This is a genomic window from Pseudomonas sp. LP_7_YM (genome assembly GCF_004364435.1).
Taxonomy (GTDB): domain Bacteria; phylum Pseudomonadota; class Gammaproteobacteria; order Pseudomonadales; family Pseudomonadaceae; genus Aquipseudomonas.
The window spans coordinates 230,686-287,626 of sequence record NZ_SOCT01000006.1 but is presented as its reverse complement, the minus strand read 5'-3'; the positions used below and the strand labels follow the sequence as shown (position 1 = coordinate 287,626).

Below are 56,941 nucleotides of genomic sequence, written 5' to 3'. Positions count from 1 at the left end.
CCAGCCCGACGCCGGGCGTAGGCAAATCGTTCGTCTCCAGCAACCTGGCGGTGATCATTGCCCAGACCGGCAAGCGCGTGCTGCTGATCGACGCAGACATGCGCAAGGGTTACCTGCACAAGCTGTTCAACCTGGCGCCCAAGCACGGGTTGTCTGACACCCTGGCTGCGCGGCAACAAAGCGGTGACGTGATCAACCACACCGAAGTGCGCAACCTGGACTTCATTTCCTGTGGCTTCGCGGCGCCCAACCCGTCTGAACTGTTGATGCACGACAACTTCAACAAGCTGATCGGCGAGCTGTCGCCGCTGTACGACCTGGTGATCATCGACACCCCGCCGATTCTGGCGGTCACCGACGCCACGCTGGTCGGCCGCCAGTCCGGTACCTGCCTGCTGGTCACCCGATTCGGCCTGAGCACCGCCAAGGAAATCGAAGCGTGCAAGCGTCGCCTGATGCATAACGGCATCGTGATCAAGGGCGCGATCTTCAACGGTGTACTGCGCAAGGCTTCGACCGCGGGTTATGACTGCGCAGCCTACGGATATGCCTACACCAGTGTCCGCAAATAAGCGCACACTCAAGCAGTCGCAGTAGAGGAGACGTTCGTGGCCAGGACTCTTGCAGTGATGCAACCCTATCTCTTCCCTTATCTGGGTTACTTCCAGCTCATTGCTGCTGCAGATGTCTTCGTTCTGGGAGACGACCTGCACTACATGCGCTCGGGCTGGGTCAATCGCAACCGCATTCTGCATAACCATGACGCCAGGCTGATTCGCTTCCCGTTGAGAAAAGACGCGTTTGAATTGCAGATCAACCAGCGACAACTGTGCAGTGAGTTCGACGATGAGGCCGAGCGGTTGATTGGTCTGATTACCGAAAGCTACGAGCAGGCGCCCTACTTCGCTCAGGTCATGCCGCTACTCGAACGTCTGATTCGTTTCCCGCAACGCAACATCGCACTGTATGCCGAACATGCACTGCGAGAGATGTGTGCGTATCTGCACATCATCACGCCCATCATGCGCAGCTCTGACCTGATGCTGGGCAGCCCGGTAAACAAGCAGGAACGCATCATCCGCATGGCGCGGACCTTCGAAGCAACCACCTTCATCACACCGCAAGCAGGTTCAGTGGTGTATGACCGTGTTCACTTCGCGATCCATCGCCTGGAGGTGCGGTTCTTGCGCATGTGTGCGGTGCAATACCGGCAGTTCGGGCAGCCTTTCGTTGCCAACCTGTCAATTATCGATGTGCTGATGTTCAACTGCATCGAGCAGGTTCAACACATGCTGAGCCACTATCAACTGGACAAGAGCCCACCCCGCATCGAGACCCGGCGCCCGCTCAGGTCGATGCCACACCCCAAACTTGTTTCTACCCCGTCGAAACGGATTGCAATGGAGTGAAGCACCATGTCTGAAACCGATAGCCCTGCGAGCGACTCAGCGCGCTGGTACCTGATCCAGACCAAGCCACGCCAGGAAGGCCGGGCAGCGGAGCATTTACAGCGGCAAAATTTCGAATGCTACCGACCGCTCAAGCCGGGGGAGAAAAAGCGTGGCTCCCGCGCCCTATCCGAAGAGGAACTGTTTCCTGGCTACCTGTTCATTCGTATGGATCAGACCAGCGATAACTGGTACCCGATCCGCTCGACCCGGGGCGTGGCGCGTATCGTGACCTTTGGCGGCCTGCCGATTCCGGTGAAGAACGAGTTGATCGAGCAGATTCGCCAACGGCTGCGGGTACCGCCCAAAGTCACCTTCAAGGAAGGTGAAGCCGTGCGCATCACGGCCGAAGGCTTCAATGACGTCGAAGCCATTTTCCTCGCCGCAGATGGCGATGAGCGCGCAGTCATCCTGCTCAACCTGCTGCAACGCGAGCAGAAAGTGACCCTGCCGGTGAGCAGTCTGGTGCGAATGACTGTGCAGGCTTGATGGGGACTTTAAGCCGGTTGCCCTGCGGCTGAGGGCTTGAAGACGACCCGAATCCTGAGGGAGCGCATTCATTCGCCATGCGCGGGCGCAGCCGAAAGAGACGTGTCGACTGTATCGTCCTCTAGCCCGTGAATTCCCCACAGAAGCTGCGCGCCGTCAGCGAGTCCCTTTTTCCACCGCAATGCCCCCTGCTCGACTGTCCCTGATTTGCTTTCCAGTGCTGCGCCCTCGCTTGGCACTTTTGCCTCCCCCTTTGCCCGGAACTCGCCATGACCTCGAAAACGACGCTGGTGACGCTCACCTATGGTGACCGTTTCAATTACCTGCACACCCTGGTCAGCCGTTCGCTGGAAAGCCCGTTTATCGACCGCGTGATCATTGTCAGCAACGCTTCGACCTCACCGCTGGATACCTTGCGTCGCACCTGGCCGGAGCAGGTCAGCGTGATTCATATGCACGAAAACACCGGTTCGGCCCGTGGCTACTCGGTGGGGATCCAGGCCGCACTGGACGCTGGCGCCGAGCATATCTGGCTGATGGACGACGACAACGCACCGACCATCAATGCCATCGCGAACCTGCATCAGGTCCTCGAAGAACGCACGCTCATCGACGGCAAGGACAAAGTGGCCGTACTGGGCTTCCGCCCTACACACCAAGCCGATATCGCCGCCGGGGTGCCGCAGCGCTTTGCCATTCAGCGGCGGTCGAGCTTCTTCGGTTTCCACATCGCGCAACTGCCCTACAAGATCTGGCGTCGTTTGCCCTGGGGCGCGCCGCAGGGTGCCCACGGCAAACTGCAGATGGTGCAACTGCCGTTCGCGACCTACGGAGGCTTGCTCGCCCATCGCGAGCTGTATCGCAGGATTGGCCTGCCGCTGGATGCCTTGATGCTCTACGCCGATGACAGCGAATACACCTGGCGCATTACCGCCGGTGGCGGCCGGATCTTTCTGGTGCCGGATGCGCTGCTTGATGACCTGGAAAGCTCCTGGAACATCAAGGCACGCACCAACAACATCTATGAAAGTTTCCTGCTGGGCGGCTCGGACTTGCGCGCGTATTACGGCGCCCGCAACCAGGCCTGGTTCGACAAGAACGTCTGGGCCAGTTCTTCGCTGCTGTACAGCCTCAACCGTTGGGTGTTCTTTCGGCTGTTACGGCTGATCGCCAGGCGCAGCGGCACCCAAGAGCGTCTGAGCCTGATCGAAAAAGCCATCCGTGACGGTGAGTCCGGGGTGCTGGGTCTGAATCAGTCGTATCCCCTATGAACATTCTATTTATCAGCAGCCTGTATTCACCCCACATCGGCGGCGGCGCGGAAATCGTTTTGCAACGCACCGTCGAAGGTCTGCAACGGCGTGGCTGCCGGGTCAGTGTGCTGGTGACCGGCCCGGATACAGGGCTGTCGACGGAAACCGTCAATGACATCAAGGTCTACCGCGCTGGCCTGCGTAACTTTTACTGGCCCTTCGGAACCCAGCGGCCTGGACGTCTGTTGCGTCTGGGCTGGCACCTGCGTGATCGCTACAACAGGGCGATGCGCAGCTATGTGAAGCAGGTGATCGGTGTCGAGCAACCGCAACTGGTGGTGTGCCATAACCTGTCGGGATGGTCGGTGTCGGTATGGGACGAGATCAGTGCGGCGCAACTGCCCATTGTTCAGGTGCTGCACGACATGTACCTGATGTGCCCGGGCAGCAACATGTTCAAGCGCGGGCAGTGTTGCCAGCAGCCATGCAGCAGCTGTCAGTCGTTTCGTAAGGGACACGATGCACGCTCGGCGCAGGTTTCGTCGGTGGTCGGGGTCAGCCGGTTTATGCTCGACACGCTGCAGAAGCGCGGTTACTTCACCGCGGCCAAAGGTTACGTGGTGCACAACGCCAGCCCCTGCGCGCCGGTCATGAACGCGCTGAACCTGCAGCGGCGAGTCGACCCGGCGCTGGAAAAGGCGCCGCTGCGCTTCGGTTACATGGGCACGTTGTCCGCGCAGAAGGGCGTGGGCTGGCTCATCGCGCAGTTCCAGCGTTTGCCATTCGACGCCACGTTGCAGATCGCAGGTCGTGGTCAGGACAGCGACGAGGCTGCTTTCAGGGCGCTGGTCACTTCGCCGAAGATCAGCTTTGTCGGCTATCAGAAGCCCGAAACGTTTTACAACCAGATCGATGTGGCCGTGGTGCCATCAATGTGGAATGAACCCTTCGGCATGGTCGCCGTCGAGGCTTGCGCGCATTCGGTACCGGTGATTGCCAGCCGCATGGGCGGTTTGCCGGAGATCATTCAAGCGCCGCTCAACGGCCTGTTGTGCGACCCGAGCGATCCCGACTCGCTGGGAGATGCCATGCTCAGGCTGCATCAGCAACCGGAGCTGCTTGCCCGGTTGCGCAGCCAGTCGCGGGTCAGTGTCGGTGCGCTGTTGAATCTGGAGGCCATGCTGGACAGCTACGAAAGCATCTTCACCCAGACCGTGCAGGACCGCCTCGTGCATCGCGACCCGACGGTGCAGTCCCCTCTCGTCTGAAGATCAGCAGTCACACGATTCCATTCGCCGACGGCCCGAGACCTACCTGGGCAAGTGCTCCGGACCGTACCTCTTGATTGAGACAAACCATGCTCATCCTGCGCCTGACGAGGTTAAGACGACGCCTTGCGTTTCTGCTGCTGGGTGTATTCATCACCTGCGCAGCCACTGCCGACGACACCTTCATCATTGGCGTCGATACCTACTTGATGAATAAAACCACCTCGCCGACCAACGCCCTGCGGTTGCTTCAGGCGGCGGGCGTGGATTCGGTACGCGATGACGCCTACTGGTCCAGCGCCGAGCCCTGGCGCGGCTTGATGAAGATAGAACCCTTCTGGGAGATGTACCTGAGCCAGACCCAGGAGCACCGCCTGCATCCGCTGTTGTTCCTGGACTACGGCAACCCTTTCTACGACAACTGCGCCAAACCGCGTAAACCCGTCGTGCGTGAGGGGTATGGCAATGACGTGAGTTTCGTGACCCGGCAGCTCAGCGAGCACGTGGACTTTTTCGAGATCTGGAACGAGTGGGACAAGGAGAACCCGGTAGATCCGGCATTTACCAAGGATTACAGCGAGATGGTTGAAGACATCGCCAGACGCATTCGTGCCAATCCGCGGCCGATGCTGATTCTGGCGGGCGCCGTGACCCGTCAGGGCATGGACCTTGGGTTTGCCGACCGCTTGGTGGAGTCCGGCATTCTCGATCACGTCGATGGGCTGTCGTTACACCCTGACGTGCATTGCCGTACGGACGCACGCAACACCCCGGAAAACTGGATTGCCTGGCTCAGGCGCATCAACGAAGGCCTTAAGGACAAGACCAGCAACAAGCGCGCCGTGCCGCTGTATCTCACCGAGATGGGTTGGCCAAGCAACGATGGCCGCTGTGGGGCTGACGAAAAAACCCAGGCAGCCTTTCTGGCACGCAGTTTTTTTCTGGCGCAGACGGTGCCGAACATCAAGGGAATGTGGTGCAACGGCTTGCTGAATGACGGGCCGGACAAGGCCGAAACGGAACAGAATTTCGGTTTGCTTAATCAGGACCTGAGCGTCAAGCAGGCGTATCTGACGCTGAAGGCCATCAGCCCGACGCTGCATCAGTTCCGTTATGACCCGCAGAAGAGTCGGGAAATCGATTCGCAGTATCTGCTGCGGTTTGCTCGGGGTTCGGAGCAGATCATGGTGGCCTGGACAGCGGGGTCTCCCAGGTCGATCAAGGTCGACGCCAGCAGTGTGTTGGGCGGCAATGTGCAGTACATCGATACCCGGGAGCCGCAGAAGGGGCTGGTTGATAGCGGTATTTCGTGGAATTGCGACGAGGGGCGGTGTTCGGCGCAGGTGCCGATCGATGAGTTTCCAAAAATCATCACATTGGGAACCCGGCCTGCGTTGTTTGCGTTGCCTTGATTGTGCGGCTTTGTTGTTTGCACACCGTGGTCGACAAGTAGTTCTGGTATTGAGGAAGAGGCGCAGCGGGGCGCTGAGACGGTGAGGTATCCCTTATGAATGGTGGCGCGGAGTCACCTTTCTGCCCCCCGGCGGGTCACTTTCGAAGCGCGACAGTAACCAAAGCGCTACTGAACCCAACTGTAGGAGCGGATTCATTCGCGAGGGGCCCGTGCAGCCGATACAGCTTTGTCGTCAGGGATATCTTTCGCCGTCGCCGTAACCTGCGGCATGTCCCACAAGTAAAGCGTCAGCCCCTTCAATGTATCGTCATCAAGCCGCCGCCTTTGATGCTGCTGTTCTTAAGCGATAGCCCAGACAACACCGAATCAACGAATCAACGTCCAGCCTCCGGAACACCGTTTCATGTCCGCATTGAGAGCGCCCTATTCATTCAGGTGCGCGCCCGGCCCCTGCACATACCTCCTAATATTCTTCAACAGGTCGACCACAATGATCGTGATCAATGCACGTTTTCTGACTCAGGAACTGCGTGGCGTTCAACGCTTCGCAGAACAGACCTGCCTGGCGCTCAAGCAACTGCGTGACGATCTGGTATTTGTCGCGCCCCACAACATCAAGATGCACGACACGGCCAGTGCGCTGGACGTCCGGTGCATCGGTCGCCACAGCGGCCATCTATGGGAACAACTGGACCTGCCTGCATACCTGCGGGCTCACAACAACCCGCTGCTGATTTCCCTGTGCAGCACGGCCCCGCTGTTTTACCGCAATCAGATCGCGACTCACCACGACGTCACCTACGTGCGCCACCCGGAGAGTTACACCTGGGCGTTTCGCCTGCTGTACCGGACCATGACCCCCATCATGCTTTCGCGTATCAAGGCGCTGCTGACCGTCAGCAACTTTTCCAAAGGCGAGATTTCGCAGTTCTACAACTACCCCGAGAAGAAGATTTTCGTCGTGCCCAATGCCGTGAGCGGGGCCTTTCAACCCGGCCCGCCGCTCAAGGATCAAACCGAGTACCTGCTGGCAGTGTCATCGCCCAGCGCGCACAAGAACTTCAGCCGAATGATTCAGGCGTTTGTGCTGCTGCCCAATCAGGATGACCTGCAATTGCACATTGTCGGCGGGGCCAGCGACATATTTGCCGACGACAAACTGCAACGCCTGGCCAGTGGCGACCGACGCATCCGGTTTCTGGGGCGCCTGAGCGATGAGCAACTGATCGAGCAGTACCAGGGGGCAACGGCATTTGTCTTTCCCTCGTTGTACGAAGGCTTCGGCATTCCTCCGCTGGAGGCGCAAGCCTGTGGCTGCCCGGTGCTGGCGGCGAACGCGGCGTCAATTCCGGAAGTGCTGCAGGCCAGCGCTCTGTATTTCGACCCCATGGACGTCACGCATATGGCAGCCGCCATGGAACGCATTCTCGTGGATCTGCCCCTGCGCCAGTCATTGCGCCGGCGAGGCTTGAACAACGTGGCGCGGTTTTCCTGGGATGAGTCGGCGCGCCGCATTTCACAACGTATCGACACCCTGCTCAACCCGTCCAGGGATCGCCGCGCCAGCACCGGCAACGACACGCTGCGCCGCGAATCTTCCAGCAAGCTTTGAGGCATGGTCATGAAACGTCTTGCCTATCTCGACGCATTGCGCGGCATTGCTGCATTGATGGTGGTGTTCACTCACCTGTATGCGCCGCTCATCGGTCATGTCTGGGTTTTCGATTACTTGATCGACCCGGGCAAGCTGGGGGTGCTGTGGTTTTTCATGATCAGCGGCGTAGTGATTCCCTACAGCCTCAAGCCCGGCCCTGAGGGCGCGCGCAGGTTTTTGATTTCGCGCCTCATGCGTCTGTACCCGGCCTATTGGGTGTCACTGCTGATTTTCGTGATCATGCTCAAACTCACCGGGGCGCCGCTGCCATCGCTGGCACAGATCGTCGCCAACCTCACCATGGTGCAGGCGGCACTGGGCTTTGACGATGTGATCGGTCTGTACTGGACGCTGTTCATCGAACTGGTGTTTTACGGTCTGTGCCTGGCGCTGTTCCTCGGCGGCAAGCTCTACGACCAGACCGTGCGCGCCCGCTGTTCGCTGGGGTGTCTGCTGCTGGCGCTGGCCATGGGCGTGGTTCGTGCGGTGAGCGAGCGCAAGTTGCCGGTGGCCTTGCCGCTGGCGTTGTCACTGATGTTCTTCGGCTCGATCTGGCGTCAATGGCTGCTGGCCGAACACAGCAAGGAACTGACCCGAAATCTGAGCACCCTGCTGATTGCATTCGTCTTGATCCTGCCACCAACGCTGATCATGGCGTACAGCAAGGACATGGGCACCGGGGAAACCTGGGGCCGCTATTGCTTCACCTACACGCTGGCCATCGGCAGCTTTCTGCTGCTGACCCGCAGTCTGCGCCTGAACCATCCGGTGCTGGTGTGGCTGGGGGCGGTGAGTTACTCGCTGTACCTGCTGCACCCTTCCATGTTGATGCTCGCAGAACATGTGCTGGGGGCATGTGTTCCGGAAGGCAATGGAGCCGCGCCGCTGAGTGTCGCGCTGTTGGCTACCCTGCTGACCCTGGGCGCCGCTGATCTGTGCTTCCGCTGCATAGAGTCGCCCTTCATCCAACTTGGCAAACGTCTCAATAATCGCAAGGCCAAGGCGCAAACCATCAGCGTCTGACGTCCTGTCTGCGTCACAACAACCACTCAAGCGCCCCCCTCGCGAACGTCTTTTTACGTGCCGGCCCTTGAGTCGTCTGCAGAGAACTCCAATGAAAATTGCAATTGTCCACGACTGGCTGGTGACGTACGCCGGTGCCGAAAGGGTTTTGGCATCGCTGGTCAAGATCTGGCCCGAGGCAGACCTGTTTTCCGTCATCGACTTTCTCAGTGATGAGGACCGCGCGCAGCTGGGCGGCAAAGTGGCAACCACCACCTTCATTCAGCGTTTGCCCAAGGCCCGCACCAAATACCAGCGCTACCTGCCGCTGATGCCCATGGCCATCGAGCAACTGGACCTGTCCGGCTACGAGCTGATCATCAGCAGCAGCCACGCAGTGGCCAAGGGCGTGCTGTGCGGCCCCGATCAGTTGCATGTCAGCTACGTGCACTCGCCGATCCGTTATGCCTGGGACCTGCAGCACCAGTATCTGAAAGAAGCCAACATGAGCAGCGGCCTCAAAGGCAAAGTGGCGCGGATGATTCTGCACTACATGCGCATGTGGGATCAGCGCACGGCCGCCGGGGTCGATGATTTCATCGCCAACTCGCACTTTATCGGCGCGCGGATCACCAAGTCGTACCGTCGCGAATCAACGGTGATCTACCCGCCGGTGGACACTCGGGGCTTCACCCTTCAGGAACACAAGCAGGACTACTACTTCACCGCATCGCGCATGGTGCCGTACAAGCGCATGCCGATGATCATCCAAGCGTTCGCCGCCATGCCGGACAAGCGCCTGGTGGTGGTCGGCGACGGCCCGGAAATGGACAAAGCCAAGGCCGTTGCCGCCAACGCGCCCAATGTCACTGTGCTGGGTTTCCAGCCGTTTTCGGTGCTGCAGGAGCACATGCGCAACGCCAGGGCGTTCGTGTTCGCCGCTGAGGAAGATTTCGGCATCAGCCCCGTCGAGGCGCAGGCCTGTGGCACGCCGGTGATCGCCTTCGGCAAGGGTGGCGTGCTGGAAACGGTGTGCGGCCTGGACCATCCGCACCCGACCGGGGTGTTTTACCCCGAGCAAAACGCGGCGTCGCTGATCGAGGCCGTCGAAGCGTTCGAGGCATCGGGCGGGCGCATCACCGCGCAGGCCTGCCGCGCCAATGCCGAGCGCTTCAGTGAGGCGCGCTTCGAACGGGAAATACGCCAATTCGTCGACCTGCGCCTGAGCACCTCGCGTCAGGCCCGTCAAACCACGCAATACCGGGCGGCTCAGGTCACCCCGGCGCAGGTCGTTCCAAGCCTGGTTCCTGGCGATCTGAGCGCCCGTGTTGTTCCGATCAAATCAGTCTGAGCGAGCACAGCCCATGAGCACACCCCTTCGCGGCATCCTGCATGCTCATCAATCATCCCTGTCGGTCGCCCATCGTTTGCTGGATCTGGCCGTCATCGTCATCGCCGACAACAGCATCAACAGGCTGTCTGGCACACCGATGGATACTGCGGGCTGGATGCAGACCCTGCTGGCAGTGGTAGCCTTCCACTGGCTTGCCGAATATCACCAGCTCTACGGTTCATGGCGCGGGGAGCGCATCGTGCGCGAACTGCTGAAGGTGGCCAACTACTGGGGACTGACCTTCGTCCTGCTGCTGTGCGTCGACTACCTGCTGCTGCACCCGGATAACCTGGCCAACAACGGTCAGATGGCCTGGTTCGTTTCAACCCTGCTTGCGCTGTGCGGCTACCGCCTGGCCATTCGCAGCCTGCTGCACACCCTGCGCAGCCGCGGGTTCAACACCCGCCGTGTGGCGATTGTCGGCACCGGTCATTGCGGCGAGCGTCTGGCGATGTCGATCGAGAGCGCGCCGTGGATGGGCCTGGAGGTGCTGGGCTTTTATGACGAAACGCCCGAACAGATGGATCTGGCGCAGATCGGGCGGCGCATTGCGGTGCTGGGCGATCTGGACCAACTGATCGTCGACGCTCGCAATGGCAAGCTGGACAAGATTTACATCACCCTGACGCTGGATGCCCAGGCGCGATTGCAGGAGTTGATCACAGGGCTCAGCGACACCACCGCGTCGGTGTATGTGATCCCGGACGTGTTCATGTTCGAGCTGTTGCACGCGCGCAGCGAAAGCATCAACGGCCTGCCGAGCATCAGTATTTTCGACTCGCCCATGGATGGCGCCTGGAGCATGGTCAAGCGCCTCGAGGACATCGTCCTGTCGAGCCTGATCCTCGGCATGATCGCCCTGCCCCTGCTGCTGATCGCCTTGGCGATCAAACTCACGTCGCCAGGCCCGGTGCTGTTTCGCCAGCGTCGTTACGGGCTGGACGGGCGACCGATCATGGTCTGGAAGTTCCGCAGCATGAGCGTTCAGGAAAACGGCGACGTGGTGACCCAGGCAACGCGCAACGACAGCCGGATCACGCCTTTGGGCGCCTTTCTGCGCCGCACATCACTGGACGAGTTGCCGCAGTTTTTCAACGTGCTGCGCGGCGAGATGTCGATCGTCGGCCCGCGCCCCCACGCCGTGGCACACAACGAGCAGTACAGAAAGCAAGTGTCGGGCTACATGCTGCGGCACAAGGTCAAGCCGGGCATCACCGGCTGGGCGCAGATCAACGGCTGGCGCGGCGAGACCGACACGCTGGACAAGATGCAGAAACGCGTCGAATTCGACCTGCAGTACATCGAGCACTGGTCGTTGTGGCTGGACTTGAAAATCATCCTGCTGACCCTGCTCAAGGGTTTCGTCAACAAGAACGCGTTTTGAGAGAACAACTGCCAATACAAAACGGTTTGGCCGCAGCCGACGGGCGCGGCGGGAGGTGCTTGGTGAAGGAAAGAAAACGATCCGATGTTCGGTGTGAGCAAGGCAAGCCAGGTCATCACTGCGGTGCCAGTACGCACCATTCAGGATTAGAGAGAACATTCATATGAAAGTAACGTTAGCGGCAGTGCTGCTTTCCAGTATGGTTTTGCAAGGCTGCGCATTCGCTCCCGGTCAATACATGTCGTTGAGCGATGTCACTGACAAGGACCCTGACGGCCCGGCCGTTACGCTGGTCAATATCACCCCGGCCACCTTGGCACAGCAACAAAGGACCGCCGCCTCCCAAGCCAAACCGCTGCCGCCTGAGCTGTTGAATTACAAGACCCCTGAATACGTGGTCGGACCGGGCGACGCCTTGCTCGTCACGGTTTTCGAACACCCTGAGCTGACCGCGCCGGGCTCCCAGGAGCAACTGGACGCCAACAGCCGCGAAGTGTTGAACGACGGTACGGTGTTCTTCCCGTATGTCGGTCGTATTCAAGCCGGTGGCAAAACCGTTTCGCAGATTCGCGAACAACTGCGCATGGGCTTGCTGCCGCAATACACCGAGGTCAAGGTCGACGTCAAAGTGCTGCGTTACAACAGCCAGCGCATCCTGCTGTCCGGTGCATTCAAGGCGCCTGGGCCGCAGCCGATCACCAACATTGCGCTGAGCCTGGTTCAGGCCATCAGCACTGCGGGGCTGGACCTGAGCGACGCCAACCTCGCCGGGTTGACCCTGCGCCGTGACGGCAAGGATTACGTGATCGATGTCGACTCGCTCAATCGCAAGGACTCGCAACTGAGCAGGATTTTCCTCAAGGACGGCGATTACCTGCACCTCAACAGCAATTCGAAAAACAAGATCTATGTGCTGGGTGAAGTGCTCAATCCGCAGGTGATCTCGTTCAGCACCACCAGCGTGACCCTGCTCGAAGCGCTCGGCACGTCTGGCGGCCTGAACCCCGAAGCGGCTGATGGCGAGGCGGTGTATGTGATTCGCGCAGAGGATGCGACGCACTCGGCCACCGTGTACCACCTCAACGCCAAGAAGCCGACCGCCTATGTGCTGGCCAAGGGGTTCGAGCTGGCCGCGCAAGACGTGGTGTATGTCGGCCCTGCCAATATCACCCGCTGGAGCCGTTATGTGAGCCAGTTGCTGGGGTCGAACAATATCGTCCAGACCGGCGCGATGTTCAGGCACTGATAGCCGCGTTGAGCGGTGAATTAGAAGCAAGCGTGAAAATTGAGATCCTCGCGGGTGTTGCCTGCGGGGATTTTTTTTGTCCGCAACCTGACTTCAACCTGTCAGCCGCACGGTGTCGCCTTCGACAAGCGCACCGGAAAAGCACCGTGCTTCACGCAACCTCTGTGCAGGCTGAATTCAGCACGTTCGATGCAAACAACTGTTTGCCCGGCAACAGCAAATCAACAGCAGAGAGAGATTTTGTCGCCCCCACGTGGGCGGCTTTTATGTGGATGTCGCGTCCCTGCGCCCGGAATCATTGAGCGCCAGCGTCATCGACGCCGCTGGCACGCATGCTGCTTTGAAGGTGTCACAGGGTCTATCCGCCCATTCAATTTCGCGTTGCGCGCGACCTGCGGGGTGCTATTGGCATCCCGGGTGACCGACCCCAAGGAATCACACATGTTGGTAGTTTCAATTTCAGGCAGTCCCTCCACGCGATCGCGCTCCGGCGTTGTGCTCAAACACGCTGCGCAGTGGCTTACCGACAGTGGCGTAGATGTCAGGACGGTACGCATTCAGGACTTCAACGCCGAAGACCTTCTGTATGCACGCTTTGACAGCCCGCAGGTGGTGGCCTTCATCGAAGCGGTGGCGCGCGCCGATGGTCTGCTGATCGGCACGCCGGTGTACAAAGCTTCGTTTTCCGGTGCGCTGAAAACCCTGCTGGACCTGCTGCCGGAGCGTTCCCTGCACGGCAAGGTGGTCCTGCCGCTGGCTACCGGCGGTAGCATCGCGCATATGCTGGCGGTCGACTACGCACTCAAGCCGGTGCTGTCGGCGCTCAAATGCCAGGAAGTGCTGCACGGTGTCTTCGCTATCGACAGTCAGATCAGCTATGGCGACAACGAACTGGGCGGCGAGCTGGACGAACTGCTGACACAGCGGCTGCATGACGGGCTGGACCACTTTCTGCTGGGCCTGCAACACCGCACCAACGCGCGGCATAAAGAAGCGGGCGGGCATTTGAAGCTGGCGCTTTAACCCAACTATCTGCTTATAAACCGACTGCCTGCGCCAAGTGACGCAATGACGATCAGGGAAAGCAGAGCGCTCAGCCCTGCCGCGCTTTGGACGCCGTGCTGAGGTCGGCGTCGACTTCGCCATGGGTATCGAACGCATGGGCCTGCTGCAACTGAGGCTGAGTCAGTAATTGCCGTTTGCGGATCTGGAATTCGTCGTAGGACAAACCGCGACGATTCAGGTCTTCGAGGGCCAACTGATGGCTTTCTTCAGCGCTGTAGGGGCGCAATTCGGGATGATTGTCCGTCGCACAGCCCGACATCACGACGGCTGACAGCGACAGGGCAAGGGCAAGAAAACGATTCATGAGAGCCTCCAACCGGCTCGTTTCTGGAATGCAGTCAAGGCTACGCCCCGAGGCTTTCCAGCAAAAATCACTCGTCTTGATAGTTGCTATCGAGTTGGCACAGAGTCGCGGCTTTACGCGCGCACGTCGCAGAATCTGTGGAAGCTACAGAAGCTCCACAGGTTCTATGTTGAGCCGCAGTCAGATCAAACCAGCCAGTGCCAAAGCAGCAGCGTGCCGATCAGCCCGACCACTGAAACGATGGTCTGCAACACCGACCACACCCAGATCGTCTGCTTGAGTTGCAGGCCGAAATATTCGCGGACCATCCAGAAGCCCGCATCGTTGACGTGGCAGAAGAACACCGAGCCGGCACCGATGACCAGCGCCACCAAAGATGCCTCGACCGGCGCAAGGCCGGCCATCATCGGCGCCAGGATGCCCGCCGTGGTGGTGGTCGCCACGGTCGCCGAACCGGTCGCCTGACGCAGCGCCACGGCAATCAGCCAGGCCAGCAGCAGATACGGCATGTGCGCGCCTTCGGCCACCTTGCTGATGGTCTGGCTGACACCGGCGTCCAGCAACGTCTGCTTCAGACCGCCGCCAGCACCAATGGTCAATAGCAGCACGGCAATCGGCGCCAGGCTTTTGCGCAACGTGGCGCCGACATGCTCGCGGGAAATGCCATTGGCCCAGCCCAGACAGACAGTGGCCGCCAATACCGCAATGCCCAGTGCAACCAGGGGTTCGCCGAAAAACTTCAGGGCCAATGCAAGGTTGCTTTGCGGCGCCATCGCCACTTTGGCCAGCGTGCTGCCAAGCATCAGAATCACCGGCAGCAGAATGATCAGCAGGGAGACACCGAAGCCCGGCTGACGTGCAACGTCGGGTTTGGCCGAAAACAGCTCGCCCAGCTCGGCCGGCTCTTCAATGTGAAGCCGTTTGGACAGCCAGTTGCCGTACAGGGGACCGGCCAGAATCACCGCCGGCACCGCGATGCACAGCCCCAACAGCATCGTCAGGCCCAGGTCGGCGTGCAGGGCACTGACCGCAATCAGTGGTCCGGGGTGCGGAGGCATCAGGGCGTGCAGGGTCGTCATGCCTGCAAGGGCCGGAATCGCGATTTTCAGCAGTGGCTGATTGGACTGGCGTGCCATGACGAAGATGATCGGCACCATCATCACCAGGCCCACTTCGAAGAACAGCGGCAAGCCGATGACCATAGCCACCAGCGCCATGACCCACGGCAGGCCCTTGCCCTTGCCCAACCCCAACAATGTCGAGGCAATGCGATCCGCCGCTCCCGATTCGGCCATCAGCGCGCCGAGCATCGCCCCCAGGGCGATGATGATCCCCGCCTCCCCGAGAATCCCGCCAGCACCCTTGCTGAACGCTTTTGCAACTGCCTGCGCTGGCAACCCCGCACCTATCCCTGCAATGAAAGTGCCCACCAGAATCGAGAGAAACGGCGGGAGTCTGGTGACGCTGATCAGCACGATTATCGTGGCGATGGCGATCAGGCAGCAGATGATCAAGCGAGTGTCATGGAACACCCAGGCAGCAGACGACAAATCCAATGCGCAACCCCTTATCATTTGGTTTTATATTCTGGATGGGTTGAAACAAATTGTTTCAACGAGTCAAACGATACCGTATGCGGTATGGCGTCGCAGTTGATTTTTCACAGGGTTTGGCCGAAATGGCCGATTCCATCCAAGGTCATCGGCAGGCTCCGCGCCCACAGGGTGATCAGTGCTCGGGCTGATAAATGCATGGCAAACATTCAGCTCAGCCCCGCTCAGCGCGCTGTGCGCAGTCGATCAACACATCCTTCAATCCCTGCGCCGCCGCCGACAGCTGGTGATCGGCCAAGGTGATCAGGCCAATTCGCCGCTCGATGCGCGGGCCCTCTAGGGCAATGCAGCATGCGCCCAACTCCTCCATCTGCCCGATACACAGCGAGGGCACTGCGCTGACCCCAAGGCCATTGGCGACCATCCTTCCCACGGTCGACAGCTGATGGCTTTCAAAGGCTACCGACAACCTGCCGTGCCGGGTCTGCAGGTCCTGTTCCAGCAGCAGACGCACTGCGGAAGGTCGTTGCAGGGTAATGAAATCGTGCCGGAGCAGCTCATCCCAAGTCACCTCTTTCATGCCGGCGAGCACGGAATCCATGGGCACCACCGCGACGAATCTATCCCTGTACAGCGACGTGAAGGTCAGGCTGTTGCTCGACTCCGGTTCAAAACCGATGCCCAGCTCGACCCGACGGTGATCGACCATCTCCAACACCTGCTCATTGATCACGTCATGCACCGCCACGTTGACCCGTGGATAGCGGCCACGAAATGCCTTCAACGCGATCGGCAGCACGTTACCGGCAAACGACGGCATCGCCGCAATGGAAACCTTGCCCATCTGCAAAGTGAAACGCTGACGCAGCAATTCTTCGGCGTTGTCCCAGTCCGCCAGCAGCTGCCGGGCCAGCGGCAATAACGCTTCGCCCTCGGGGGTGAGGCTGACGTTACGCGTGGTGCGGGTGAGCAATTGCCCACCCAGATCCGCTTCCAGCGCTTTGATGGTCAAGCTCAAGGCCGGTTGCGACAGATGCAGCCGCTCCCCTGCCTGGGCAAAACTCAAACACTGCGCCACTGCAAGAAACGCCCGAAGCTGCTTTACACTCATATATTTAATTTTCTTATCAATGTATGAAAAAAACAAAATTAACAAATCATTGGGTGCGGGAGAAGATGCCCTGAACGCTTGCCGACAAAAACCTTGTCGCACATAACTACAACGAAGGCGGGACATCACCATGGCTGGACTCGACAAACGAGTGGCGACCTACGAAGAGGCCCTCGCCGGGCTGACCGACAACATGACTGTGCTTTCCGGGGGCTTCGGCCTTTGCGGGATTCCGGAAAACCTCATCGCCGAAATCAAGCGCCTTGGCGTGAAAGGGCTGACCGTCGTGTCCAACAATTGCGGGGTCGATGGGTTCGGCCTGGGCATCCTGCTGGAAGACCGGCAGATCCGCAAAATGATCGCCTCCTACGTCGGTGAAAACGCCCTGTTCGAACGCCAGTTGCTCAGTGGTGAACTGGAAGTCGAACTCACCCCTCAAGGCACCCTCGCCGAAAAAATGCGCGCAGGCGGTGCTGGGATCCCCGCCTTCTACACCGCAACCGGCTACGGCACGCCTGTCGCCGAAGGCAAGGAAACCCGCCAGTTCAACGGCCGCAACGTGATTCTGGAAGAGGCCATTACTGGCGACTTCGCGATCATCAAGGGCTGGAAGGCCGACCACTTCGGTAACGTGGTCTATCGCCACACTGCGCAGAATTTCAACCCGGTCGCGGCCACCGCCGGCAGGATCACCGTGGTTGAAGTCGAGGAAATCGTCGAGCCGGGCGTGCTGCTGCCGACTGAAATTCATACGCCGGGCATCTATGTCGACCGGGTGATCCTGGGCACTTTCGAGAAACGCATCGAGCAGCGCACGGTCAGGAAAGCCTGACCTGGCGCACCGAATCGAAACCCTTCATCGATACCCCGCAGGCAGCTTGCTCACTCGCAGCGGCTTGCCGGACACAATAAAAGAGACCCACCGCATGGCACTCTCCCGCGAACAAATGGCCCAGCGCGTTGCGCGCGAACTGCAAGACGGCTTCTACGTGAACCTGGGCATCGGCATTCCGACCCTGGTCGCCAACTATGTCCCTGACGGTATCGACGTGATGCTGCAATCGGAAAACGGCCTGCTAGGCATGGGCGCATTTCCTACCGAAGAAACCATCGATGCCGACATGATCAACGCCGGCAAGCAGACCGTGACGGCGCGCAAAGGCGCCTCGATCTTTTCCTCCGCCGAGTCCTTCGCGATGATCCGTGGCGGCCATGTCGACCTGACCGTGCTCGGTGCTTTCGAAGTCGACGTCGAAGGCAACATCGCCTCCTGGATGATTCCCGGGAAACTGGTCAAGGGCATGGGCGGTGCGATGGATCTGGTGGCCGGTGCCGACAACATCATCGTGACCATGACGCACGCGTCGAAGGACGGCGAATCGAAACTGCTGTCGCGCTGCAGCCTGCCGCTGACCGGCGCTGGCTGCATCAAGAAAGTACTGACCGACCTGGCTTACCTCGAAATCGAAAACGGCGCTTTCATTCTGCGCGAGACTGCGCCTGGGGTAAGCGTCGAGGAAATCGTCGCCAGGACCGCTGGCAAATTGATCGTGCCGGACGATGTGGTCGAGATGACATTTTGACAACAGGCATAAACCTGTAGGTCTTCGACCTGAATCACAACGGTCTGCCCGATCGACCGGCGTGACATCGCCATACCCCTCAGCCCCTTCCGTAACGAAGGGGCTTTGCCGTATCAGCGCTGCACCTTTTCAACACTGCCATCCCAAGAACAGCTACCCGAATAGCACCTGGACAATAATTCCAAGAGGTAAAAAACCCGTGGCCGAGACGATTAAAGAAAGCCGCTACGCTCGATTTGCACTGCGCTGCGCCCAGTGGGCCGAACGCTGGTTCCCTGACTCCTGGGTGTTCGCCGCGCTGGCCGTGGTGATCGTCACCCTCGCCACGCTGGCCATCGGCGCCAAACCGGCCGACGCCGCCAAAGCCTTCGGCGACGGTTTCTGGAGCCTGATCCCGTTTACCATGCAAATGGCCTTCGTGGTCATCGGCGGCTACGTCGTGGCCAGTTCGCCACCTGCGGTGAAACTCATCGACCGCCTGGCGCGCATCCCGAAAAACGGTCGCTCGGCCGTGGCGTGGGTCGCATTGATTTCGATGGTAGCCTCGCTGCTCAACTGGGGGCTGTCGCTGGTGTTCGGTGGCCTGCTGGTGCGTGCGCTGGCTCGCCGTACCGACCTGAAAATGGACTACCGCGCGGCCGGTGCGGCGGCCTATCTGGGGCTGGGCGCAGTCTGGGCATTGGGACTGTCGTCGTCAGCGGCGCAGTTGCAAGCCAACCCGGCCAGCCTGCCACCGTCGATTCTGGCGATCACCGGGATGATCCCGTTTACCCAGACGATCTTCCTCTGGCAATCGGGCCTGATGCTGCTCACGCTGGTGGTGGTCTCGATCATCGTTGCCTACGCCACCGCTCCCGGCCCGGCCAATGCCCGCGATGCCAAGGCATGTGGCGTTGACCCGGCATTCAGCCTGCCGCCATTGCCCGCGCGCACCCGGCCAGGTGAGTGGCTGGAATACAGCCCGCTGTTGATCATTCTGATGGTCATCCTGGCGTCCGGCTGGCTGTACAACGAGTTCAGCACCAAGTCCGCGATCACGGCGATTTCCGGTCTGAACACCTACAACTTTCTGTTCATCATGGTCGGCGCCCTGCTGCACTGGCGCCCGCGCAGTTTTCTGGATGCCGTGGCCCGTGCCGTCCCAACCACCACCGGGGTGCTGATTCAGTTCCCGCTCTACGGTTCGATCGCCGCGCTGCTGACCACGGTCAAGGGCGGCGACGCACAAACCGTGGCGCACCACATATCGACCTTCTTCATCCGTATCGCCTCCCACGACACCTATGCACTGCTGATGGGTGTGTATTCGGCGATCCTCGGGTTCTTCATCCCTTCCGGTGGCGGCAAGTGGGTCATCGAAGCGCCTTACGTGATGCAAGTCGCCAACGACCTGAAATACCACCTGGGCTGGGCGGTGCAGATCTACAACGCCGCCGAAGCGCTACCGAACCTGATCAACCCGTTTTATATGCTGCCGCTGCTGGGCGTTCTGGGGATCAAGGCGCGGGATCTGATCGGCTTCTCGTTCGTGCAGTTGCTGGTGCACACCCCGCTGGTGTTGTTTCTGTTGTGGGCATTGGGTGCGACGCTGGCGTATGTCCCGCCGATGATGCCGTAAGGGCCGCGGCCTCACCTATCAACCACGCCCTCACCGCCTGAACCGTCGGGCGCAGGATCGCGTGTTTGGGCTGCACCAGGTAGTAGCCCTTCGACAGCGGCAATGGTTGCTCGAAGGGCTCAACCAGCAACCCGTTCACCACCTCCCTGGGTTAACCATTCGCTGGTGATGACCACTGCCTGACTGCGCCGTGCGCCTCGATGGCCAGCAACGGCTGGTCGGAATGAATGCCGGGGATTGCCCTGCCCGATCCCTCGCTGATTTGCGCGAAGCGTCGCAACCACTGCGGCCAGTGAGGGTGCAGCGTGTTGTGCAGCAAGGTGCAAAGCGGTCGACGCAACGCGGCGAAGCAGGAGTCGGCCAGGGATGCGATGGCCGACACCTGAACGCATCATCACAGACAGGTCAAGCGCTGTAACTGCGCTCTACACGGGTGATGCGGATGTGATAGGAGCGATACCAGATCCTGCGACCGCGCTCACGAATCTCCTGATGTTCCGGGTGATTTTTCCAGGCCAGAATCGCTGCCTGATCGGTCCAGCAGGAGACCGTGATGCCCAGTCCGTCTTCGCCGCGAACCGATTTCACCCCCAGGAAACCGGGCTGCGCCTGCACCAGTTCCAGCATTCTCTGCGAGGCCCGCTCGTACTCCTCAGCGCCAGTGGCGGTCCGAACCGAGGTAAAGATCACGGCGTAATAAGGCGACGGGAGGGTTTCAATCATCGCGGCTGTCCTCACTTTTCGCACAGGCCAGTACGAAAGCCTTGACCAGAGGCGGCGTCATGCCTTCCAGCGCGGCCCGCTCAGGCTGAAACAGCGTGGCGACGAAGAACGGATGACCGTCCAGCTCCATGGCACGGACTTCGTTGTCCTGATCGTAGCCACTGACTTTCAGCGGCCCGGCGAATATCTGCGCCTCCAGTTCCTTGCGCAGGCCATAACGGCAGCGGTAACGCTCATGGGTTTGCTCGGCGGCGTAGGCGTTGGCGATGCGGGAACCGGGCAGCAGCCGAATCGGCGCGAACGCCTCGACCAGCGAACAACTGAGCGGGGTGATGATGGCCTGATCCGAATCGGGAGCAGTCTCGCCATGTTCGGCGTCGACCCAGCCTAAATGATGCCGTGCATACTCCAGCACCGCGTGCTGAAAGCCACCGCATGTGCCAAGGAAAGCCACCCGCTGCTCGCGCGCGTAACGGATCGCGGTCAATGCACCGTTCATGTCGCGATAAGGGCTGGCCGGCACACACCAGATGCCGTCGAAGGCTTTTAAATTCGCAGCATCGCCAATTTCAGGTGTGGGGAGCCATTGGAACTCGACCCCGATACCCGTCTCACCGGCCGCTCGCTCCAATGCCACAGGAATCGCCTGGTGCGCGGGCACGTCTTCGTCATAATCACCGACCAGCGCGATGCGGATCACCTGCTTGTGTTTCATGCCTGCTCCTTGATATCAAAACGCTTTGCGATAAGTCCGGCGCTGACTATAAGCTTGTGCTCATGCAATCAGAATTGGCGTTCAGGCAAGTGATCAATGCAGCCGCGCAATACCGAATCAACCATACCGATCTCACCCTGATCCTCGCGCTGGTGCGCGGAAAGAACCTGTCCAGAGCGGCGCAGCTGCTTAGCCTCGACGTGTCCACGGTGTTTCGTGCGGTGCGGCGCCTGGAGGCCTCGGCCGGCACCGCGCTGTTCGAGAAGAACCGTACCGGCTATCAGGCGACCAGCGCTGCACTGGCGCTGGCGCAGCAGGCAGAAAGTGCCGAGCAGGCTCTGGCACTGGCGCAGATCAGCCTGGATCAGGGCCACCAGGTCATCAGCGGCACCGTGCGCCTGACCTGCACCGAAGCGGTGTTGCAGAATCTGCTGTTGCCGGCGCTGACACGTTTCATGCCCGACTATCCGGGGCTGAAACTTGAACTCAACACGTCCAGCACCTTCGCCAACCTCAGCCGCCGCGACGCCGACATAGCGTTGCGTCTGACCAACGCCCCGCCTGAGCATCTGGTCGGCACTCGCCTGGGCACAGTGTCGTATCAGGTGTGCGCCAACGAATCTTATTTACAGCAGTGCGGGGAGCGCGCGCTTGAAGACATGCGCTGGATCGCACCGGATGATTTTCTGCCGGATCACCCGACAGTCTCCTGGCGGCGCCAGCAGTTGCCAAAGGTGAACCTGGCCTACCGCTGCAGTTCTATGCTCGCCGTCGCACAGTTGGTGCGCGCGGGGATGGGCGTAGCAGCCCTGCCTGACTTCATGCTCAGGGAAGGCGATCTACAGCGTCTGGGTGAACCGCTGGAGGGCTACGACACGGCATTGTGGCTGCTGACCCGACCGGACTGCCGCGCACTGCGCTCGGTGTCGGCGTTGTTCAGCGAGCTGACACGGGCAATTGAACTGCCCTGACGCCGACATCGGGGCTTCACGCAGTTGAGCCGCGACCAATCACGGTGGGAATGAGCGTGCTTATCCAGACCTGATTCAACCACGCCCTACGAATGGCATGTGGGTCGCCATCACCGTCAGGTTCAGCACGTTGGCTGACAACGGCAGGCTAGCCATATGGCTCACGGCGTCGGCCACATGCTGCACGTTCATCGTGGGTTCGACCTGCAATTCGCCATTGGGCTGCAACACGCCCTTGGTCATGCGATCGGTCATTTCGGTCAGGGCATTGCCGATGTCGATCTGCCCGCAGGCGATGTTGTATTGCCGACCATCCAGCGCCGTGCTCTTGGTCAACCCCAATACCGCATGTTTGCTGGAAGTGTACGGCGAGCTGAAAAGGCGCGGGGTGTGGGCCGATATCGAACCGTTATTGATGATCCGGCCACCCTGTGGAATCTGGCGACGCATCAGGCCAAACGCGGCACGCACGCAAAGGAACATGCCGGTGACGTTGGTATCGATCACGTTTTTCCACTGCTCGACCGTCAGCTCATCCATCGGCACCGCAGGCGCGCCGATCCCCGCATTGTTGAACGAGACGTCCAGCCGACCGAAAGTGCGTTCAATCTCTGTGAACAATGCATCGACGCTGACGGAGTCGCGCACATCGGTGGGCACCGCCAGCGCCTGCTGACCGGCCGCTTGCGCCTGCTCGGCCAGCGCAGTCAACGGCTCCGGACGGCGCCCGGCCAGGACCACGGCATAGCCGTCCCTCAGCAGTTGCAATGCCACGGCGCGACCAATGCCGCTGCCTGCGCCCGTGACCAGCGCAACTTTCAGGGCCGAAGATGAAGACATGAGCAATTCCTTTGTTGCTGGAGGGATGAATTCGGTTTCAAAACCAGTGGGCGGCAATGCTGTACCCGATGAACCTGAACGTCATGACTCAACTGTGCACAGGCGTCAGCACCGGCTTGCCCGCATAGAACGCCAGCAGGTTATCGGCCACCCTCTGCACGGTGTCGCTTGAAGCCTGCGGTGAAAGGCCCGCGACATGGGGCGTCAGGACCACGTTGCCCAGGGTTTTCAGGGCATTGGGCACCTGCGGCTCATCGTCGAATACATCCAGCGCCGCACCGGCCAAACGCCCATGCTGCAAGGCATCGATCAGGGCTTGGGTGTCTACCACGCTGGCCCGGGCGATATTCACCAGGAAACCCTGCGGGCCCAGCGCTTCGATAGTGGCCTTGTCGATCAGATGACGGGTTGCGCCGCCGCCGGGGGTGGCGACGATCAGAAAATCGGACTCGGCAGCCAGTGCCAACGGCGTCGCGCAATAGGTGAAGTCCACGTCGTCACGTGGCGAACGGCTGTGATAGCTCACCTGCATGTCAAAACCCAGCGCACGTCTGGCGATTGCCATGCCGACCGCCCCCAGGCCCAGAATGCCGATGCGCTTGTTGGCGAACGAGGGCCGCGTGATCTTGCGCCACTCGCTCCGGCGCACCGACGCATCGGCCTGCGGAATATCGCGGACCGCTGACAACAGCAACGCCATCGCATGATCGGCCACGCTCGGTGCATTGACCCCGGCGCCGTTGGTTACGGTGATCCCGCGCGCCTTGGCCGCCGGCAGGTCCACCTGCTCATAACCGGCGCCGAGCACACAAATGATTCCAAGCCGGGGCAATGCCGCCATCTCAGCGGCTGTAACACCGAGCGGCCCGCGGGTCAGTACCGCATCGATTTCATGACCACGGGTCGCCACCGCGTCCGCCCGCGTCGCCGGTGTCGGCGCCAGGATCAGGCGAAATCCGTTGTCCTCAAGGATCGGCAAGTACTCGTTCACACTCTCGACTAACACCAACACCGTCTTCATCATCACTCCTTCGCAGAAATTCGCTGGCACTGACAGTAGCGCGAGTCAGCGCAATTGTGGAGCACGCTAACGTTTAAACGTCATGGAACTCCATAAGACTGGCGCCGTATTTCGCAGACCTGCGCTTGGGCAGCGCCGGGCCGGACAGCCACTCGCAGCGACGGTTGTTTTCCCGCTGCGACACGCGACTTGCCCGCACCTCAGGTAGCTGTTTATGGTCTGAAGGATGCGCCCGGAACACGGCAGCGAAAAGCTGACTGACGCGCAGCGGTGATCAACGCCGCCTCATGAATGAATCATGCACACAAGGAACATCATCACCATGCTCAAAGGACTCACTGCAAAGTCGCTTTCCCGAACGTTGCTCAGCACCGCGCTGACGGGGGCCATGTTGGCGTCGGGATGGGCAGTCGCGGCCGACGAGCCGGGCAAGGCGCTGGCTGCGAAAGCCGGTGTGCCGTGGCCTGCGGTCATCGCTCACCGTGGCGCCTCGTTCAACGCGCCTGAGGAAACGGTGCCGTCCTATACCTTGGCCCGCGAGCTGGGGGCGGACTATCTGGAAATGGACATTCAGCGGACCAGGGACGGTGTGCTCATCGCCTTGCACGACGATACACTGGAGCGCACCACCAATATCGCCGGGGTGTATCCGACTCGTACGAAAGACCCGGTCAGCAGCTTCACGCTGGAAGAGCTCAAACGCCTGGACGCCGGCTCATGGTTCAACAAGGCGCACGCGGATCGTGCCCGCGCCAGTTACGCGGGGTTGAAGATTCTGACCCTTGATGAGGTGATCGACATCGCAGAGGGCGGCAAGAACAAGCCGGGGCTCTACATCGAAACCAAGGTGCCTGCGCAGTTTCCGGGCATTGAAGAGGACCTCAGGAGAAAGCTCGAACAGCGCGGTTGGCTGAGCCAAAGGCCTGAAGCCGATAAAGGCTATGTCAACGTGGCGCATACGCCGGGCCGGGTGGTGCTGCAGACGTTCGAGAAGCCGAGCCTGGAACTGCTGCACAAAGCCATGCCGCACACACCAAAAGTGCTGTTGCTGTGGTTGGGTGACGGCTCCATTCAGGCCGCATCCGACCAGACCTTCAAGGACTCGGGGGCGAAGGACAAGGCCAGCTTCTACGCCACTCAGCAGGTGAAATCCAAGGAAGAGTTCGCGGCGTGGATGGATTGGGCCAAAGCCCATGGGGCCATCGGTACAGGCCCGGCATCGGCACTGAGGAACGGTGGAGACCAGAGCTATATGGATCTGGTGCAGCCATGGATGAACAAGATGGCCCACGACCGCGGCCTGATCGTCCACCCGTATACCGTGGATGACGCGGTGGACTTCAAGGAAATAGGCAGCCATGGCGTCGATGGTTTCTTCACCAATCGCGCGTCGGAACTGCTGAAGTTCTACGGCCGGCCTTCGAAGGAAAGCATGGATTCGATCCTGAAACGAATCGGCTATTGACACTCACCTGACACCGTAGGAGCCAGCTGGCTGGCGAAAGGGGCAGTTGCACCGACACATTCCAACGCCTGAAGTGCCGGTTTGCCAACAAGCCGGCTCCTACGAAAGGATCGGGACCTCCAGTGCTTACGCCAGCTCTGCCACCACAGCCGCCAGCGCTTGCGCCGGGTCGGCGGCCTGGCTGATCGGACGACCAATGACCAGGTAATCGGAGCCTGCTTCCAGCGCCTGACGCGGGGTCAGAATACGGCGTTGATCATCCTGCGCACTGCCCGCCGGACGAATGCCAGGCGTCACCCGTTGCAGGGACGGATGCGCGGCTTTCAGGGCCTGGGCTTCCAGCGCCGAACACACCAGACCATCCATACCGGCCTTTTCGGCCAACGCGGCCAGACGCAGCACCTGTTCCTGTGGCTCGATGTCCAGACCGATCCCCGCCAGATCCTCACGCTCCATGCTGGTCAGTACGGTCACGCCAATCAGCAGAGGCTTTGGCCCGGAGCGCTGATCCAGCACATCGCGACAAGCCGCCATCATGCGCAAGCCGCCGGAGCAATGCACGTTGACCATCCACACGCCCATCTCGGCCGCAGCTTTGACTGCCATTGCCGTGGTATTGGGAATGTCGTGGAACTTGAGGTCGAGGAAGACTTCGAAGCCCTTGCTGTTCAGTGTTTCGACGATGTCGGATGCGCAACTGGTAAACAGCTCCTTGCCAACCTTGACCCGGCATAGCTTGGGGTCCAGCTGATCGGCCAGTCTCAACGCGGCTTCGCGGGTCGGGAAATCCAGGGCGACGATGATAGGGGTCTGGCAGACGGACATGAGCGGGTTCTCTGGCAAGTCGAAATCGGCGCGCATTGTAGCTGAACATCCCCCGGGGCGGGACCCGGTGATCGGTAAATGGTGCACAGGGATTCGTGCATGAATTCGCTGCCGCAGGAAGGTGAGTCGCCCTGTGCGCTCGTCGTTCTGCACATGCAGGTGTTCATGGCCTGTCGGGCATTTCTGCAATTGAACCACTGGACCGGGAAATGGCTCAAAGCCGTATCACAATAAGGAGAGAGCCCCCATGCCCTGGTATGCCTGGTTGATTCTGGTAATTGCAATCGGCTCGATCGTCGGTGGTTTGCTGATGCTCAAGGATTCAGCGAAAAAACTGCCCCTGACCGAAGAACAGCTCAAGCGCGTGCACGAGCGCAACGCTGAAATGGACGCCAAGGACGCACGCGACCGCTAAGCCGGTCGGGCGGTGGAGCTCCATCGCCCGCCTGCCGTGCATCTACCGCAGTGCATTTAACGCAGCGCCGTTACGCCTGCTCACTCCCTGCCATCAACCGAATCCAGCGCCACTGCATGGTGGGAAGCCTGCGGCGTCACGGCAATGCGGAACGGCTGGAAAATTTTGAACATCTGCCCGTTCTCCCGCAGTTGCTTGAGCAGTTCACCAAACTTTTCTCCGCTGATCGGTGCATTGGGCCTGAGCAATGCGTAATGCCGATAGACCTGATCAACCCGGTCGGAGATCAGGAACTGCTCGGCATCCTGCGGATTAGCGGCCATGAACGTACTCAAATAGGAACGCGTCACCAACGCAATGTCCGCCCGCTCGCGCAGCACCATCAAAAGATTGCTGTCGTGGGAATAGGTCAGCGTGGCGTTGTACTGCTCAGCGAGAAATTTCGGATCGGGATTGAAGTGGGCAAATGCATAGTGATAGCCGCTGAACAGCGCCAGACGCTTGCCCTTCAGGTCATCGAAATAGCGTTGCGTACGCCCTTGCAGACGATGGGCGACGAAGACTTCGGCATCCTCCAGCCCCATGTCCACGTCCTCATGGGGAATGTCCTTCCAGCCCCACTCCGGGTTCTCGAAGATCGCCATGTCGAACCGTTGCTGCTGGAAGTCGCGGAAACGTCGGGGAATCGAGGTCGGCACCATTTCAAAGCGGTAATCGCTCTGCATGGCGTTCAATGCGCTGACCATCTGCGGCAGCAGGCCTGTGTCTTCGCCCCGCTCAGGACGGATGGTGTAAGGCGGAAAATGCGCAGCACCAATTCGCACGACCTGCTCAGCACCTGCCTGCAAGGCCCACAATGGGGTCGTCGCCATGAGCAGCGTTTTCAAAGCCATTCGCACCGGCGTGGACATCAAGACAAAGCACCTCTGGCGAATCGGATTACGCGTAAGCTATGCGTTCGCGAACAATTAGACAACGGTCAAACGAAACGCAGGCCGGGTTTATTTGCCGCCCGAACGATCGTGCACGTATTCGCGCCGCAATTTATGCCGAGCGCCTGCACCAAGCAAGCGTTTGGCCAACATTCGCGCCCAGGCCCGACAAAAAAATCGTCGCCCTCGTCAAACCATCGCCCACCCTGCGAGTCCCACCCATGAGCCCCCGCGAACTTAACGGGTTGAACGCAACGAGTTGGACATGACTACGCTGCATGACGGTGCCATGGATTAGGAAACGGGAGCGAGCAATGCCCCATTGGCTGGTGATAGACCTGGAGGCCACCACCGAAGAAGGCGGGTGGCCTGTGGCAGAGATGGAAATCATTGAGATCGGCGCTTGCGTGGTCAACTCGGCCGGTCGCGAGATAGATCACTTCGAACGTCTCGTGCGACCGGCGCGACGACCGCAGCTGACGCCTTTTTGCCGGGGACTGACGCATATACAACAGGGCCAGATCGACACGGCAGCGCCACTGGCGATGATCTGGCCGCAATTCGAGCGGTGGATGACTCACCATCGCACGCGGCTGGTGGGCTGGGTCAGTTGGGGCGATTACGACCGGGAGCAACTGGTGCAGCAATGGCAACAACAGCAATTGACCAGTGAGTTGAGCAGCCTGCCGCATATCAACCTCAAGCAGCGCTTCGCCCAGGCGCGGCAATTGCAAAAGCCCTGCGGATTGAACACCGCTCTGCAACTGGCAGGGATGCACTTCAATGGTCAGCAACACCGGGCGCTGACCGACGCCCGCAATACTGCAAGGTTGCTGCCGCTGGTGATTCCCGCCTGAAAGTGACGCATTTATCAAAGCGGATGACGGCCTTTTGTACGTTGGGCATACTGTTTGGCCTTTTCCAGCCCTTCCAAGGAGATCAGCCATGTTCAAGGTCAACGAGTATTTCGACGGAACCGTCAAGTCCATCGCTTTCCAGCAAAAGGAAGGTGCGGCCACCATCGGCGTCATGGCTCCAGGCAAGTACAACTTCGGCACGGCAGAGCGCGAAATCATGCACGTGATCTCCGGTTCGCTGAAAGTGCTGCTGCCGGGTGGCAGCGACTGGGAAACCTTCAGCGCTGGCGACCAGTTCCGTGTTCCGGCCAATAGCAAGTTTGATCTGGAAGTCAGCGACGAAACCGCCTATCTGTGCGAATACCGCAAAGATTGATACAAAAGCAAACGGCGCCAACGGGTGCCGTTTTCATCTGGCCGAACGACTTACCGCTCCAGCTCCACTCCCCCGTTGAACTGCAACGCCGCCAGCCGTGCATAAAGCGGATTACTGGCAATCAGATCCCGATGCGTCCCCACTGCGACCAGCCGTCCCTGATCCATCACCGCAATCCGGTCTGCGTTCTGCACAGTGGCCAGCCGGTGGGCGATCACCAGCGTCGTGCGACCTTGCATCAGCGTCGGCAGCGCCTGCTGAATCAGGTGCTCGCTCTGCGCATCCAGTGCGCTGGTGGCTTCGTCGAGCAACAGGATCGGCGCGTCGGCCAGCAACGCCCGGGCAATGGCCAGACGTTGACGCTGCCCGCCGGACAAGCCCATTCCACTGTCGCCCAGGTGGGTCTGGTAACCCTGTGGTAACAGGTGAATGAACTCATCGGCATGGGCGATATGCGCGGCCCTTCGAACCTCCTCGTCGCTGGCAGCCGGATTCCCGTAGCGAAGATTGTCCTCGACACTGCCGAAAAACAGCGCCGGCGTCTGCGACACCCAGGCGAAACAGCGGCGCAGGTCGTGCGGATCGAGAAGCTTGGCAGGTACTCCATCGATCAGTACCCGGCCTTGCTGGGGATCGTAAAAACGCAGCAACAGATCGAACAGCGTGGATTTACCTGCACCTGACGGCCCCACCAGCGCCAGGGTTTCCCCCGCTTCGATGGTCAGGCTCAGGCCGTCGACCGCGTTGCGCTCCGGTCGTGACGGGTAGGCAAAACTGACGTCTTGCAGCGCCAGACGACCCCTCACCCGCTCCGGCAACTGCATGACATCGCTGGCAGGCGGGGTGATTTCACTGCGCGCCTGCAAAAGCTCGGTGATGCGTTCGGCGGCACCGGCAGCGCGCTGCAATTCCCCGATCACCTCGCTGAGGGTGCCGAACGCACTGCCAACGATCAGGCTGTAGAACACAAACGCCGCCAGTTCACCCCCCGAGATTCGTCCGGCAATGACATCCATTCCACCGACCCAAAGCATCACCGCCACTGCACCGAGCACCAGCACGATGACCAGAGTGATCAACCACGAACGCTGCAGAATCCGCTTGCGTGCGGTTTCGAATGCATCCTCCGCAGTGCGGGAAAATCGCTGACGATCCTGCGCCTGGTGGTTATACGCCTGGACAGTCTTGATCTGCCCCAACGCCTCGGAAACGTAGCTGCCGACGTCCGCCACACGGTCCTGGCTTTCGCGCGAAAGGCTGCGCACCCGCCGTCCGAAGATCAGAATCGGCGCCACCACCAGCGGCAATGCGACAACCACGATGCTGGTCAGCTTGGGGTTGGTGAAAAACAGCAGGATCACCCCGCCGACCACCATCAGCGCGTTGCGCAGAAACATCGACAGCGACGAGCCGATCACCGATTGCAGCAAGGTGGTATCAGCCGTCAGTCGGGACTGGATTTCCGAGCTGCGATTGCTCTCGTAAAACCCGGGATGCAGGCTGACCAGATGGTCGAACACCTGTTTGCGCAGATCGGCCACCACCCGCTCGCCGATCCACGACACCAGATAGAAACGGGTAAAGGTACCCACCGCCAGTGCAACGACCAGCAGCATGAATAGCCCGATGGTTTCGTTAAGCAGAGTGACCGAGCGGGTCATGAAGCCCTGATCGACCATCAGCTTGATGCCCTGTCCCATCGACAACGTAATGGCGGCAGTCACGATCAATGCCACCAGCGCACCGATGGCCTGTTTGCGATAAGGCGCGATCATCCGCAGTGCCAAGCGGAGAGCGTGGCGCTGGCGGCCGGAGAAAACTGATGACATGAAATGCACTCGATGAAAACTCAAGCGCAGAGCCTACACCTGACTTTTCATGCACGCTCGTCGTCTTTTCCTGAACTCAGGCGTGTGGTGCCAGTCAGCATAAAAGTATCCACCTTGCGCCAGCGCTGCGTCATGACGTTAACCAAGGGCGGTTACAGCGGATCGGCCCGGAGACCGGCTGGCAAATGTTGCTGCCGTCGGTGGGACCGTAAGGGCGCGCGATGCGTCCAGGGGTGTCATGGCGTGGTCATGGAGCGTGGCTAAATTGAAACGCCCAATCTGATGAGGAGATAGGCCATGAGCTTGCAACACAGTAGCAATCAAGAACACGTATTACGCCCCCAAGCCGAGTTGCAACTGGGCGGCGCGATACTTGACGAGTACGGAAACCAGATTCTGATCACTGAAGAAATGGTTCAGGCCGCATGTCAGGAATGCGAGAAGTATTGGGTACGACCCGACGAGCAAGATTAAGAGATTTTCCTTGAAACCCGGCCACCGCGCCGGGTTTTTTTATGCGTTGAATGTCTTCCACCTGCTGCTAGCCCACAAAAACCTGAGAAACATCCGACACCGCCTCAATTGACACGCAAGTGTTGGTCCCTATTACGTCCATCCCTGACTTATTCACTTTATATACATCAGGGAAAGGCCATGACTCGCGCGCCGACTTACCACTACACGCAAACCGATATCAACCAGACATACGCTGAAATTGCACCCGGTATCTTCGATGCGATTGCCGAGCCATCCGATGGCGGCAAAACGCCCAAGCTGCTTGTGGTGGCGGGCGCCCAGGGAGCGGGTAAAACGTACCTGCTGGAAAATACCCTGCTGCCCAGCGGGCAATACTCTGACTTCATCAGGCCTTACATTCCTGAATACCGGGCCAGGCATCCGCAGTATGCGCAAATGCTTGAGCATGGCGTGCTGCATGCTTATGCACATACCGAACAGTTTATCTGGGACCTGGGCAGGAAGATTTTTCAGGACGCGTTTGCCAACAAATACAACATCATTATCGAAACAGCACTGGACAGCATAGAGTTCGCAAGCCTGCCCATGTATGCCGCCAGTAAGGGATACCAGTTCGAGGTACACCTGATCGGATGCAAAAGAGAGTTCGCTCACGTATCGACCATTGAACGTGCGCTAAAGAGTATCGAAAGCAAGGAGCTGGAGCGATTCGTCAGCCTTGAGAACATCGACGCAAGTATGGCCAATGCCCAATCGATCCTGACAGCGTTCGAAAATGCCTGCGCTGCCTCGGTAGGTTCCACCATCACTTTGTACGAGCGCGGCTTCGGAGTGCTCAGGGACCGTCGCGTCGTCTGCCGCAGTCTATGCACCCAATCCAGTGAGCTGATCCCACAATCCATTACCGACGTAAACGGTGTGGTCATCGAGCCACGGCATCACGCGATGCGCATTCTGCGAACCGCCGAAGCCAACAAACCCTGCGCATTCAACAATTACGCAAGACTGGTGAACGCGCCGATCGTGTCACTTGACGAGCGCGGGGAAACCCTGAAAGCCGCACACCTGGCGTTGGCCAATTCCGAGCGCTGCCCTGAGCCGGTGCCCTATCGAGTCTTCAACGATCTTCACGCTTACATTGTGAAGTACGTTTTCCGTTAAACCGATACCGCACCCAGCGCCTGAACAATCCGCTGCAGGTTTGCACAATGCCCGTCGATGCTCACCCGCAGGCCTTCGATTTCCCGACGTGGCGGATAGTGCTTACGCAGGGCATCGAAGGCCAGACGCTGGCTGACAGAGTCACCCACCAGACTCCGACGGAAATCCGCGTCGTCGCGGCGCGGATCATAGACGCCACGGCAAAGCATGTTCAGCGCCCACGCCGGATCGGTAGCAGCGTCCAGCGAGACCTGCGCCAGCCAGGGTTTGGGCAGCAGGTCGTCAAGAAAGATGGCGGGTGCTTGTCCGAGATGCGCGCACAGCGCATGGTAGATCTGCGCGGTGCCGCGCTGGCGCCCATCGAGGCTGTATCCGGCAATATGCGGTGTCCCGATGACGCACAACTCGGCCAGCTCCACGTCCACCAGCGGCTCCTGTTCCCAGACATCCAGCACCGCCTGCAGGTCTTCACGCTCGAGCAGCACCTCAAGCAGCGCTGCATTATCCACGATCGGGCCGCGGGCCGCGTTGATCAGCCACGCACCCTGCCTGAGTTGTCGCAGGCGTGCGCGGTCAAACAGGTGCCAGGTCGGCAGATCGCCGGCCTTGTTCAAGGGTGTATGCAGGCTGACAACATCGCATTGCTCGATGATCTCATCGAGGCTGACGTAATCGCCGCCTTCGGCAGCCTGCCGGGGTGGATCGCAGACCAGGACTTTCCAGCCCAGTTCGCGCAGCACCTTGATCAGCCGACCGCCGACCTGTCCCGCCCCCACCACGCCATACGTGCGTCGGCCCAGATCGGCGCCTTCGATTTCCGCCAGCGTCAGCAAGCTGCCAAGGACATAATCCACCACCCCGCGGGCGTTGCAGCCGGGCGCGCTGGCCCACTGGATACCGGCGTCATTGAAGTAGTCGAGATCGAGGTGATCGGTACCGATGGTGCAGGTCCCAACGAAACGAACCGCTGTGCCTTCGAGCAGTTCGCGGTTGACCTTGGTCACCGAGCGCACCAGCAGGATGTCAGCGTCGGCCACCGCAGCGCGGTCGAGGGTACGTCCCGGATGACGACGGATGTCGCCAAGGCCGGAAAAGAAAGCGTCGAGCAGTGGAATGTTTTCGTCGGCAACTATGCGCATGGTGGGCTCCCTGGAGTCGCGGCAGTGTAGGCGCTCGCGTGCCGGGGAACCAGCGCGGCGCAGTCAGTCAATCGGGGCAGCAGGCACTCATGCGGGGTTCTTGCGAATCCAGTACAGGTAAACGCCGTCGGCCACCTGCCTGTCGACCAGTTCATGATCCAGAAAGACACAGAACTTGGGGATGTCGCGCTGAGTCGAGGGGTCAGTGGCAATGACCTTGAGCAAACCACCGGCTGGCAGATCGCGCACCTTTTGATGCAGCATCATCACAGGCTCTGGGCAATTGAGACCGGTCGCGTCGAGGACGGCGTCAACGGCAAGGTGTTGGATGGAATCAGACATGGGGCGCTCCGGAAACTGGCAAGCATTGTGGCTTAAACCGCACCAATCTTCACCTGTCGCCGCAAAGGTGGAGCGACCTGAGCTGGATCCTGTGGGAGCGGATTGATTCGCGATGGGCCGGTAACCCTTCACCTGCCCCAGCGATTCACCACCGGATCGTGAGTGAGTCGCTCACGTTAGGGCTGCGCATTCCGCCGGATCCGTGTGTGCTGACAGACCGCTCTGACGGCTTGGGAAAACCTCCGGCGGCTGCTACAGGGGATTCATCTGCTCAACCGACCTCCCTCTGAGGGTCAGCTACGCTGCTGCTATCGATCTTGTAGGATTCTGCGACATCTTGGCGGTTGGTGATGCAGGGCCCGACACGTATGATCCTCGACATTTATTCGCAGATTAGAAGCCTATGTCCCTGATAGTTCTACTGCTTCTGCCTTTCCTCGGCAGCTGTCTGGCGGCCCTCTTGCCGCACAACGCACGCAACAGTGAATCCATTCTGGCCGGCCTGATCGCCCTCATCGGCGCGATACAGGTGGCGCTCTGGTACCCGCAAATCGCCCATGGCGGAGTTATGCGCGAAGAGTTCTTCTGGCTGCCCAGCCTGGGGCTGAACTTCGTGCTGCGTCTGGACGGATTCGCCTGGCTGTTCTCGATGCTGGTTCTGGGGATCGGCGCACTGGTGTCGCTGTACGCCCGCTATTACATGTCGCCCGACGACCCGGTGCCGCGGTTTTTTTCGTTCTTCCTTGCCTTCATGGGTGCCATGCTCGGGCTGGTGATGTCCGGCAACCTGATCCAGATCGTTTTTTTCTGGGAACTCACCAGCGTCTTTTCCTTCCTGTTGATCGGCTATTGGCACCACCGCGCCGATGCCCGGCGCGGCGCTTACATGGCGCTAATGGTCACCGGTGCAGGGGGCCTTGCTTTACTGGTGGGGGTGATGCTGCTCGGGCATGTGGTCGGCAGCTACGATCTGGACCGGGTATTGGCCTGCGGCGACGCGATCCGCGCCCACGCGTTGTACCCGGTATTACTGACGCTGATCCTGATCGGCGCGCTGAGCAAGAGCGCGCAATTCCCTTTCCACTTCTGGTTGCCACATGCCATGGCGGCGCCGACGCCGGTTTCGGCATACCTGCACTCGGCGACCATGGTCAAGGCCGGGGTATTTTTGCTGGCGCGCTTTTGGCCGGCGCTATCCGGCAGCGAGCAATGGTTCTGGATCGTCGGCGGCGCCGGGGCCTGTACCCTGATCATCGGCGCCTACTCGGCAATCTTTCAGACCGACCTCAAAGGCCTGCTGGCCTACTCCACCATCAGTCATCTGGGCCTGATCACCCTGTTGCTCGGCCTCAACAGCCCATTGGCTGCGGTCGCTGCGGTCTTTCACATCCTCAACCACGCAACGTTCAAGGCCTCGCTGTTCATGGCCGCTGGCATCATCGACCATGAAAGCGGCACCCGCGACATTCGTAAACTCAGCGGCCTGATCAGGCTCATGCCCTACACCGCGACGCTGGCGATGGTGGCCAGCGCCGCCATGGCGGGGGTGCCGCTGCTCAACGGCTTTCTATCCAAGGAAATGTTCTTCGCCGAAACGGTGTTCATCAGCTCAACGGCCTGGGTGGAGCTCGCACTGCCGGTGATCGCCACTGTCGCCGGGATCTTCAGCGTCGCTTACTCCCTGCGTTTCACGGTCGATGTGTTCTTCGGTCCGAAAGCCTGCGACCTGCCGCACACGCCCCATGAACCGCCACGCTGGATGCGCGTGCCGGTGGAGCTGCTGGTACTGGCGTGCCTGATCGTTGGCATTTTCCCGGCGCTATCGGTCGGTCCGCTTCTGGCCGCCGCCGCACAGCCTGTCGTGGGTGGAACCTTGCCCGAATACAGCCTGGCCATCTGGCACGGCTGGAACGCGCCAATGATCATGAGCCTGATTGCCATGGGCGCCGGGATCGTCCTTTATCTGTTGCTGCGCCCGCGCCTCAAGCGAGACCGTTTCAAAGGCCCACCGCTGGTCTGGCGCCTCAACGGCAAGCGCCTGTTCGAGCGGGTGCTGGTGGCCCAACTGCGTGTTGCCCGCGAGGTCGAACGTCTGTTGACCACGCGCCGCCTGCAAGCCCAGCTGTTTCTAATGGTGTCCGTGGCGCTGGTCGCAGGCTTCGTGCCAATGTACGACAGCGGCCTGACCTGGGGCGACCGGCCGAAGATTCCCGGCTCCGGGGTGTTCGTCATGCTCTGGTTGATCGCCATCGCTTGCGCCGTGGGTGCTGCATGGCAGGCCAAATACCACCGATTGGCGGCAGTGACCATGGTCGGCGTCTGCGGCTTGATGACCTGCGTGACTTTCGTCTGGTTCTCCGCGCCGGATCTGGCCTTGACCCAACTGGCGGTAGAGGTGGTCACCACGGTGCTGATTCTGTTGGGGCTGCGCTGGCTGCCCCGGCGTAATGAAAACGTCGCCCCGCCCAGCCGCTCGCGCAACCGCGCCAAGGTGCGCCGGGTGCGCGACTTCATCCTGGCCGTGGCAGTCGGGGGCGGCATGGCGCTGCTTTCCTACGCGATGTTGACACGCCCCACGCCTAACGCGATTTCGGAGTTTTATCTGAGCCGCGCCTTGAGCCAGGGTGGTGGTACCAACGCGGTCAACGTGATGCTGGTGGATTTCCGGGGCTTCGACACCTTCGGTGAAATAACCGTGCTGGCGGTGGTAGCGCTGACCGTGTTCGCCTTGCTGCGACGCTTCCGCCCGCCGAAAGAAAGCATTGCCCTGCCCGCCCAGCAACGTCTGTTGGCGCGCGATGTGGTGACCGATCTGGTCAACCCGCGCCAGGCGACCGACACCGCACTGGGCTTCATGATGGTGCCTGCGGTACTGGTGCGCTTGCTGTTGCCGGTGGCATTCGTGGTCTCGATGTACCTGTTCATGCGCGGCCACAACCAGCCCGGCGGCGGGTTTGTCGCGGGACTGGTGATGTCGGTGGCGTTCATTCTGCAGTACATGGTTGCCGGCACGCAGTGGGTCGAGGCCCACATGAGCTTGCGTCCTCTGCGCTGGATGGGCACCGGGCTGTTCTTCGCCCTGGCAACGGGCTTGGGCTCGATGGCCCTGGGTTATCCCTTCATGACCACCCACACAGCGCACGTGCATTGGCCTGTGCTGGGTGACATGCACATCGCCAGCGCGCTGTTTTTCGACGTTGGTGTGTACGCCGTGGTAGTGGGCTCGACGCTGCTGATCCTCACCGCGCTGGCCCACCAATCGGTGCGCAGCCATCGTCCGACCTCGCTGCCACAACCCATCGAGCCGAGCCCGCCAGCTGCGCCGATACACTCCACCCCCTCACAAGGAGCCATCTGATGGAGCAAGTCATTGCCATCGCCATTGGCGTGCTCGCCGCGTCCGGCGTGTGGCTGATCCTGCGGCCACGGACCTTTCAGGTGGTCATGGGCCTGTGCCTGCTGTCCTATGGCGTCAATCTGTTCATCTTCAGCATGGGCAGCCTGTTTATCGGCAAGGAGCCGGTCATCAAAAATGGCGTGCCGCAGGACCTGCTCAACTATACCGATCCACTGCCCCAGGCGCTGGTCCTTACGGCCATCGTCATCAGTTTCGCCATGACCGCATTGTTTCTGGTGGTGCTGCTCGCCTCCCGAGGCCTGACCGGCAACGACCATGTAGACGGTCGGGAGAACAGTGAATGAGCCTGATGAATCAATTGATCATCGCGCCGATCCTGCTGCCGGTGCTCACTGCCGCTTTGATGCTCTGGCTGGGAGAAAAACACCGGCCGCTGAAAGCACGCATCAATCTGCTGTCCACCGCGCTGGGCCTTGCGATCGCCATCACCTTGATGATGTGGGTGCAGAAGACCGGCACCACCGGCTCCATCGGCGTGTACTTGCCGGGCAACTGGGCTTCGCCGTTCGGCATCGTGCTGGTGGTCGATCATCTCTCGGCGCTGATGCTGGTACTGACCGGCATCGTCGCATTCTGCGCGCTGTTGTTCGCCCTGGCGCGTTGGGATCGGGCCGGTGCGAGTTTTCACGTGCTGTTCCAGATTCAGTTGATGGGACTGTACGGGGCGTTCCTGACCGCCGACCTGTTCAACCTGTTCGTGTTTTTCGAGGTGTTGCTGGCAGCGTCCTACGGCTTGATGCTGCACGGTTCGGGACGTGCCCGCGTCTCGGCTGGTCTTCATTACATCACCATCAACCTGCTGGCTTCGTCGCTGTTTCTGATTGGCGCGGCGCTGATTTATGGCGTCACCGGCACCTTGAATCTCGCGGATCTAGCGGTCAAGATTCCGCAGGTGTCCGAGGCCGATCTGGGCCTGTTGCATGCAGGCGCAGCGATTCTCGCGGTCGCTTTTCTGGCAAAGGCCGGTATGTGGCCGCTCAATTTCTGGCTGGTGCCGGCCTACTCTGCGGCCAGTGCGCCGGTGGCTGCGCTGTTTGCGCTGATGACCAAGGTCGGCGCCTACACCCTGCTGCGTTTGTGGACCCTGTTGTTCTCCGGTCGGGCCGGGGCCTCGGCGTTCTTTGGTGGCCAATGGCTGATCTGGGGTGGCATGATGACGCTGGCTGTGGCGGCCATTTCCGTGGTTGCCGCCCAGCGTCTGGAGCGTATGGCCAGCCTGAGCATCCTGGTGTCGGCCGGCATTCTGCTGTCGGCCATCGGTTTCGGCCAACCGAGCCTGACCGCAGGCGCGCTGTTTTATCTGGTCAGCTCGACCCTGGCCCTGAGCGCGCTGTTCCTGCTGGCCGAGCTGATCGAACGTTCGCGCTCGGCCAACGAAATACCGCTGGAGGTCGACGCCGATCAACTGCCCAAGACGATGGAGTCCCTGCATCCGCTGCCGGGAACCAACCTCGACGACGAGCAGAAGGCCGTGGTCGGTCAGGTGATTCCCTGGACCATGGCGTTTTTGGGGCTGAGCTTCATTGCCTGTGCGCTGCTGATCATCGGCATGCCGCCGCTGTCAGGCTTTCTCGGCAAGCTGACGCTGATCAGCGCCCTGCTTAATCCACTGGGTCTTGACGTGGCGAAGAATGAAGCCATTCGCGCCGACAGCTGGACCTTGGTAGCGCTGCTGATCCTCTCGGGCCTGGCCTCGCTGTTTGCCTTCGTGCGCGTCGGCATCAAGCGCTTCTGGACCGCTCAGGATCGCCCGTCACCGGCGCTGCGTCGCAACGAATGCATTCCGATCGCGCTGCTGCTGGGCGCCTGCATCGTGCTTACCTTCAAGGCTCAAGGCCTGCTGCGCTACACCCAGGACACCGCTCAGGCACTGCACGATCCGCAGCAATATGTGTTGTCGGTCATGGCTGCCAGGCCCGTGCCCTCACCCGCAACCGCAGAGGTCCAGCCATGAAGCGTCTGTTCCCTGCGCCCCTGCTGTCACTGTCGTTATGGGCGTTGTGGCTGTTGCTGAACCTGTCACTGAGCGCGGGCAATCTGCTGCTCGGCGCGTTGCTCGGCTTGCTTGCGCCGATCATGTTCGCACCCTTGCGCCCGCTGCCTGCACGAGTCCGCAAGCCGGGTGTGGCGTTGAAACTGTTTTTTCTGGTGGGCCGTGACGTTCTGGTTTCGAATCTGGCGGTGGCATGGGATGTTTTACGCGCAGGTCAACGGCCGCCACGTTCGGCGTTCGTCAAGGTGCCGCTGGATTTGCACGACGCCCATGGTCTGGCGGCGCTGGCGATGATTTGCACCGTGGTGCCCGGCACTGTCTGGTCGGAGTTGGCGCTGGATCGCAGCGTCCTGTTGATGCATGTGTTCGATCTGGAGGACGAAGCGCACTTCATCGCGCACTTCAAACGTACTTACGAACGTCCGCTGATGGAGATTTTCCAATGAGCCCGCTGCTCACCAACGCGATTCTGCTCAGCTTGTCGCTGTTTACGGTGGCGATGATCCTGACCCTTATCCGCCTGTTCAAAGGCCCATCGGCGCAGGATCGGGTTCTGGCGCTGGATTATCTGTACCTGCTGGCCATGCTGATGATGCTGGTGTTGGGGATTCGCTATGCCAGTGACACCTACTTCGAGGCCGCGCTGTTGATCGCGCTGTTCGGGTTTGTGGGTTCGTTCGCCCTGGCTAAATTCCTGCTACGCGGCGAGGTGATCGAATGAATTCGCTGCATGTCCTGCCGTTTTGGATCGAAGTGCTGACGGCGGTATTGCTAGTCGCCAGCAGCCTGTTTGCCTTGATCGGGGCACTGGGGTTATTGCGCATGAAAGACTTTTTCCAGCGCATGCATCCGCCTGCCCTGGCATCGACGATTGGCGCCTGGTGTGTAGCATTGGCGTCGATTGTCTATTTCTCGGCATTGAAGGAAGAGCCTGTGTTGCACGCCTGGCTGATTCCGATTCTGCTGGCGATTACGGTGCCGGTGACGACGTTGCTACTGGCGCGGACCGGGTTATTTCGCAAGCGTATGGCGGGGGATGCCGACGTGCCGCCGGAGGTTTCCGAGGGACGGCATGAGGGGAAGTGATTGTTGCTGGGCGTGGTCGCGCCGCCTGCGTTGGCCCCGCACCCAAGTCGCGCACCGTGTCGTCCGTACCGGCGCGTGGGAAAAGCAAAAGCAGGATCAGGATTGAAGACTGACTCCACACCTGTGGGAGCTGCTGGAGCTGTGCGACAGTGGCGAAGGCGGTGGATCAGGACGCAAATGCCTGTCAGGCACGCCGGTTTCGCTGCCGTCGTAGCCTCCGGTCCACCACGGATTCTGCGTACCACACGATCCTGCGCAGAATCTCGGATTGCCGTTGCTTTTCTAATGTGCCAGCCCAGACAACACCCCACCCGAACCCGATACGCACGCGTAGCGACTCAAGAGCGATTCGCGCCACGTTGTTGCACACCACTTATCGCATCACTTCTGATACATTCCTGCGCCATGAAACTGGCCCGCTCAGACCGACACCTGATCGCATGGATGCTTTATTGCTGCGTCCTGTTCAACGCGTTCGCCCGCAGCATCGGGCATGGCCAGATGGTCGGAATGCAACTCAACGGCAGCGGCGGCGAGTACTGTTCCACCGATGGCGCGCGCTGACCGTTGATCCATTCAAACGGGGCGAACAGAAACTCCCGACGCTCTACACCGCCTTCGGTTGCCCGCTGTGACCCGCAAGACCCAACCAACAGCATCCCGGTGGGGCAACAGTTCTCACGGGGGCTAACTGGCCAGTTCGCTGCGGATCACGCCCGCACGGCTGCTGGAAGGCAATGTGCGTGGGTCGACGCACGCTCCGACACGTTCGACGAAAAGACTGCGACCGGAGTGGTGGCAACACGCCCGCCAATGTCCCCGGCCGAGTCGGCAACCTGTGGCTGGCTTACGATTTCACCCCGGACTGGCAAGGCGGTATGGACGCACGTTATGTGGCGTCGGTGTATGCCGACAATGCCAATATCCGGACAGTGCCGTTATACACGCTGTATGGCAACTTTCTGACCTTCAGGCTGGACAGTCACACGTCCATTACCGGACGGGTGCGTAACCTCACCGACGAGGTGTATGCGCACTTCGCCCAGGTCTCGCCAGCGTACTACCTGGGTGAACCGCGAACCCTGGAGCTGGCGGTACAGACGCGTTTCTGAATCATCGGCGATTCGAGGCTGGCGGGTTACTCGCTGGCCTTGAACACCAGTTCGCCCTTGCGCCATTTGGCGGCCTTGGCGGTGGCGGTCTTGAGGATCTTGCTCAGGCCCAGCTGGATTTGCTCATGGGCGGCGAACACCATGAATACGCTGTGGGATTCCTTGAACACGATACCGTGACCTTCAGGCACATCAACAAAGGCGTATTCGCCCAGGCCGTAGATAGTCATCTTGATCTCGCGAAAGCGGATCTCGAACTTCCCGCCTTCGCGGCTGGGCAGTACGGCGGCGCGAAAGTGATCGCCTACTTTCAGCTCCAGACGTGGTTTGTCATCGACCACCAATGCGGTTTCGGTGTCGATTTCGGACATGTAAATGCCCTCGGGAGACTGCTCGATGACATATACGAAACGTGCCTGGAATTGCTTTACCAGCTTCGCGCGCAAATCTCCAAGCACGAATAACGCATGGGTATCCAGATTACTTACTGCCAATGCACAAACTCCCAACCTGATAGAGCTTGCCCGACCAGCGGCCAGGCAAGGAAAAAGAAGACAATGAAAATCGATGCGTCCTGGGTGCCGGACGCTGGCACGAAGCTGGATTCTACCGGGTCAGGGCCTATACGGGATATATGCCTTTCGTCCGTAATGTAGCTGTTTTTGTACCGGACGCCGCTGTTGGGGGTGTCCACAGCGACGGCAGGCAGGCGATGACAAACAAGCATGCCAGCAAATGTGTAGAACTCCTGCCCGCCATGAGCACTCATAACAACGACTGACAAACACCAATCGGGGCTTCGGCCCGCCAAGGGGACATCATGGATCTCGACACACTGACGCTTGCCACACTGTTCGACCAACTGGGACTGGATTCCGATGAAGCAAGCATCGACGCTTTCATTGGCAAACATCCGCTACCGGATGACGTAAAGCTGATCGATGCCCAATTCTGGACGCCGCAGCAAGCCAGTCTGCTAAAAGAAAAGTTGCGGGAAGACGATGATTGGGCACCGGTGGTCGATGAACTGAATCAACGGTTACACGACAAAAAATAACGCAAACCTTTGAATTCAGGCGGCCACAGCGAGGCCGCCCGTACTCAATGTGAGATCTCACAGCGGATAACCCGACCGCGGCCTGTTCGCGAATCGCTGCCGCCCCTTTGCTGCAGGCGCGTTCAGAAACAGACTGTCCACCAGCGCTCCACGTCGCCCTAGCGTGGCATTCCAGTGCGCAGAGCAGTGGATATACCGACGATACAAGAGCAGCCGTTCTTGCGCTGACAGCGGTTCACCCTGGCCCCGCGCATAAGCAATCAACTTGACGGCTATCCCTCTGAGCTCCGGAGGAAGGCTGATGTCTGCTGCGTCCGGTACCGGGCTGAATGGCACACCCTCATCACACGCCAAAGCGTGCATCACTCGCAAATAAACCCGCGAGAGGTGGCCGAACACCTTGCGCTGAAGCTTCACCCTTGCCACCACGGTTTTCATTCCTCGACCTCGTTGTCCCAGCCGTTCATGGCACTCGACGCTGATTGAAGCGGTTTCGTCCTTGGGGTCGATCCAACGCTCTGCGTCCAGGCTGCACATTTCGGCATGAGTCTGCCGCCAGGCATCGCTGGTCTCGGAGGGCGTACTGGCGCTGACCAGACTGCGGCGGGGCTTGGTGAGGGCGACCGTTTCCACGCTCTGCGGCTGATAGCCGCCGCCGATGTCCGAATGGCTGCCAGGCAGCACGATCTCGCGAGGCCAGTCCGGTGCCACGCTGTTCAAGGCGAAATTGCGTCGGCACTCGTCAGCTGCCACCAGGTGCAAGACCTGTTGCGCACATCCGGGAGGCAGATACAAATTGACCCGCGCATTGGCTGCATCGCGGATGTTGCCCAGATCAGCAATGCTTCCTATGGCCGCTACGGTATCGAACAGGCCGATGACCTTGAGTCGCACGCTTCCCGCCGACCAGGAAAAGTCGATCGACAACGGTAGCTTGCAAGGATCGAGAACGGGACCGAGCATACCTCGCGATTGCTTGAGCACCTCATTGGCCAGATGACGGGCCGCCGCCGCGCCGCGACTGAATCCGAACAGGTCGAATTCCAGGCCGGCAATGACGCAACCTGGATTGTGAATTTCAAACGTTTGTAGAAAAGCGCTGATCTTCTTCACACCCTTGGAAACCTTGGCAACGACGCCGGTATTACCGCGACCAAACCCCTGGCCTGACAGGCGCGAGTCCCGCCCGCCGGATACCGTGCCAATGCCGCTGACATAAATCGACTCATACACCCCAAGCCCCGCCCCTTCATTCAGCGCCCGAGGTTGATGCCTGTAAAAATCGGCCAGTCTCGCGATGTTGGTCAGATCATTGCTGTAGCTGCTGGATGGATCACTGTGCCGACCGCCGCACTCCTTGATGTGCTCGCCATTGTAGATTTCCGCCATCGCCTGGCAGTCAGCACCGATCTGGCTGTTGACGCGGTTGTTGCCGGTGCCATCAAAAAACACACCGATCCGTACGATGACCCTTAGTTCACCCGTCCCACCACTTGAGGCTTTACCTTTATAAAGAGTTGTCATATGCAAATCACTTGTGAGTGTCGATCAGAAATCCGAATAGCCTTTTACATATCCGGACATATAACTCACAGAATGCTCTTACATATCCAATCGTCAATGCACCAAAATCAATATCAGAAATTTCCCACTTAAATATCGGATAATTAAAAAAACCAGAGAACTATTTCCCACGACACAAGAATTAAAAACTTACAGAACAAGCCAACAGTCCATCAATAGGGAAAGTTACAGACAATAACCAAACATCATTTCGCCGTTATCATGGCAGTGAAGCTCACGCTGTCAATGCAAAAGGCAGCTGCGCCAAGCCAGCTCAAGGGAATAGAGCGCATGGCTTAGCCAACGGCGATCCGCCTTTGGCTGCCGTCCGGCTACTTTCATGACGATAAAGGGTCCTGTTAAATCGGCTAGAACCTCGACAGGATCGGGTGAGAGCGACAACTACCGGCCCGACGATAAACCCCTGTCTTTTCAAGCCGGTCAACGGTCTTTAGCTCGCAATCGACAGCAGTATCCTCGTAATAAACAGCTTCCGGCTCATCATTTATAAGGCTCTGTACGAAAAGTGGTTGCGCTTGGTGATGCTGCGTCAACAACAAGACTAATGGATGTCATTAAGCCGCATACCCGGCGACGAATATCAAATCCCCAACAGCCATGGCCGGTTATATATAGAATTAGTGATCACCCTCTTTTTTTGATCAACCCTTTTGAAACGCACACGCATTAACGATGACCTGCAGCCCCACCTTCGGGCTTGTAGCCCAATCGCAAGCCTCCCCAATGCCGGCCCTTGACCATGATCGGCACCGATAGATCGTGCATCAACTCGCCAGTGTCGCGGGTGTAGGTCTGCAGCAGGATGGGTTGCTGATGGCTGCCGCAGCGAATACCGGTCCGGTCCTCGAATTTGCGCTTGGTGCGATTTTGTACGGTGTCCACCGCAGCGTCGCCGGTCAGCGGCTTGCTGAACGCATGGTTATGGGTCGGTACGTAGCCTTGCTGCGTACAGGCAATGGCAAATACCAGGCCTTCGTGACGACTGAGCAAGGGCTCCTGAATCGCTGGCAGCACCTGATCGGTATAGCGGTCGAAGCGTGTTTGATATTTGGCTGGTGAAGTATTGCCGATGAGTCGGTAACTGCGGTCAAACAGATCGTCCAGGCTGACTCTGTGCTGGTCGATGTCCTGCTCGAACTTGTTCGCAATCTGGCTCGCACCTTCACGCGCCAAATCGTAAACGCGCTGGTGATAGTCATCCAGCCCCACCTCGGCCAGCCGCTCGCTGATGGTTTCGGCCTGCCCCTCCATTTGCACGGCAGCCTTGGCCAATTGACGCGTTTGCTCATCACTGATGGCCAGGTCGCTGCGCATCTGCTCCACGGCCACGAACAGGCTGCTCAGCTGGGTCTGATTGGTTTCCGCGCCCGCGGCAATCTCGTTGACCTGCCCCTCCACGCCCGCTGCGAGTTGCGCGATGCTCGATAATTGTCGCCCGGTGGTTTCCACCTGCTCGACGCCGCCGCTCAGATCGCCGGACAACTGACGAATCTGTTCGACCACTTGTGCCGTTCGCTGCTGGATGTCGGCGACCATTTGCCCCACTTCGCCAGTGGCTGCGGCAGTTCGCCCGGCCAGGCCGCGCACCTCGTCGGCGACGACCGCAAAACCCCGGCCATGCTCACCAGCGCGCGCCGCTTCAATAGCGGCGTTGAGGGCCAGCAGGTTGGTCTGGCTGGCGATCGATTGAATGACAGAGGTGACCCGTTGAATGTCTTCGCTGCGCTGACTGAGGGCTTCGATCAACTGACGGCTGCTGTCGGCGCGTTCACTGAGCTGGTGCATCAGGGCAATCGACTCTGTGAGCACAGCGAGCCCGGCATCACTGCTTTGCCGCGCTTCGCTGGCCGCACTCAGCGCCTGCTGGCTGAGCGAGGAAGTTGACCTTTCGGTGGCAATCATCACGTCGGCACTGCTGACAATCTGCTCGGCAGCATTGACTTGGGATTGCAGTCTGCTTGCCAATTGCTTGACGGAAAATGCCACGGCTGCGGCAGACAGGGCGTTGTGACTGGTGCTGCGTGAAAGGTCGCGAGTCAGGCGTTCGACCGCGTCGTCATGGTTGGCTTCAGGCGCGGGCAACGCACGCAAAGGCAAGAAACGAGGTAGCCACAGGATCAACAGGCCGAGCGGCAGGCAGGCATAGACCGACCTCAGGCTCCAGGCCATCGCCGCGAATAACAGGCACAGCGCCACACTCTGCAGTACAGGCGTCAACCAGCGCCAGGGCCCGACGGTCGCCAGTGGTAATTGAGGGGAAAGCGTCCCTGTGTAACTTCCGTCAGCAGCCATATCCTTGACCTTCCCTGCTTATCATTATTTGAAAGCATTAAACGTCAGAAGGCGGCAATGCGCCATGAGTCGTTGGTGGTAGTCGGTCGGATTTATCAAAATCAACGACAGGCAAGCTGACTGAAAAAATGCAGACGACAAAAAACCCGACGGCCTCTGAAAGGCAGTCGGGCCTGGCACTCAGGTCGGCTGGATCAGGCCTGACGCTGGTGGCGGTCGATCTGTTCGTGGCGTTCCTGGGCTTCGATGCAGTACTTGGTGGTGGGGCTGATCAGCAAACGCTTCAGGCCGATCGGCTCACCGCTGTCATCGCACCAGCCAAAGGTGTCTTCGGCGATACGGGTCAAGGCCATTTCCAATTGTGGAAGCATGCGCTGGTCGCGCTCGATGACATTGACCAGCCAGTGACGCTCTTCTTCGACGGAAGCAGCATCAGCGGGATCAGCCGGGGTGTCCAGGCTTTCGATAGCGATACGGCTCTGCTCGATGCGCTCGTGGATTTCCACTTTCATGGCTTGCAGCAACTCGATGAAGAACGCATGTTGCTCTGCGTTCATGTAGTCATCGGCCGGCATCGCCAGCAACTTTTCCTTGGTCATTGATTTCTCTATAAAAAAACGTGCATTAAGGCAAATCAAGGGGGCGCTCTGGCCCGACTGTAAAACGTATCGAGATCCCCGGCGCCATCATCTCCAAGCGCCACCTGGCACTCAATTTACGAGGGGCGGCAGTCTAAGGCCGGGTTCCACAGTCGGCAACATAATTGAACAAGATTCACTCAACAAGCCCCCAAATCCCCGTTGTCATTGGGGAAAACCGGTGTTTCAGCAAATTTCAATGCCGTAGTTCTTAACAGCGCGCTCGCCCGCGAATCGCCCAAACAGCCGATATCATCGTCGAGCAACACAGCGCAAGAGCGGGGCAAGCATGCTTGTGCAAGAACGCTGCGGATGTTCTCTGACCGGCCGGTGCCCCGTCGGTTCAAAACCGACATGAAAAAGGAAAAAGGCCTGAAAACAGGCCCTTTCCCGGAATCCATCCCACTTTCAACGTTTGAGCTTGCGTTTGTTACGGTATTGGTCGATGACCACCGCGACGACGATAATCAGCCCTTTGATGATGTCTTGTACATAGGCATCGACACCGACGAAGGTAAAACCACTGGCCATGACCCCGAGAATCAGCGCGCCGATGACCGTTCCGGTGATGCGCCCGACGCCCCCGGAGAGGCTGGTGCCGCCAATGACGGCTGCGGCAATCGCATCCAGCTCGTAGGAAACCCCCATGCCCGCCTGACCGGTGGCAGCCCGTGCCGAAGCGACCACGCCGGCCAGACCTGCCAGCAGACCGGCGATGCTGTAGACAATCACCAGATGACGCTTGACGTTGATCCCTGAGGTCCGCGCCGCTTGCATGTTGCCACCAATAGCGTAGGTGTACTTGCCATATTTGGTGTAACGCAAGGCAATGTGGAAGATCACCGCGACCACCAGAAAGATGATCACGGGCATCGCGCCCTGGCCAATGGCCGTGTAGGAATCATTGAGCATGCTCACCGGCTGGCCACCGGTGTAAAAGCGCGCCAGCCCGCGAGCCGAGACCATCATGCCGAGGGTGGCGATGAACGGTGGAATCCCGGTGATGGCAATGATGCTGCCGTTGATCGCTCCCGCCAGCAGTCCGACCCCAAGTCCGGCGACGACGGGAATCCACACCGGCAGGTCGGTCAGTGACGGAAATACGGCGCGGGCGTAATCGGACGATTGCGCAAGACTGGCGGCGATCATCGCGGTCAGCGCCAGCACCGAGCCCGATGACAGATCAATGCCGGTGGTGATGATGACTTGCGTCACGCCAATCGCGATCATGCCGATGATCGACACTTGCAGGATCATCAGCACAAGCCGTTGAGAGTTCATGAGGAAACTCTGATCGCGCACGACCCAGCCAAACACCTCGAAAATCAGGGCAATACCGATCAGCACCAGTAGGATGCTCAGCTCGGTGGGCATCCGGCGTTTATGCCGGGTTGGCGCCAGGGCGGGTTTGTTTTCCAGTATCGCGTTCATCTTCATACCTGCCTCTTGTTCTTGTCCCGGCCACAACAGGCCCAACGGCCTGAAACGGGCCCTTGGCATCAATGGATCGAATTACCCGAAGCCAGGTGCATGACCCGTTCCTGGGTTGCGTCGGCACGGTCCAGCGTGCCCATCATTTCGCCTTCGTGCATGACCAGCACGCGGTCGCTCATGCCCAGCACCTCCGGCAGTTCCGAAGAAATCATGATCACCGCCATGCCCTCACTGGCGAGCAGGGAAATCAGCCGATAAATCTCGGCCTTGGCGCCGACGTCGATACCGCGGGTCGGTTCGTCGAGAATCAACACCCGGGGATTGGTCATCAACCAGCGCGCCAGCAAGGCTTTCTGCTGATTGCCGCCGGACAGGGTATCGATGCACTGCTCAAGCGATGGCGTCTTGACCCGCAGCTTCTTGCACATGTCTTCGCAGAGTGTGCGCAGCGCCTTCTGATCCACGAAGCCGCTGCCGGCGTAATGCGGCAGCACGGCCATCTCCATGTTTTCCAGGACCGAAAGGCACGGAAACAGACCGCTGAGCTTGCGATCCTCGGTCAAGAGGGCGAAACCTTTTTCGATGGCGAAGTGCGGGCCGGTAACCTTGATCGGCGCGCCATCCAGGTAAATGTCACCCCGGGTACAAGGGGTGATGCCAAAAATCGTTTCGGCAACATTGGTGCGCCCTGATCCCATCAGCCCGGCAATGCCCAGCACTTCTCCGGCATGCAGATCGAAAGAAACCCCCTCGAAAACACCGTCCAGCGACAGGTCACGTACCGACAGCAGCAGCTTGCCTATGGGCGAGTCACGCAGGGGAAACAATTGGGTCAGTTCCCGGCCCACCATCATTGAAATCAGGCTGTCGCCGTCCATGCTGTCAGCACGTTGCAGACCGATGTAGGCGCCGTCACGAAACACGGCGACTTCATCAGCGATGGCGAACACTTCGTTCATCTTGTGGGTGATGTAGATGATGCCCTTACCCTGGGCGCGCAAGTCGGCAATGATCGAAAACAGGTGGGCCACTTCCTTCTCGGTAATAGCCGACGTTGGCTCGTCCATGATCAACACGTCGGAGTCATAGGACACCGCCTTGGCGATCTCGACCATCTGCCGCTCGGCGATGCTCAGATTGCCGACCTGCTCTTCGGGATCGAGGTTGATGCGCAACCGCTCCAGCAACTCGGCGGTGCAGCGGTGCATGGCCCGGTGATCGACCATGTGCAGGCCGTTGAGCTGTTCACGGCCGATCCAGATGTTCTCGGCGATGCTCATGTGCGGCATCAGGTTGAGCTCCTGATGAATCATCGCGATACCCGACTGCAGTGCAGCCAGGGGCGTGTCGAACACCACCGACCTGCCCCGCAGGCGGATTTCGCCAGCATCGGGCTGGTAGATGCCCGCGATGATTTTCATCAATGTGGACTTGCCCGCGCCGTTCTCGCCCATCAGGGCCAGTACGCTGCCGGGCCGCACGCGCAGTTCCACGTTGTTCAGCGCCACCACGCCGGGGAAGCCTTTGCTGATATTGGTGATTTCCAGCAGATAAGGATGCTCGGCGGTGCTGGTAGCGGGTTCAGTCGTTGCGCCGGGAATGGCAGGGGTCGAAGCAGTAGCGCTAGCGTGCATGGTCACAGGCTCCTCAAATGACATCGGTGGCAGAGGCCAGGCAGCCCTCTGCGTCCGGTCAGTTGTTGTGATGTGAACGTTATTTGAAGGTGCCGACGTTGTCCGGGGTGATCAGCCTGAAAGGAATCACGATGGCCTGCTGCGGCAGTGCTTCCTTCTTCGCCAGCTTCACCGCCGCGTCGATGGCTCCCTCGCCCTGGCCTTTGGCGTCCTGGAATACCGAGACCGTCAGATCGCCCTTCTTGACAGCGGCCAGACCATCCGGCGTGCCGTCCACACCTGCGACCAGCACATCACCCTGCTTCTTGCCGGCCTGTTTCAATGCCATCGAGGCACCAATGGCCATCTCGTCATTGTTGGAAACCACTGCACTGAAGTCGCGACCCTGAGTCAGCCAGTTATTGGTGATGTCCATGCCTTTCTGCCGGCCCCACGCACCTTCCTGCTCTTCAGCGATCTTGATATCCGGGTATTTTTTCAACACTTCTTTCACGCCCTCGGTGCGGTCGCGGGTGGAGTTGTTCGACAGCTCGCCCAGCAAGATAACGATGGTGCCTCTGCCGCCAAGCTTGTCGGCAATGTATTGCATCTGTAGACGGCCGGCTTCCTTGTCATCGGAGGTGACCGAAGCCACACCCGCTGGCAGTTTCGGATCGTCAGGGCGACGGTTGACGTAGACCAGAGGAATGCCGGCGGCGGTGGCCGCTTTGGTGATGCGTCCGGTGGCGGCAGTGTCGACCGGGTTGACGATCAGAGCGTCGACTTTTTTGCCGATCAACTCCTGAACCTGATCGAGCTGCTTGTTCACGTCGTTGCGCCCGTCGACGAATTGCAGATCGACGCCGCCCATATCCTTGACTTTATTACCCATGTCCTCGCGCATGTAGGTCAGGTAGGTGTCATCGAACTGGGACATGGCAACCCCGATTTTCAGATCGGCCGCCAGGGTCTCACCACTGCTGAGTAGCAGGGCCAGAGCCAAAGAGGTAAAACGGGCTTTGGTATTCATGAACGGTCTTTCTCCAAATTCTTGTTGTTGTAGTGAAATTGGCTAACGACTGCTGGTGTTCGATGTTGTTCAGGGTTTGGGAGAAGCCGGGTGATCGACGAAGTGCGGGTTGGAAAAGTGCGCGACCGACGCTGCCGAGGTGCCGCAGATCATGACCCCGTGACGTTGTACGCACAGGACGCGAGCGATGGTCTCAAGGGTTCGATCCAGCGCTGCGGCAATCGCTGGCTGGATACGCGACGCGGCATCGGAGGGGGTGAGCGGGGATCCAGATGCACGGCGGCAAACCTGGGCGGCATGTTTGAAGATGTTCATTGGCGGTACCTGTGTTTTTGGCTTTCTTGTTTTTGTTTCGTTCGTCCTGCCCTATTTCGCAACGGCTTGTGAAGGGCCTGCGACAGGAGGTCTGGACGCCGATTGCGGCAACCTGAAAACGACTCTATTGGAAAATAATTTCTACTTCAACCAGTTTTAGAATTTATTTCTATTTCGGTTTTTATTGGCTTACGCCTCGTTCCGAAGGCAGGCGCAGGTCCGCCCGCAGGAGCGAATTCTCGATTGGACGCTACCGTCGATACACCGCTATCGCCGGACCTGTCTTGCGCGAATGAATTCGCCCACCGTTCGAACCGTGAAGTGCCTGTTACAGCTCTACAACCCTTCCCTCCAGCGCACTGACCCGCGCCGCATCCAGCACCTTCGCCGACGCTACCGCCTCCCGCGCATCCACCGGGTTGCGGCCCTGACTCATCACTGCTTCTTGAAACTGGCGATAAAACTCTGTCCAGCAGCCGCGCTCGGACGGTACGCGTTCGCGATGCTCACCCTGCTCGAACCAGCCCCAGCGCCTGTGCTCTTCGACGCCCCAGCGCTCGCCTTCGGATTTAGGGGATAACCCGGCCAGGGTTGCAGCTTCCTGACCGTCGAGGCCATCGACCGTGTAACAGCCCTTGGAGCCGTTGACCCGAAACCTTGGCCCTTGGGCGTTCTGCAGGCAACTGCCCCACAGGTGCGAAGTCACTCCGCTGGCATGGATCAAGGAGACGAAGAATCCGTGATCGACCGTTTTCTGCAGTGTGGCGAACTCCAGTTCGGCATAGACCCGTTTCGCCGGGCCGAACAACAGCAACGCTTGATCTATCAGATGGCTGCCCAGATCCCGCAGAACCCCTCCGCCGCTCTCCTTGCCCACCGAAGACGGCGTATACCGCTCGACCCGGGACTCGAAACGAGTGATCTGACCCAACACGCCCTGATCAATCAGCTTGCGCACCGTAAGGAAATCCGAATCCCAACGCCGATTCTGATAAACGCTCAGCAGCACACCGCGGCGCTCAGCAGCATCCACCAGCGCCTGGGCATCTTCGGCATTTGGAGCGAATGGCTTATCGCTGATCACCGGCACGCCGAGTTCGATGGCTTGCAGAATCAACGCGTGACGCGAGGCCAGCGGGGTAGAAATCACCACCGCATCGACACCGGCGTTCACCAGGTCGGCCATGCTGTCGAAGGCCGCGACTTTGGGGTAATCCTCTTTCAGGTCCTGGCGGCGTTCAGGTGATGTGGTCACCACACCGGCAAACGTCGTGCCGGGCATGCTTGCGATCAGCGGGGCATGAAAGAAGCGGCCGCCCTTGCCGTAGCCGATAAGTCCGATTTTCATCTCTATCTCCTCTGCCTGTAGCAATCTGCTCTACAGGATGAATACGTTTTCACCTGCACGAGCGCGCGTGCCCGCGATCAGGGGTGTGTCAGACGCGAACGACAGACCACCATCGCGGGCAAGCACTCTTCTACAGTGTGTTCGTCAATACTTTCTGGCCTTGGCCAGCATGGTTTTCTGGCGCTCGTGAGCCTCGGCAGTGGCACCGCGGGTGGACACTTCGGCCACGCCCACCCGCCACCACGACAGGTAGCCGTGGATCATGGTCTTGGGCAGTACCTTGATGTCGATCAGGGTCGAAACCGTTTGCTTGCGCGCATCAATCAGCGCCGCTTCCAACTGCTCGGCGGTAGTCACCTTGTACGTCTTGCAACCATAGGCCGCCGCGCTCATGGCGAAATCCACCGGCACGAAGTCACCATCGAGCAGCCCGCTCTCAGGATTGCGGAAACGGAATTCGGTGCCGAAGCTGCCCATGCCATTGCCCATTTGCAGGTTGTTGATGCAACCGAACGCCATGTTGTCCAGCAACACCACGTTGATCTTGCGCCGCTCCTGAATCGAGGTTGCCAGTTCCGAATGCAGCATCATGTATGAGCCATCGCCGACCAGTGCATAGACCTCACGCTCCGGCGCGGCCATCTTTACGCCCAACGCAGCGTTGACCTCATAACCCATGCACGAGTAACCGTACTCGACGTGATAGCTGTCGACACTGGTGCTGCGCCACGCCCGTTGCAGATCGCCGGGCAGGCTGCCCGCCGCAGCGACGATCACCGCGTCCTTGGGCAATTGCTGATTGAGCAGGCCCAGCACGCGGCTTTGAGTCAGGCACGAGCCGGTCATCTCGATGAAGTCGCGCAGCACTTGCGGGTCCAGATGTCCGGGCACTTCAGGTTCAAAATCCTGAGTCTGGTACTGCACCGCGTACAGACGATCCACTTCGGTATCCAGCGCGGCACGTGCTTGTGCAGGCGCGTTACCCCACTGTGCACAGTAATCGCCCAATCCCTCGGTCAGCTCCTGCAACGCCAACTGCGCGTCGGCCAGCACTTGGACGCCTTCGAGCTTCTGCACATCGAAGACGCCAACGTTAAGATTGAGAAATTTCACGTCAGGATTCTGAAACAGGGATTTGGAGCCGGTGGTGAAATCGCTGTAGCGGGTGCCAACGCCAATGATCAGATCCGCCTCGCGAGCCAGGGTATTGGCCGCCAGCGTACCGGTCTCGCCGATGCCGCCCATGTTCAGCGGGTGCGCCGAGACGATGGCGCTCTTGCCAGCCTGGGTCTCGCTCAATGGAATGCCGAAGCGTTCGGCGAACGCCTGCAACTGCGCAGCGGCTGCAGAGTAGCGCACGCCGCCGCCGCAGATCAGCAGGGGTTTGCGCTTGCTCTTGAGCAGCGTCAGCGCGTCCTTGAGCATGGCCTGGGTCGGCGGACGCCGGTCAATGCGGTGCACACGCTTTTGCAGGAACGAATCGGGGTAGTCGTACGCCTCGGCCTGCACGTCCTGTGGCAACGCCAGGGTCACAGCGCCGGTTTCAGCGGGGTCCGTGAGCACGCGCATGGCACAAAGCGCAGCGCTCATCAGTTGCTCGGGGCGATTGATCCGGTCCCAGTATTTGCTCACGGCCTTGAATGCGTCGTTGGTGCTGATACTCAAGTCGTGGAACTGTTCGATCTGTTGCAGCACCGGGTCGGGCTGGCGGCTGGCGTACACATCGCCGGGCAGCAGCAATAACGGAATACGGTTGGCCGACGCAGTGGCGGCCGCGGTGATCATGTTCGCCGCACCAGGCCCCACCGACGAAGTGCAGGCGTAGATCCTGCGCCGCAGGTGTTGCTTGGCGAAGCCCATCGCGGCATGGCACATCCCTTGTTCGTTGCGACCCTGATGCACGATCAGGTCGCCGCTGTCCTGCTCCAGTGCTTGCCCTAAACCCAGTACGTTGCCGTGGCCAAAAATGGTGAACACACCGGCGACGAATTTGCTCTGCACGCCGTCGACTTCAACGTACTGATTATCGAGAAACTTCACCAGGGCCTGGGCCATGGTCAATCGAGTCGTGGTCATGCTTGCACCTGGCTCTTGAAGATGAGGAGGTATCGGAGGTCATGAAACTGTGTACCCATTCAACTGACTACCCGCAGATCCCTTGGGCGTGAGCTTGCTCACGCCCTCAGCGGTAGGTGATCACCCGCAGGTAACGTCAGCCTCTTATTTCGCCGTTGGCATGCTGAACTCGGCGCCCTTGGCGATGCTGTCCGGCCAGCGCTGCATGACGCTCTTGTAACGGCTGTAGAAGCGCAGGCCTTCTTCGCCATAAGCATGGTGATCGCCGAACAGCGAGCGCTTCCAGCCGCCAAACGAATGCCAGGCCATCGGCACCGGAATCGGCACATTGATGCCCACCATGCCGACCTTGATAGTGCGCGCGAACGCACGGGCTACGCCGCCATCGCTGGTGAAGCACGACACGCCGTTGCCGAACTCGTGAGCGTTGATCAACTCCACCGCAGCGGCAAAATCCGGCACATGGACGATGCCCAGCACCGGTCCGAAGATCTCTTCCTTATAGATAGCCATGTCCGGGGTGACCTCATCGAACAGCGTGGCCCCGACGAAGAAGCCGTTTTCCGCCCCCGGCACCTTGAAATTGCGCCCGTCGACGATCAGCTTCGCGCCTTCTTTCACACCCTGATCGATATAGCCCTCGACCTTGTTCTTGTGCACCGCAGTGACCAGCGGCCCCATGTCCGAATCGGCATTCATGCCATTGCCGACCTTGAGCGAGTCGATGCGCGGCAGCAGCTTGTCGATCAGTTTCCGGCCGACATCGCCCACCACCACGGCGATGGAAATGGCCATGCAGCGCTCCCCTGCCGACCCGTAGGCCGCGCCGATCAAGGCATCGGCAGCCTGATCCAGATCGGCGTCGGGCATCACGATCATGTGGTTTTTCGCCCCGCCCAGCGCCTGCACCCGTTTGCCATGGGCGGTGCCCTGCTGGTGAATGTATTCGGCAATCGGCGTCGAACCGACGAAGGAAATCGCCTCGATGCCTTTGTGTTGCAACAAGGCATCCACCGCCACCTTGTCGCCCTGCACCACATTGAACACGCCGTCGGGCAGACCGGCCTGCTTCAGTAACCGCGCCATCAGCAGGCTGGCGGAAGGGTCGCGCTCTGAAGGCTTGAGGATGAAGCAGTTGCCAGTCACCAACGCCATGGGAATCATCCACAGCGGCACCATCACCGGAAAGTTGAACGGCGTGACGCCAGCGCATACCCCTAACGGCTGGCGCAGGTTCCAGTTGTCGATGCCACCGCCGATGTTGTCGCTGAAATCGCTCTTCAACAGGCTGGGTGCACCACAGGCGAACTCAACGATCTCGATACCGCGCACCACTTCGCCCTTGGCATCGGAGAACACCTTGCCGTGTTCGCGGCAGATGATCTCGGCCAGTTCATCATGGTGCTTATCCAGCAACTCCTTGAACTTGAACATCACCCGCGCGCGACGCAGCGACGACTGGTCAGCCCATGCCGGAAACGCAGCCTGCGCTGCCGCAACGGCTTGATCGACAGTCTTCAATTCAGCGAGTGCAACGCGGGCCTGCACGGCGCCAGTTGCCGGGTTGAACACATCGCTGAAACGCTCGCTGGCGTCTTGCTCCTGGCCATTGATGTAGTGGCCGATGATCGGGGCGTTGCTCATGGCGGGCTCCTTGAGAATGGGGTGATTTACAGATCCATCAGCCATTGATGCTGTGGATCGTTGTGGAATTGCCAGGCGCGTTTCGGCCCGGCCATCACGTTCAGGTAATAGGATTCGTAGCCATAAGGCACGCTGACCGGGTGATAGCCTTTGGGCACGGTCACCAGGTCATTGTTTTCCACGGCCATCGCCTGATCGATGCTGCGATCGTCGGTGTAGACGCGCTGGAACACGAAGCCTTGGGGTGGGTTGATCTGGTGGTAATAGGTCTCTTCAAGAAAGCTCTCGTGGGGCAGATCATCCTTGTCGTGCTTATGCGGCGGGTAGCTGGAGGAGTGACCCGAGGGCGTGCGCACTTCGACCACCAGCAATGAATGCGCAGGCGCGGAATCGGGCAGGATGTCGCAGACATAACGGGTGTTGGCCGC

General features: G+C 59.8%; 54 protein-coding genes and 2 pseudogenes (2 of these 56 running past the window's edge). 32 read left to right on the top strand and 24 right to left on the bottom strand.

What is annotated here, in order from left to right; genetic code table 11:
- From EC915_RS16765 to ssuE, 12 genes are all read left to right on the top strand, one after another.
- Positions 1-572, top strand: partial view of a polysaccharide biosynthesis tyrosine autokinase gene (locus tag EC915_RS16765; protein WP_133751641.1) — the end only. It extends 1,645 nt beyond the left edge of the window; only the last 572 of its 2,217 coding nucleotides appear in the window; its start codon lies beyond the left edge, outside the window; its stop codon occupies positions 570-572.
- 36 nt (positions 573-608) lie between these two features.
- Positions 609-1,409, top strand: coding sequence for a WbqC family protein (locus tag EC915_RS16760; protein ID WP_256658753.1), 801 nt, complete (start codon positions 609-611; stop codon positions 1,407-1,409).
- Between the two features lie 6 nt (positions 1,410-1,415).
- A complete protein-coding gene (rfaH, locus tag EC915_RS16755; RefSeq protein ID WP_133751640.1) occupies positions 1,416-1,937 on the top strand; it encodes a transcription/translation regulatory transformer protein RfaH in 522 nt (173 codons plus the stop codon).
- Positions 1,938-2,206: 269 nt separating this feature from the next.
- Complete coding sequence (locus EC915_RS16750; RefSeq protein ID WP_133751639.1) at positions 2,207-3,208, top strand: glycosyltransferase; 1,002 nt, start codon at positions 2,207-2,209, stop codon at positions 3,206-3,208.
- Positions 3,205-4,458 carry a glycosyltransferase family 4 protein gene (locus EC915_RS16745; protein WP_133751638.1) on the top strand — a complete coding sequence of 418 codons (1,254 nt, stop codon included), beginning with the start codon at positions 3,205-3,207 and terminating at the stop codon, positions 4,456-4,458. The genes EC915_RS16750 and EC915_RS16745 overlap by 4 nt, the downstream gene beginning before the upstream one ends.
- Positions 4,459-4,547: 89 nt before the next feature.
- Positions 4,548-5,870 (top strand): hypothetical protein, encoded by a 1,323-nt coding sequence (locus EC915_RS16740; RefSeq protein ID WP_133751637.1) that lies wholly within the window; start codon positions 4,548-4,550, stop codon positions 5,868-5,870.
- 492 nt (positions 5,871-6,362) lie between these two features.
- Positions 6,363-7,484, top strand: coding sequence for a glycosyltransferase family 1 protein (locus tag EC915_RS16735; RefSeq protein ID WP_133751636.1), 1,122 nt, complete (start codon positions 6,363-6,365; stop codon positions 7,482-7,484).
- A 9-nt stretch (positions 7,485-7,493) separates the two neighbouring features.
- Positions 7,494-8,549, top strand: a complete 1,056-nt coding sequence (locus EC915_RS16730; RefSeq protein ID WP_166651007.1) for an acyltransferase — start codon at positions 7,494-7,496, stop codon at positions 8,547-8,549.
- A 91-nt stretch (positions 8,550-8,640) separates the two neighbouring features.
- Entirely contained in the window at positions 8,641-9,879 is a 1,239-nt protein-coding gene (locus tag EC915_RS16725) for a glycosyltransferase family 4 protein (RefSeq protein ID WP_133751634.1), read from the top strand.
- Between the two features lie 13 nt (positions 9,880-9,892).
- Positions 9,893-11,305, top strand: coding sequence for an undecaprenyl-phosphate glucose phosphotransferase (locus tag EC915_RS16720; protein WP_133751633.1), 1,413 nt, complete (start codon positions 9,893-9,895; stop codon positions 11,303-11,305).
- A gap of 163 nt (positions 11,306-11,468) precedes the next feature.
- Positions 11,469-12,551 (top strand): polysaccharide biosynthesis/export family protein, encoded by a 1,083-nt coding sequence (locus EC915_RS16715; RefSeq protein WP_133751632.1) that lies wholly within the window; start codon positions 11,469-11,471, stop codon positions 12,549-12,551.
- A 441-nt stretch (positions 12,552-12,992) separates the two neighbouring features.
- The gene (gene ssuE / locus EC915_RS16710) at positions 12,993-13,574 is read left to right on the top strand and encodes an NADPH-dependent FMN reductase (RefSeq protein WP_133751631.1); all 582 of its coding nucleotides are present in this window, start codon (positions 12,993-12,995) and stop codon (positions 13,572-13,574) included.
- 70 nt (positions 13,575-13,644) lie between these two features.
- Here ssuE and EC915_RS16705 read toward each other — a convergent pair whose 3' ends face one another.
- The 3 genes from EC915_RS16705 to EC915_RS16695 all read right to left on the bottom strand — a co-directional run bounded on the left by EC915_RS16705 (position 13,645) and on the right by EC915_RS16695 (position 16,584).
- A complete protein-coding gene (locus EC915_RS16705; RefSeq protein ID WP_133751630.1) occupies positions 13,645-13,920 on the bottom strand; it encodes a hypothetical protein in 276 nt (91 codons plus the stop codon).
- A 185-nt stretch (positions 13,921-14,105) separates the two neighbouring features.
- Positions 14,106-15,476 (bottom strand): gluconate:H+ symporter, encoded by a 1,371-nt coding sequence (locus EC915_RS16700; protein WP_133751629.1) that lies wholly within the window; start codon positions 15,474-15,476, stop codon positions 14,106-14,108.
- Positions 15,477-15,687: 211 nt separating this feature from the next.
- Entirely contained in the window at positions 15,688-16,584 is an 897-nt protein-coding gene (locus tag EC915_RS16695; protein ID WP_133751628.1) for a LysR family transcriptional regulator, read from the bottom strand.
- 130 nt (positions 16,585-16,714) lie between these two features.
- Between EC915_RS16695 and EC915_RS16690 the strand changes: the two genes are divergently transcribed.
- The 3 genes from EC915_RS16690 to EC915_RS16680 all read left to right on the top strand — a co-directional run bounded on the left by EC915_RS16690 (position 16,715) and on the right by EC915_RS16680 (position 19,785).
- A complete protein-coding gene (locus EC915_RS16690; RefSeq protein ID WP_133751627.1) occupies positions 16,715-17,416 on the top strand; it encodes a CoA transferase subunit A in 702 nt (233 codons plus the stop codon).
- 94 nt (positions 17,417-17,510) lie between these two features.
- Complete coding sequence (locus tag EC915_RS16685) at positions 17,511-18,167, top strand: CoA transferase subunit B (RefSeq protein WP_133751626.1); 657 nt, start codon at positions 17,511-17,513, stop codon at positions 18,165-18,167.
- A 199-nt stretch (positions 18,168-18,366) separates the two neighbouring features.
- A complete protein-coding gene (locus tag EC915_RS16680; protein ID WP_133751625.1) occupies positions 18,367-19,785 on the top strand; it encodes a short-chain fatty acid transporter in 1,419 nt (472 codons plus the stop codon).
- Positions 19,786-20,190: 405 nt separating this feature from the next.
- Here EC915_RS16680 and EC915_RS16675 read toward each other — a convergent pair whose 3' ends face one another.
- Together EC915_RS16675 and EC915_RS16670 are read right to left on the bottom strand one after the other, a co-directional pair.
- The gene (locus EC915_RS16675; protein ID WP_133751624.1) at positions 20,191-20,508 is read right to left on the bottom strand and encodes an antibiotic biosynthesis monooxygenase; all 318 of its coding nucleotides are present in this window, start codon (positions 20,506-20,508) and stop codon (positions 20,191-20,193) included.
- On the bottom strand, positions 20,501-21,223 hold the full coding sequence (locus EC915_RS16670) for a CTP synthase (RefSeq protein ID WP_133751623.1): 723 nt from the start codon (positions 21,221-21,223) through the stop codon (positions 20,501-20,503). Before EC915_RS16670 ends, EC915_RS16675 begins: the two co-directional genes overlap by 8 nt.
- Positions 21,224-21,285: 62 nt before the next feature.
- On the opposite strand from EC915_RS16670, the gene EC915_RS16665 reads away from it, so the two are divergent.
- Entirely contained in the window at positions 21,286-22,194 is a 909-nt protein-coding gene (locus EC915_RS16665) for a LysR family transcriptional regulator (protein ID WP_133751622.1), read from the top strand.
- A 75-nt stretch (positions 22,195-22,269) separates the two neighbouring features.
- On the opposite strand, the gene EC915_RS16660 is transcribed toward EC915_RS16665, so the two are convergent.
- The gene (locus tag EC915_RS16660) at positions 22,270-23,034 is read right to left on the bottom strand and encodes an SDR family oxidoreductase (protein ID WP_133751621.1); all 765 of its coding nucleotides are present in this window, start codon (positions 23,032-23,034) and stop codon (positions 22,270-22,272) included.
- An 88-nt stretch (positions 23,035-23,122) separates the two neighbouring features.
- Positions 23,123-24,055, bottom strand: coding sequence for a 2-hydroxyacid dehydrogenase (locus EC915_RS16655; protein ID WP_133751620.1), 933 nt, complete (start codon positions 24,053-24,055; stop codon positions 23,123-23,125).
- Positions 24,056-24,377: 322 nt separating this feature from the next.
- On the opposite strand from EC915_RS16655, the gene EC915_RS16650 reads away from it, so the two are divergent.
- On the top strand, positions 24,378-25,520 hold the full coding sequence (locus EC915_RS16650) for a glycerophosphodiester phosphodiesterase (protein ID WP_133751656.1): 1,143 nt from the start codon (positions 24,378-24,380) through the stop codon (positions 25,518-25,520).
- A 126-nt stretch (positions 25,521-25,646) separates the two neighbouring features.
- On the opposite strand, the gene pyrF is transcribed toward EC915_RS16650, so the two are convergent.
- On the bottom strand, positions 25,647-26,345 hold the full coding sequence (gene pyrF / locus EC915_RS16645; protein WP_166651006.1) for an orotidine-5'-phosphate decarboxylase: 699 nt from the start codon (positions 26,343-26,345) through the stop codon (positions 25,647-25,649).
- A gap of 99 nt (positions 26,346-26,444) precedes the next feature.
- Here pyrF and EC915_RS25310 point away from each other — a divergent pair, with 99 nt between their 5' ends.
- Entirely contained in the window at positions 26,445-26,579 is a 135-nt protein-coding gene (locus EC915_RS25310; RefSeq protein ID WP_256658752.1) for a hypothetical protein, read from the top strand.
- A 13-nt stretch (positions 26,580-26,592) separates the two neighbouring features.
- The gene (locus tag EC915_RS16640; RefSeq protein ID WP_133751618.1) at positions 26,593-26,760 is read left to right on the top strand and encodes a DUF2897 family protein; all 168 of its coding nucleotides are present in this window, start codon (positions 26,593-26,595) and stop codon (positions 26,758-26,760) included.
- 80 nt (positions 26,761-26,840) lie between these two features.
- Here the strand turns inward: EC915_RS16640 and EC915_RS16635 are convergent, their stop codons facing one another.
- Positions 26,841-27,671, bottom strand: a complete 831-nt coding sequence (locus tag EC915_RS16635) for an ABC transporter substrate-binding protein (protein ID WP_133751617.1) — start codon at positions 27,669-27,671, stop codon at positions 26,841-26,843.
- A 335-nt stretch (positions 27,672-28,006) separates the two neighbouring features.
- Here EC915_RS16635 and EC915_RS16630 point away from each other — a divergent pair, with 335 nt between their 5' ends.
- Both EC915_RS16630 and EC915_RS16625 read left to right on the top strand, forming a co-directional pair.
- Positions 28,007-28,549 (top strand): exonuclease domain-containing protein, encoded by a 543-nt coding sequence (locus EC915_RS16630; RefSeq protein ID WP_133751616.1) that lies wholly within the window; start codon positions 28,007-28,009, stop codon positions 28,547-28,549.
- Positions 28,550-28,637: 88 nt separating this feature from the next.
- The gene (locus EC915_RS16625; protein ID WP_133751615.1) at positions 28,638-28,925 is read left to right on the top strand and encodes a pyrimidine/purine nucleoside phosphorylase; all 288 of its coding nucleotides are present in this window, start codon (positions 28,638-28,640) and stop codon (positions 28,923-28,925) included.
- A 50-nt stretch (positions 28,926-28,975) separates the two neighbouring features.
- Here EC915_RS16625 and EC915_RS16620 read toward each other — a convergent pair whose 3' ends face one another.
- On the bottom strand, positions 28,976-30,754 hold the full coding sequence (locus tag EC915_RS16620) for an ABC transporter transmembrane domain-containing protein (protein ID WP_133751614.1): 1,779 nt from the start codon (positions 30,752-30,754) through the stop codon (positions 28,976-28,978).
- Positions 30,755-31,051: 297 nt separating this feature from the next.
- On the opposite strand from EC915_RS16620, the gene EC915_RS24865 reads away from it, so the two are divergent.
- Together EC915_RS24865 and EC915_RS16615 are read left to right on the top strand one after the other, a co-directional pair.
- Positions 31,052-31,228 carry a PA1571 family protein gene (locus EC915_RS24865; RefSeq protein ID WP_166651005.1) on the top strand — a complete coding sequence of 59 codons (177 nt, stop codon included), beginning with the start codon at positions 31,052-31,054 and terminating at the stop codon, positions 31,226-31,228.
- A gap of 180 nt (positions 31,229-31,408) precedes the next feature.
- On the top strand, positions 31,409-32,392 hold the full coding sequence (locus EC915_RS16615; RefSeq protein ID WP_133751613.1) for a zeta toxin family protein: 984 nt from the start codon (positions 31,409-31,411) through the stop codon (positions 32,390-32,392).
- Here the strand turns inward: EC915_RS16615 and pdxB are convergent.
- Together pdxB and tusA are read right to left on the bottom strand one after the other, a co-directional pair.
- A complete protein-coding gene (gene pdxB / locus EC915_RS16610) occupies positions 32,389-33,531 on the bottom strand; it encodes a 4-phosphoerythronate dehydrogenase PdxB (protein ID WP_133751612.1) in 1,143 nt (380 codons plus the stop codon). The genes EC915_RS16615 and pdxB overlap by 4 nt on opposite strands.
- An 87-nt stretch (positions 33,532-33,618) precedes the next feature.
- Positions 33,619-33,873, bottom strand: a complete 255-nt coding sequence (tusA, locus tag EC915_RS16605) for a sulfurtransferase TusA (protein ID WP_133751611.1) — start codon at positions 33,871-33,873, stop codon at positions 33,619-33,621.
- A gap of 403 nt (positions 33,874-34,276) precedes the next feature.
- Here tusA and EC915_RS16600 point away from each other — a divergent pair, with 403 nt between their 5' ends.
- The 8 genes and pseudogenes from EC915_RS16600 to EC915_RS16565 form a co-directional block, all read left to right on the top strand.
- Positions 34,277-37,231: a monovalent cation/H+ antiporter subunit A gene (locus EC915_RS16600; RefSeq protein ID WP_133751610.1), complete on the top strand. Its 2,955-nt coding sequence runs from the start codon at positions 34,277-34,279 to the stop codon at positions 37,229-37,231.
- The gene (locus EC915_RS16595) at positions 37,231-37,575 is read left to right on the top strand and encodes a Na+/H+ antiporter subunit C (protein ID WP_133751609.1); all 345 of its coding nucleotides are present in this window, start codon (positions 37,231-37,233) and stop codon (positions 37,573-37,575) included. Before EC915_RS16600 ends, EC915_RS16595 begins: the two co-directional genes overlap by 1 nt.
- Complete coding sequence (locus EC915_RS16590) at positions 37,572-39,245, top strand: monovalent cation/H+ antiporter subunit D (protein ID WP_133751608.1); 1,674 nt, start codon at positions 37,572-37,574, stop codon at positions 39,243-39,245. Before EC915_RS16595 ends, EC915_RS16590 begins: the two co-directional genes overlap by 4 nt.
- On the top strand, positions 39,242-39,730 hold the full coding sequence (locus EC915_RS16585; RefSeq protein WP_133751607.1) for a Na+/H+ antiporter subunit E: 489 nt from the start codon (positions 39,242-39,244) through the stop codon (positions 39,728-39,730). The genes EC915_RS16590 and EC915_RS16585 overlap by 4 nt, the downstream gene beginning before the upstream one ends.
- A complete protein-coding gene (locus EC915_RS16580) occupies positions 39,727-40,005 on the top strand; it encodes a K+/H+ antiporter subunit F (RefSeq protein WP_133751606.1) in 279 nt (92 codons plus the stop codon). The genes EC915_RS16585 and EC915_RS16580 overlap by 4 nt, the downstream gene beginning before the upstream one ends.
- Positions 40,002-40,370, top strand: a complete 369-nt coding sequence (locus EC915_RS16575; RefSeq protein ID WP_133751605.1) for a Na+/H+ antiporter subunit G — start codon at positions 40,002-40,004, stop codon at positions 40,368-40,370. The genes EC915_RS16580 and EC915_RS16575 overlap by 4 nt, the downstream gene beginning before the upstream one ends.
- A 405-nt stretch (positions 40,371-40,775) precedes the next feature.
- Positions 40,776-41,002, top strand: a pseudogene (locus tag EC915_RS24860) (DUF2946 family protein); the annotation flags it as partial.
- 1 nt (position 41,003) lies between these two features.
- A pseudogene (locus tag EC915_RS16565) lies at positions 41,004-41,482 on the top strand (TonB-dependent receptor domain-containing protein); the annotation flags it as partial.
- 26 nt (positions 41,483-41,508) lie between these two features.
- Here EC915_RS16565 and EC915_RS16560 read toward each other — a convergent pair.
- Complete coding sequence (locus tag EC915_RS16560; RefSeq protein ID WP_133751604.1) at positions 41,509-41,976, bottom strand: hypothetical protein; 468 nt, start codon at positions 41,974-41,976, stop codon at positions 41,509-41,511.
- A 326-nt stretch (positions 41,977-42,302) separates the two neighbouring features.
- Here EC915_RS16560 and EC915_RS16555 point away from each other — a divergent pair, with 326 nt between their 5' ends.
- Positions 42,303-42,539: a DUF2789 domain-containing protein gene (locus EC915_RS16555; RefSeq protein ID WP_133751603.1), complete on the top strand. Its 237-nt coding sequence runs from the start codon at positions 42,303-42,305 to the stop codon at positions 42,537-42,539.
- A 57-nt stretch (positions 42,540-42,596) separates the two neighbouring features.
- Here the strand turns inward: EC915_RS16555 and EC915_RS16550 are convergent, their stop codons facing one another.
- From EC915_RS16550 to iolB, 11 genes are all read right to left on the bottom strand, one after another.
- Positions 42,597-44,063: a DUF2235 domain-containing protein gene (locus EC915_RS16550; protein WP_133751602.1), complete on the bottom strand. Its 1,467-nt coding sequence runs from the start codon at positions 44,061-44,063 to the stop codon at positions 42,597-42,599.
- Between the two features lie 726 nt (positions 44,064-44,789).
- Positions 44,790-45,908: a methyl-accepting chemotaxis protein gene (locus EC915_RS16545; RefSeq protein WP_372237911.1), complete on the bottom strand. Its 1,119-nt coding sequence runs from the start codon at positions 45,906-45,908 to the stop codon at positions 44,790-44,792.
- Positions 45,909-46,609: 701 nt separating this feature from the next.
- A complete protein-coding gene (locus EC915_RS16540; RefSeq protein WP_110951874.1) occupies positions 46,610-47,014 on the bottom strand; it encodes a TraR/DksA C4-type zinc finger protein in 405 nt (134 codons plus the stop codon).
- Between the two features lie 447 nt (positions 47,015-47,461).
- The gene (locus EC915_RS16535; protein WP_133751655.1) at positions 47,462-48,484 is read right to left on the bottom strand and encodes an ABC transporter permease; all 1,023 of its coding nucleotides are present in this window, start codon (positions 48,482-48,484) and stop codon (positions 47,462-47,464) included.
- A gap of 68 nt (positions 48,485-48,552) precedes the next feature.
- Positions 48,553-50,121, bottom strand: a complete 1,569-nt coding sequence (locus tag EC915_RS16530) for a sugar ABC transporter ATP-binding protein (protein WP_133751600.1) — start codon at positions 50,119-50,121, stop codon at positions 48,553-48,555.
- Positions 50,122-50,200: 79 nt separating this feature from the next.
- Positions 50,201-51,130 carry a sugar ABC transporter substrate-binding protein gene (locus EC915_RS16525; RefSeq protein WP_133751599.1) on the bottom strand — a complete coding sequence of 310 codons (930 nt, stop codon included), beginning with the start codon at positions 51,128-51,130 and terminating at the stop codon, positions 50,201-50,203.
- A gap of 69 nt (positions 51,131-51,199) precedes the next feature.
- Positions 51,200-51,445, bottom strand: a complete 246-nt coding sequence (locus tag EC915_RS16520) for a hypothetical protein (RefSeq protein WP_133751598.1) — start codon at positions 51,443-51,445, stop codon at positions 51,200-51,202.
- A 328-nt stretch (positions 51,446-51,773) separates the two neighbouring features.
- Positions 51,774-52,793, bottom strand: coding sequence for a Gfo/Idh/MocA family oxidoreductase (locus EC915_RS16515; protein ID WP_133751597.1), 1,020 nt, complete (start codon positions 52,791-52,793; stop codon positions 51,774-51,776).
- A gap of 144 nt (positions 52,794-52,937) precedes the next feature.
- The gene (gene iolD, locus EC915_RS16510) at positions 52,938-54,869 is read right to left on the bottom strand and encodes a 3D-(3,5/4)-trihydroxycyclohexane-1,2-dione acylhydrolase (decyclizing) (RefSeq protein WP_133751596.1); all 1,932 of its coding nucleotides are present in this window, start codon (positions 54,867-54,869) and stop codon (positions 52,938-52,940) included.
- A 144-nt stretch (positions 54,870-55,013) separates the two neighbouring features.
- A complete protein-coding gene (locus EC915_RS16505) occupies positions 55,014-56,513 on the bottom strand; it encodes a CoA-acylating methylmalonate-semialdehyde dehydrogenase (RefSeq protein ID WP_133751595.1) in 1,500 nt (499 codons plus the stop codon).
- 26 nt (positions 56,514-56,539) lie between these two features.
- Positions 56,540-56,941, bottom strand: partial view of a 5-deoxy-glucuronate isomerase gene (gene iolB / locus EC915_RS16500; protein ID WP_133751594.1) — the 3' portion only. 408 nt of this gene lie beyond the right edge of the window; only the last 402 of its 810 coding nucleotides appear in the window; the start codon falls outside the window, past its right edge; it ends in the stop codon at positions 56,540-56,542.

Bases quoted from the DNA above. Each gene is read 5' to 3' on its own strand.
- EC915_RS16665 (WP_133751622.1), top strand. From the start codon at position 21,286: ATGCAATCAGAATTGGCGTTCAGGCAAGTGATCAATGCAGCCGCGCAA.
- EC915_RS16640 (WP_133751618.1), top strand. From the start codon at position 26,593: ATGCCCTGGTATGCCTGGTTGATTCTGGTAATTGCAATCGGCTCGATC.
- EC915_RS16655 (WP_133751620.1), bottom strand. From the start codon at position 24,055: ATGAAGACGGTGTTGGTGTTAGTCGAGAGTGTGAACGAGTACTTGCCG.
- EC915_RS16555 (WP_133751603.1), top strand. From the start codon at position 42,303: ATGGATCTCGACACACTGACGCTTGCCACACTGTTCGACCAACTGGGA.
- pdxB (WP_133751612.1), bottom strand. From the start codon at position 33,531: ATGCGCATAGTTGCCGACGAAAACATTCCACTGCTCGACGCTTTCTTT.
- EC915_RS16735 (WP_133751636.1), top strand. From the start codon at position 6,363: ATGATCGTGATCAATGCACGTTTTCTGACTCAGGAACTGCGTGGCGTT.
- EC915_RS16585 (WP_133751607.1), top strand. From the start codon at position 39,242: ATGAAGCGTCTGTTCCCTGCGCCCCTGCTGTCACTGTCGTTATGGGCG.
- EC915_RS16590 (WP_133751608.1), top strand. From the start codon at position 37,572: ATGAGCCTGATGAATCAATTGATCATCGCGCCGATCCTGCTGCCGGTG.
- EC915_RS16650 (WP_133751656.1), top strand. From the start codon at position 24,378: ATGCTCAAAGGACTCACTGCAAAGTCGCTTTCCCGAACGTTGCTCAGC.
- iolD (WP_133751596.1), bottom strand. From the start codon at position 54,869: ATGACCACGACTCGATTGACCATGGCCCAGGCCCTGGTGAAGTTTCTC.
- tusA (WP_133751611.1), bottom strand. From the start codon at position 33,873: ATGTCTGATTCCATCCAACACCTTGCCGTTGACGCCGTCCTCGACGCG.
- EC915_RS16625 (WP_133751615.1), top strand. From the start codon at position 28,638: ATGTTCAAGGTCAACGAGTATTTCGACGGAACCGTCAAGTCCATCGCT.
- EC915_RS16690 (WP_133751627.1), top strand. From the start codon at position 16,715: ATGGCTGGACTCGACAAACGAGTGGCGACCTACGAAGAGGCCCTCGCC.
- EC915_RS24865 (WP_166651005.1), top strand. From the start codon at position 31,052: ATGAGCTTGCAACACAGTAGCAATCAAGAACACGTATTACGCCCCCAA.
- EC915_RS16600 (WP_133751610.1), top strand. From the start codon at position 34,277: ATGTCCCTGATAGTTCTACTGCTTCTGCCTTTCCTCGGCAGCTGTCTG.
- rfaH (WP_133751640.1), top strand. From the start codon at position 1,416: ATGTCTGAAACCGATAGCCCTGCGAGCGACTCAGCGCGCTGGTACCTG.
- pyrF (WP_166651006.1), bottom strand. From the start codon at position 26,345: ATGTCCGTCTGCCAGACCCCTATCATCGTCGCCCTGGATTTCCCGACC.
- ssuE (WP_133751631.1), top strand. From the start codon at position 12,993: ATGTTGGTAGTTTCAATTTCAGGCAGTCCCTCCACGCGATCGCGCTCC.
- EC915_RS16750 (WP_133751639.1), top strand. From the start codon at position 2,207: ATGACCTCGAAAACGACGCTGGTGACGCTCACCTATGGTGACCGTTTC.
- EC915_RS16675 (WP_133751624.1), bottom strand. From the start codon at position 20,508: ATGATTGAAACCCTCCCGTCGCCTTATTACGCCGTGATCTTTACCTCG.
- EC915_RS16580 (WP_133751606.1), top strand. From the start codon at position 39,727: ATGAGCCCGCTGCTCACCAACGCGATTCTGCTCAGCTTGTCGCTGTTT.
- EC915_RS16730 (WP_166651007.1), top strand. From the start codon at position 7,494: ATGAAACGTCTTGCCTATCTCGACGCATTGCGCGGCATTGCTGCATTG.
- EC915_RS16550 (WP_133751602.1), bottom strand. From the start codon at position 44,063: ATGACAACTCTTTATAAAGGTAAAGCCTCAAGTGGTGGGACGGGTGAA.
- EC915_RS16505 (WP_133751595.1), bottom strand. From the start codon at position 56,513: ATGAGCAACGCCCCGATCATCGGCCACTACATCAATGGCCAGGAGCAA.
- EC915_RS16540 (WP_110951874.1), bottom strand. From the start codon at position 47,014: ATGACCAAGGAAAAGTTGCTGGCGATGCCGGCCGATGACTACATGAAC.
- EC915_RS16520 (WP_133751598.1), bottom strand. From the start codon at position 51,445: ATGAACATCTTCAAACATGCCGCCCAGGTTTGCCGCCGTGCATCTGGA.
- EC915_RS25310 (WP_256658752.1), top strand. From the start codon at position 26,445: ATGAATTCGCTGCCGCAGGAAGGTGAGTCGCCCTGTGCGCTCGTCGTT.
- EC915_RS16535 (WP_133751655.1), bottom strand. From the start codon at position 48,484: ATGAACGCGATACTGGAAAACAAACCCGCCCTGGCGCCAACCCGGCAT.
- EC915_RS16685 (WP_133751626.1), top strand. From the start codon at position 17,511: ATGGCACTCTCCCGCGAACAAATGGCCCAGCGCGTTGCGCGCGAACTG.
- EC915_RS16695 (WP_133751628.1), bottom strand. From the start codon at position 16,584: ATGAGTGTAAAGCAGCTTCGGGCGTTTCTTGCAGTGGCGCAGTGTTTG.
- EC915_RS16720 (WP_133751633.1), top strand. From the start codon at position 9,893: ATGAGCACACCCCTTCGCGGCATCCTGCATGCTCATCAATCATCCCTG.
- EC915_RS16705 (WP_133751630.1), bottom strand. From the start codon at position 13,920: ATGAATCGTTTTCTTGCCCTTGCCCTGTCGCTGTCAGCCGTCGTGATG.
- EC915_RS16620 (WP_133751614.1), bottom strand. From the start codon at position 30,754: ATGTCATCAGTTTTCTCCGGCCGCCAGCGCCACGCTCTCCGCTTGGCA.
- EC915_RS16515 (WP_133751597.1), bottom strand. From the start codon at position 52,793: ATGAAAATCGGACTTATCGGCTACGGCAAGGGCGGCCGCTTCTTTCAT.
- EC915_RS16715 (WP_133751632.1), top strand. From the start codon at position 11,469: ATGAAAGTAACGTTAGCGGCAGTGCTGCTTTCCAGTATGGTTTTGCAA.
- EC915_RS16530 (WP_133751600.1), bottom strand. From the start codon at position 50,121: ATGCACGCTAGCGCTACTGCTTCGACCCCTGCCATTCCCGGCGCAACG.
- EC915_RS16630 (WP_133751616.1), top strand. From the start codon at position 28,007: ATGCCCCATTGGCTGGTGATAGACCTGGAGGCCACCACCGAAGAAGGC.
- EC915_RS16660 (WP_133751621.1), bottom strand. From the start codon at position 23,034: ATGTCTTCATCTTCGGCCCTGAAAGTTGCGCTGGTCACGGGCGCAGGC.
- EC915_RS16595 (WP_133751609.1), top strand. From the start codon at position 37,231: ATGGAGCAAGTCATTGCCATCGCCATTGGCGTGCTCGCCGCGTCCGGC.
- EC915_RS16615 (WP_133751613.1), top strand. From the start codon at position 31,409: ATGACTCGCGCGCCGACTTACCACTACACGCAAACCGATATCAACCAG.
- EC915_RS16635 (WP_133751617.1), bottom strand. From the start codon at position 27,671: ATGTCCACGCCGGTGCGAATGGCTTTGAAAACGCTGCTCATGGCGACG.
- EC915_RS16670 (WP_133751623.1), bottom strand. From the start codon at position 21,223: ATGAAACACAAGCAGGTGATCCGCATCGCGCTGGTCGGTGATTATGAC.
- EC915_RS16575 (WP_133751605.1), top strand. From the start codon at position 40,002: ATGAATTCGCTGCATGTCCTGCCGTTTTGGATCGAAGTGCTGACGGCG.
- EC915_RS16725 (WP_133751634.1), top strand. From the start codon at position 8,641: ATGAAAATTGCAATTGTCCACGACTGGCTGGTGACGTACGCCGGTGCC.
- EC915_RS16525 (WP_133751599.1), bottom strand. From the start codon at position 51,130: ATGAATACCAAAGCCCGTTTTACCTCTTTGGCTCTGGCCCTGCTACTC.
- EC915_RS16740 (WP_133751637.1), top strand. From the start codon at position 4,548: ATGCTCATCCTGCGCCTGACGAGGTTAAGACGACGCCTTGCGTTTCTG.
- EC915_RS16745 (WP_133751638.1), top strand. From the start codon at position 3,205: ATGAACATTCTATTTATCAGCAGCCTGTATTCACCCCACATCGGCGGC.
- EC915_RS16545 (WP_372237911.1), bottom strand. From the start codon at position 45,908: ATGCACCAGCTCAGTGAACGCGCCGACAGCAGCCGTCAGTTGATCGAA.